This is a genomic window from Paraburkholderia phenoliruptrix (genome assembly GCF_902859825.1).
Taxonomy (GTDB): domain Bacteria; phylum Pseudomonadota; class Gammaproteobacteria; order Burkholderiales; family Burkholderiaceae; genus Paraburkholderia; species Paraburkholderia phenoliruptrix.
Map to the genome: position 1 here is coordinate 55954 of NZ_CADIKB010000008.1, position 54751 is coordinate 110704.

A 54751-nucleotide genomic window follows, 5' to 3' on the forward strand; every position below is an offset into this window, starting at 1 on the left:
AGACGCCGCAACAGGCGCTCGACTCGGCGGTCTCGCGCGGCGACGAATTGCTGCGCCGCTTCGAGAAAGCCGGCAGCTGATCGCCGCATAAGCCTCAGCAATCGCCTCACCAATCGCATCAGCAAGCGCAAATCGGCAGGTTTCCGGCGCACTCGCGCCGGAGCCCGCCCGCAGCCACCCTCTTGAGATTCGTCGATGGAAAAGCGCTCCCGCTTCGGCACCAGCCTGCTGCCCTATCTGCTCGTCGCGCCGCAACTTCTGATCACGGCGCTGTTCTTTCTGTGGCCCGCCGGCGAAGCACTGTGGCAATCCACGCAAAGCCAGGACGCGTTCGGCACGTCGAGTGAATTTGTCGGGCTCGCGAACTTCAGGCAGCTTTTCGCCGATCCGCTGTATCTGTCGTCGTTCAATACGACGATCATTTTCTGTGCATTCGTCACCGCGTCGGGCCTCGTGATTTCGCTGTTGCTCGCCGTTTGCGCCGACCGCGTGACGCGCGGCGCAAAGGCGTATCAGACACTGTTGATCTGGCCGTATGCGGTCGCGCCGGCCATCGCCGCCGTGTTGTGGTCGTTTCTCTTTAACCCGAGCATCGGCCTCGTCACCTTTGCGCTCGCCAAGTACGGCATTGTGTGGAATCACGCCCTGAACGCTGGGCAGGCGATGTTTCTCGTGGTGCTCGCCTCGGTGTGGAAGCAGGTCAGCTACAACTTCCTGTTTTTCTATGCAGGCTTGCAGGCCATTCCGCGTTCGCTGATAGAAGCCGCGGCAATCGACGGCGCCGGCCCCGTGCGGCGCTTCTTCGGCATCGCGCTGCCGCTGCTGTCGCCCACCAGTTTCTTTCTGCTCGTCATCAATATCACCTACGCGTTCTTCGACACCTTCCCCGTGATCGACGCAGCAACGGGCGGCGGCCCCGCCCAATCGACCCGTACGCTCATCTACAAGATTTTCGCCGAAGGCTTCCAGGGACTCGATATCGGCAGCTCGGGCGCGCAATCCGTGGTTCTGATGGTGATCGTCGTCGCGCTGACGGTCGTGCAATTCCGCTTCATCGAACGCAAGGTTCAATACTCATGATCGAGAACCGCCGCGGTTTCGACCTCTTCTGCCACGCGGTGCTGATTCTCGGCGTCGTGCTCGTGGTGTTTCCGGTGTACGTCGCGTTCTGCGCAGCGACCATGAGCGAGCACGAAGTGTTCACCGTGCCGCTCTCACTCGTGCCGAGCTCGCATCTGTTCGACAACATCGCGACCGTGTGGGCGCACGGCAGCGGCAACGCGGCAGCGCCCTTCGGCCGCATGCTGTTCAATAGCCTCGTGATGGCACTCGTCATTGCCATCGGCAAGATCGCGGTGTCGATGATCTCGGCTTACGCGATCGTGTTTTTCCGCTTTCCGTTTCGCAATCTGTCGTTCTGGCTCATCTTCATCACGCTGATGCTGCCGGTCGAAGTGCGCATCTTCCCGACCGTGCAAGTCGTGTCGTCGATGCATCTGAGCAACACGTACAGCGGTCTGACGCTGCCGCTGATCGCGTCGGCCACGGCGACGTTCCTGTTCCGCCAGTTTTTCATGACACTGCCGGACGAATTGATGGAAGCGGCGCGCATCGACGGTGCGGGCGCGATGCGTTTTTTCTGGGACGTCGTGCTGCCGTTGTCGAAGACGAACATGGCGGCGCTCTTCGTGATCACCTTCATTTACGGCTGGAATCAGTATTTGTGGCCGATTCTCATTACGAGCCAGCAGTCGCTCACGACCGCCGTGGTCGGCATCAAGAGCATGATCGCCTCGGGCGATACGGCCACGGAATGGCATCTGGTCATGACGGCCACCTTGCTCGCGATGCTGCCGCCGCTCGCCGTCGTGCTCGCCATGCAGCGCTGGTTCGTGCGTGGACTCGTGGATGCCGAGAAGTGATCCGCGCGGCGTGGACCGCATCAAGAAACTCGCAGAAAAGCACGCAAACGAAGACTCGCAAACGAAGGGCTAAAACCGCATGGCTGCACTCACACTGCAAGGCGTTAAAAAAACCTACGACGGCAAACAATTCGTGTTGCACGGCATCGACGTCGATGTGAACGACGGCGAGTTCGTCGTCATGGTCGGTCCGTCTGGATGCGGCAAATCCACTTTGCTGCGGATGGTGGCGGGACTCGAGCGGATTTCCGAGGGCAGCATTTTGATCGCGGGCAAAGTGGTGAACGAGCTCGAGCCGAAAGACCGCAACATCGCGATGGTGTTTCAGAACTACGCGCTCTATCCGCACATGAGCGTCGCGGAAAACATGGGCTACGCGCTGAAAATCGCGGGCGTCGACCGGGCGCAGATCGCAGAGCGCGTGAAGGCCGCCGCGCAGATTCTCGAACTGGAAGCGCTGTTGCAGCGCAAGCCGCGCGAATTGTCGGGCGGTCAGCGTCAGCGCGTCGCGATGGGCCGCGCGATTGTGCGTGAACCGGCCGTGTTTCTGTTCGACGAACCGCTGTCGAATCTCGACGCGCGTCTGCGCGTGCAGATGCGGCTCGAAATTCAGCGTCTGCATGCGCGCCTCGCCACAACAAGCCTGTATGTGACGCACGACCAGATCGAAGCGATGACACTGGCCCAACGCGTGATCGTGATGAACAAGGGTCACGCAGAGCAGATCGGCGCGCCGACCGAAGTCTACGAGCGGCCGGCCACGGTGTTCGTGGCGGGTTTCATCGGCTCGCCGGGAATGAATCTGCTGGAAGGGCGCGTATCCGACGACGGCTCCACTTTCGACGTGGCCGGCAACGGTCCCCAGCTGCCGCTAGCGGGCGTGCCGTCGATGGGCCGCGAAGTCGCGAAGGGGCGCGAGTACACGCTCGGCATTCGTCCCGAGCACATGAGTCCGGGGCAAGCGGATGCGCCGCACGCAAGCCTCACCGTCGATTCCTGCGAACTGCTCGGCGCGGACAATCTCGCGCACGGACGCTGGGGTCGGCATGATGTAACCGTGCGTTTGCCGCATGCGCACCGGCCCGCGGGCGGCGAGGCGTTGCAGGTCGCGCTGCCCGCCCGCCATCTGCATTTCTTCGATACGGTGAGCGGCCGGCGCGTGAACTGACCTGCGCTTCGAGAACCGATGAACCACTACGCCGGGACGACATGCGAGCTCATGGCCTGAAAAGCGCGCGCCGCGGCGCATCCGTTGCAGCGGCATTGCTGCTGAAGCTGTCGATCGGCATCTCGCCGGCATTCGCGTATGTGGCGCCCGGCACGACGCCGGACGAAGCCGACCTCAGCAATCACAACACCTACAGAAATCGCGACGGCAACACCGTGCATGCGCCGGCCCGCTCGCTGTCGGGCAAGGCGCCCAACGGCGCGACCGCCCGTTGCCGCGACGGCAGCTACAGCTTCAGCCGGCACCACGGCGGCACCTGCTCGCGGCACGGCGGCGTCGCCGATTGGCTGTAAGCGCCGCTAAGGCACGAACAGGCGAGCACCAACAGACGAGCACAATCAAGCGAGCGCAGGCAAACCGGCGCAAGCCGCCGGCAGTCCCCTCTGCCGTCGCGCGCTCCCGCCGAAGTACAATGCCATCTGCACACGGCCCGCATGGGCGTCGTCGCGCTGACACCGCGCCCGACGCCGCGCCGGCCGACGCCGGGCGCTTCGCCCCGGCATGACACCGATTACCTATCCACCCACGACTGCCCGCCCCCGCGCGGCCGGCGTCGTCAACGTCTATCAAGCACACAAGCAAATGGCCCAATACGTCTTCACCATGAACCGGGTCGGCAAGATCGTGCCGCCCAAGCGTCAAATCCTGAAAGACATCTCGCTGTCGTTTTTCCCCGGCGCGAAGATCGGTCTGCTCGGCCTGAACGGCTCGGGCAAATCCACGCTGATCCGCATCATGGCCGGTGTGGACAAGGACATCGAAGGCGAAGCCACGCCGATGCCCAATCTGAACATCGGCTATCTGCCGCAGGAGCCGCAGCTCGACCCGAACAAGACGGTGCGCGAAACCGTCGAAGAAGGTCTCGGCGACGTGTTCAACGCGCAGAAAAAGCTCGACGAAATCTATGCGGCGTACGCGGAGCCTGACGCGGATTTCGACGCGCTCGCCGCCGAGCAGGCCAAATACGAAGCGATTCTCGCGACGTCGGACGGCGGCAGCGCCGAACAGCAGATCGAAATCGCCGCCGACGCGCTGCGCCTGCCCGCATGGGACGCGAAGATCGAGCATCTGTCGGGCGGCGAAAAGCGCCGCGTTGCGTTGTGCAAGCTGCTGCTCGAAAAGCCCGACATGCTGCTGCTCGACGAGCCGACCAACCACCTCGACGCGGAATCGGTCGACTGGCTCGAACAGTTCCTCACGCGCTTCCCCGGCACGGTGGTCGCCGTCACGCACGACCGCTACTTCCTCGATAACGCGGCCGACTGGATTCTCGAACTCGACCGCGGCCATGGCATTCCGTGGAAGGGCAACTACAGCAGCTGGCTCGATCAGAAGGAAGAGCGCCTGAAGCAGGAAGAAGCATCCGAATCGGCGCGTCAGAAGGCGATCAAGAAGGAGCTGGAATGGGTGCGCCAGAACCCGAAGGGCCGCCAGGCGAAGTCGAAGGCGCGTATTGCCCGCTTCGAGGAACTGAACAGCCAGGACTACCAGAAGCGCAACGAAACGCAGGAAATCTTCATTCCGGTCGGCGACCGCCTCGGCAATGAGGTGATCGAGTTCAAGAACGTCAGCAAATCGTATGGCGACCGGCTGCTGCTCGACAACGTCAGCTTCAAAGTTCCGGCGGGCGCGATTGTCGGCATCATCGGTCCGAACGGCGCGGGTAAGTCCACGCTGTTCCGCATGCTGACGGGCCGCGAACAGCCGGACTCGGGCGAAATCGTGATGGGGCCGACCGTGAAGCTCGCTTACGTCGATCAAAGCCGCGACGCGCTGGATCCGTCGAAGACCGTGTTCGAGGAGATTTCCGGCGGCGCGGACGTGCTGACGGTCGGCAAGTACGAGACGCCGTCGCGCGCGTACATTGGCCGCTTCAACTTCAAGGGCGGCGACCAGCAGAAGATCGTCGGCAACCTGTCGGGCGGCGAGCGCGGCCGTCTGCATCTGGCCAAAACGCTCATTGCCGGCGGCAACGTGCTGCTGCTCGACGAACCGTCGAACGACCTCGACGTCGAAACGCTGCGCGCGCTCGAAGACGCGCTGCTCGAATTCGCCGGCTCGGTGATGGTGATCTCGCACGATCGCTGGTTCCTCGACCGGATCGCGACGCACATTCTGGCGTTCGAAGGCGATTCGCAAGTCACGTTCTTCGACGGCAATTACCAGGAGTACGAAGCCGACAAGCGCGCACGTCTCGGCGAAGAAGCAGCGCGTCCGAAGCGTCTGCGCTACAAGCCGATCACGCGTTAAGTTCGCCGGTCCGGCAGCGGCCTGCCCGTAGAAACACGGGCGGGCTGCCTGGCATTCACGCCTCTGCTCTTCAGCTTCCGGCGCGATTGCCGCACGCTTCCCGCACGATTGCCGCAGCCTCGCGGCACGTCCGCCAGTTCTTCGCAGCCACTCCATACCATCCGCAACCGCCAGACGTCGGCGGCATCGCGACACGGCACACGCATTGCTCGCCTGCGCGTGCTATATGTCGTCCCCGCGGCGCGCGAGGGCGGCGCGCACTCATCACGGCCTGGCCGCGCATCGCGGCAACGAGGAGAGAAGCATGGCGATGTCGAAGAGCCAACGCTGGATCGTTGCCGCGGGCAGCGTGCTGGTGGTGCTCGTCGTCATTGCATTCGGCCTGCTGCAATACGCGCAGCGCGAAGTAAAAGCGCGCGTGGTGGCCGCGCTCGGGCCTCTGGGCAGCGCGCAAAGTATCGACGTCGGGCTTACCTCGGTTCATCTCACCCATGTACTGCTGAAGCCGCCGCCCGGCTGGCCCGCCGGCGATCCCTTGAAAGCGGAAGACATCACGCTCACGCCGGACATCCGCGATCTGCTCGCGCACCGCATGCATATCCGCAGCGTGGTGGTGCGCGGTTTCGACATGGCCGTGCTGCGCACGCAAAACGGCACGCTCCGTTTGCTGCCAAATCTGCGCCAGTCCGTTAACAGCACCAACGACGAGGCGCGCGGCGCGTCGGCGAGTTCGACGCCGCGCGAGAAGCAGGTCGATCACATCAGCTTCGAACAGGGCCGCTTCCATTTCTACGACATGACCGTCGGGCCGCCCGCCTACAAGGTGACGGTGAGCGACGCCAACGCGACTGTCGACAACATTCATTTGCCCGAGCTCACGGAGCCGACCCGCGTGGACGTCAAAGGCTCGATCAAAGGACCGTCGCACACCGGCACGGTCACGTTCAGCGGATGGATCCGAATCGCGAGTAAGGACTCGCAGACGACGAGCACGCTGCGCGGCGTCGACGTCGCCATTCTCGATCCCTATCTCGTGAAGAAGACCGGCGCGAGAGCACAAGTGACGGGCGGCACGGTCGACATGAGCATTCAGTCGACGGTGCGCAACTATCAGCTGCACGCCCCGGGCACGATAACGGTCCACAACCTGCAGCTCGCGGACAACGGCAATCCGCTGGACACGTTCCTGTCCATTCCGACCAAGGCCGCAGTCGCCGCGCTGAAGACGCATAACGGCGACATCACGCTGCACTTCGTGCTCGACGGCAATTTGCGGGATCCGAAGTTTTCGGTGCAGGAACGGCTGACGACGCGCATCGCCGAGGGCTTCGCGAAAGCGCTGGGCGTCAGCGTGGAAGGTGTGGCGAAAGGCGCGGGCGAAACCGTCAAAGGCTTGGGGAACGCCTTGAAGAACTTACTGGGGCAGTGATCGTAAGCCGACCGCGCAAGCGCTCGAAGCAGCGCGTCGCTATGGCTTACGCCTGCCGCGTGCGCGAGTTGCGCGACGCGCGGCCCGTCAGACCGGCAAACCCAATTCGCGCAAGCGCGCTTCGGTTTGCGCTGCGCTGGTGTGATGTACTCCGTGCCAGCCGAGCGCGGTGGCGGCGGCCGCGTTCTTCGGGTTGTCGTCGATAAAGACAAGCTCGGTCGGCTCGATGCCCGGCAGTTGCACATTGATCCGCTCGCGCATGGCCGCGAAAATCGCCGGATCGGGCTTCACGAGACCCACTCGCCCGGACACGATGATGTCCCTGAAACGCCGCAGCACCGGGTAGTGTTCCCATGCATACGGAAACGTCTCCGCCGACCAGTTCGTCAGCCCGAAGAGCGGCACCTCGGCGGCTTCGAGCTTTTCCATGATCGCGACGCCGTCGTCCAGCACGCCGGCCACCATTTCGTGCCAGCGCTCGTAGAACGCGCGGATCAGCGCTTCGTGGTCGGGAAACTGCGCGACCCGTTCCGCCGTCGCCTCGACGATCGGCTGGCCGCCGTCCTGACGCACCACCCAATCCATCGAGCAGACGTGCGTGAGGAACCAGCGGCGCTCGGCCTCGTCCGGAATCAGTTGCCGATAGAGGTACTCGGGATTCCAGTCGATCAGCACGCCGCCGAAGTCGAACACGACTGCCTTGATGCGCATGCGCTCTCCGTCGCGAGGTGGTTACGGCTCAGATTGGCTGCGTGCGCAGTTCCAGCCACGCCTTCGCGTCGCCGGAAACATACGGCGAGAGGCGCGTGCGAACCGTCTGATGATAGTCGTTGAGCCACGCGCGTTCGTCGTCGCGCAGCAGCGCCAGGTCGAGGCAGCGCGTGTCGATTGGACAGAGCGTGAGCGTCTCGAACTTCAGGAAGTCACCGAATTCGGTCTGGCCCGCGGGCACATTCAGCACCAGATTCTCGATGCGCACGCCCCACTTGCCCGGCCGATAGATGCCCGGTTCGACCGACGTGATCATGCCTTCTTCCATGGCCGTCCAGGGTTCCGCCGGCGCGTAGTGCGAGATGACTTGCGGGCCTTCGTGCACGTTGAGGAAGTAGCCGACTCCGTGGCCCGTGCCGTGGCCGTAGTCGGCGCCGGCTTCCCAGATCGGCGCGCGGGCGATCGCGTCGAGCATCGGCGAGCGGATGCCGCGCGGAAACTGCGCGCGCGACAGCGCCAGGGTGCCTTTCAGCACGATGGTGAAGTCGCGCCGCTGCTCGTCGCTGATCGTGCCGATCGGCACCACGCGCGTGATGTCGGTCGTGCCGCTCAGATACTGCGCGCCCGAGTCGATCAGCAACAGGCCGTTGCCCTCGATCACCGAATGCGATTCCTGGGTCGCGCGATAGTGCGGCATGGCGCCATTCGCGTTGAAGCCCGCGATGGTCGCAAAGCTCAGCGACACGAAACCCGGCCGGCGCGCACGCGCGGCCGTCAGACGTTCGTCGATAGTCAGCTCGGTGATGGTCTCGCGGCCGAGCGCGCCTTCGAACCACGCGAAGAATTCGGCAAGCGCCGCGCCGTCCTGCTCCATGGTCTCGCGCACGTGCTGCGCTTCAGCTTCGGTCTTGCGGGACTTGAGGAACGTGGACGGATTGACCGCCTCGACCACTTTCACCGTCGACGGCACCGACTGCAGCGAGCCGTACGTGATACGGCGCGGGTCGATCAGCAGCGTGCAGCCCGCGGGCAGCGCGGCGAGCGCATCCGCCGCTTTTGCATACGGCTCGACATTGACGCCGTCGCGCGCGAGCGCCTCGGCGAGCGCGGGCGGCACCTTGCCGTCTGCAATGAAAAGCGACGCGTGGTCTTGGCCGACCAGCGCGTGCGCGACGAAAACCGGGTTAAAGCTCACGTCGGCGCCGCGCAGATTGAAAAGCCACGCGAGGTCGTCGAGCGTGGAAATGAAGTGCCACTGCGCGCCCTTTTCCGCCATGACGCGGCGGATCTGCGCGAGCTTCTCGGCACGCGCGACGCTCGCATGCGGCGCGGCGTGCTCGAACACCGCGGCATCGGGCAGCGACGGGCGCTGCGGCCAGATGCCGTCGAACAGATCGACGTCGGTGCGCAGCTTCACGCCGCGCGCCGTGAGCGCCTGCGTCAGCGCCCGCGCCGCCGCCACACCGAGCACGGCGCCGTCCACGCCGACGGTACCGCCGGGCGCCACGTTTTCAGCGAGCCAATCGAAATGCGGTGCGGTTTGCTGGCCGCCGGTCATCTTCATGAGCTGGACGCCGCTGCCGGCCAGCTGCGCGTTGGCCTGCTCCCAATAGCGGCTGTCGGTCCACACGCCTGCGAAATCGGCCGTGACGACGAGCGTGCCCGCCGAGCCGGTGAAACCGGAAAGCCACTCCCGCCCTTGCCAGCGCCCCGGCAGATATTCGGACAGATGCGGATCCGCGGACGGCACAAGGTAAGCCGCGACGCCTTCGCGCGCCATGGCGCTGCGCAAGTTGGCAAGCCGTTCGGGAATGGAGGAGGTTTGGGGAAGTCGGGCATTCATGGAAGTCACCTGCAAAGATTCAACGACGGGAAAGCAAGCCGACCGTCACGGCAACGGCGATCATCGCGACGGCCGTGCATACGGGCCATTCGAGCAATTCACCGTCATGAAAAAGTCCCACCACATTGCCGGCCATGTGCGCGACGCTCGCGCCCAGCACGCCGCTCACGAGCGCGACCCATAAGCGGGCGCGGTTCGAGTGATTCACGCGACGCAGCGGATGCAGCCACCAACCCACGAAGCCGATTGCGGCTCCCAGCACGACGATTCCGGGCCAACCCATCAGCGAGTGATCTCGCGCAGTTTCGGATTTGTCTCATGGGCGCGAGGCTCGACGACAGCTAGCATTTTTGTCTCTTTCTCAAAAAATCAGCACGGCGCTTTCCGCACAGCGGTTGAGTTTAGGGGTCGGGGTGAGGTTAGGCAAGCTGTAGGCCTTACGGAAAAGCCTGGTTCCTGGCCGTGGTCAAGTGGAACGCGCGCATGCGAATCGCCCTTATCGAGCCCGACACGCGACACGCCAAACTGGTCACCCGGCTGATTTTCGCCGGCGGCCACGTCTGTCAGCACTTCACCACCAGCGCGCCTTTTTTCGCCCAGGCTGCGGACCAATTCTTCGACCTGCTGATTACCGAAAACTGGGCCGGCGACCATTCTGCGGAAGACGTGATCGCACGTGCGCGTGCCCTGCTGCCGAGCCTGCCGGTCATCGTGATGATGTCAGAGCCGCGCGAAAGCCAGATCGTCGCGGCACTGCACGCGGGCGCCGACGACTGTCTGACAAAGCCCGTGCGCGGGCCGGAAACGATCGCGCGCGTGGACGCGCTGCTGCGCCGCGCGGGACTGCGCCGGCCGCCGAACCGGCGGCACGACGTCATCCGCGGTTATGCGTTCGACGCCGCCAATTTCGCCGTCACCTTCCGCAACCGCACGGTCACGCTCACGCCGAAGGAATTCCGCTTTGCGCTGCTGCTGTTCAGCAATCTGTCGCGGCCGGTGTCGCGCGCGCACATCATGGAAACGGTGTGGGCGCGCCGCCGCGACGTTAAGTCGCGCACGGTCGATACGCACGCGTCGCGCGTGCGATCCAAGCTCGAGCTACGTCCTGAAAACGGCTATTCGCTCGCGCCGCTGTATGGCTACGGCTATCAACTGGACGCCTTTCCGGTGGAAGCCGCTGCGGCCTGATGCCGATGCCCGCGCTGATGCCCGCCATAAGCGGCACGGCGCGGGCGTCGCGGTGTAACAATCGTGGAAACGCTATAATATGAGGCTAAACCATAGCTCCCCAGCATGCAGCTTCTAACGATCGGAATCAATCACCACACTGCGCCTGTCGCCTTGCGCGAACGCGTGGCGTTTCCGCTCGAACAGATCAAACCTGCACTGGACACCTTCAAAAGCGTCTGGCTCGGCACCACGGCCCGCTCGGCGCCCGAAGCGGCGATTCTCTCCACCTGCAATCGCACCGAACTCTACTGCGCGACCGACGACGCGGCCGTGCGCGAAGCCGCGATCCAATGGCTGTCGCGGTATCACAACCTGCCTATCGAAGAGCTCGCGCCGCACGTCTACGCGCTGCCGCAGTCCGAAGCCGTGCGCCACGCATTTCGCGTCGCGTCCGGTCTCGATTCGATGGTGCTCGGCGAAACGCAAATCGTCGGACAAATGAAGGACGCCGTGCGCACGGCCTCGGAGGCAGGCGCGCTCGGCACCTATCTGAACCAGTTATTCCAGCGCACGTTTGCCGTCGCGAAGGAAGTGCGCACCACGACCGAAATCGGCGCACAGTCCGTTTCCATGGCCGCAGCAGCCGTGCGGCTCGCGCAGCGCATTTTCGACAAGGTGTCGAACCAGCGCGTGCTGTTCATCGGCGCGGGCGAAATGATCGAGTTGTGCGCCACGCACTTTGCCGCGCAGCAACCGCGCGAACTCGTGGTCGCGAACCGCACGGCGGAACGCGGCATGCGGCTCGCCGAACGCTTCAATGGGCGCGCCATTCCGCTGTCGGAACTGCCCACGCGCATGCATGAGTTCGACATCATCGTGTCGTGCACGGCGTCTACGTTGCCGATCATCGGCTTGGGCGCGGTCGAGCGCGCGGTCAAGGCGCGGCGTCATCGGCCGATCTTCATGGTCGATCTGGCCGTGCCGCGCGACATCGAACCGGAAGTCGGCAAGCTGGAAGACGTGTTCCTGTACACCGTCGACGACCTGGGCGCAATCGTCCGCGAAGGCAATGCTTCGCGCCAGGCCGCGGTGGCGCAAGCCGAAGCGATTATCGAAACGCGCGTGCAGAATTTCATGCAATGGCTCGACGCGCGCAGCATCGTGCCGGTCATTCGCCATATGCATACGCAAGCCGACGTGCTGCGCCGGGCCGAAGTCGAACGCGCGCAGAAAATGCTCGCGCGTGGCGACGATCCGGCCGCGGTGATCGAGGCGCTCTCGCAGGCGCTCACCAACAAGCTGATTCACGGCCCCACCCACGCGCTCAACCGCGCGAGCGGCGAACACCGTGACACGCTCATCGAACTGATGGGCGGCTTCTACAAACACTCCGGTTCGACCGAGCGTTAGCGGCGCGCACGCCGCCGCGCCGCCGGCCCGTGGCCCTGCAGTGGCCCGCCACGTGCTTCTGTCCCGGGCATCCGCCCATTTTTCTGGTTGCCGTCCTTGCCGGAGCCCGCTCCGATACCCGCCCGATGAAAACGAGCATGCAACACAAGCTCGACCAGCTGACTACACGGCTGGCCGAACTCAACGACCTGCTGAGCCGAGAGGACATCACCTCGAATCTCGACCAATACCGCAAGCTCACGCGCGAACACGCCGAGCTCGGGCCTGTGGTCGAGCATTACGCGCTGTGGCGCCAGGCCATGCACGACGCCGCCACCGCGCAGGAACTGCTGACAGACGCATCCATGCGCGATTTCGCCGAAGAGGAAATTCGCGCGGCGCGTGACCGAATGGAGCAGCTCGGCGGCGAACTGCAGACCATGCTGTTGCCGAAAGATCCGAACGACGACCGCAACATCTTCCTCGAAATCCGCGCGGGTACCGGCGGCGACGAGTCCGCGCTTTTTGCGGGCGACCTGTTGCGTATGTATCTGCGCTACGCCGAGCGCAACCGCTGGCAAGTGGAGATGATGTCGGCGAGCGAATCGGACCTGGGCGGCTATAAGGAAGTGATCGTGCGGATTGCGGGCGAAGCCGCGTATTCCAAGCTCAAGTTCGAGTCCGGCGGCCACCGCGTGCAGCGCGTGCCGGCAACCGAAACGCAGGGCCGCATTCACACGTCGGCGTGCACGGTCGCGGTGATGCCGGAAGCCGACGAAATCGGTGAAGTCGAAATCAATCCGGCCGACTTGCGCATCGACACGTTCCGCGCGTCCGGTGCGGGCGGCCAGCACATCAACAAGACAGATTCGGCCGTGCGGGTCACGCACTTGCCGACGGGCATCGTCGTCGAATGTCAGGACGACCGCTCGCAGCACAAGAACAAGGACCGCGCGCTGAAGGTGCTCGCGGCCCGCATCAAGGACAAGCAATCGCACGAGCAGCAGGCGAAGGAAGCCGCGACGCGCAAGAGCCTGATCGGCTCCGGCGACCGGTCGGAGCGGATTCGCACTTACAACTTCCCGCAAGGGCGTCTGACAGACCATCGGATCAATCTGACGCTGTATCGCCTGGATGCGATCATGGACGGCGATCTGGACGAACTGATCGGGGCGCTTGTGAGCGAACATCAAGCCGAGTTGCTCGCTTCGCTCGGCGACGCGGATTAGGCGTCAATGACCGCCCAGGACCCAGCCGATCGCGACCGCGCCGCCACGCCGGCCACTCCCGGCACGCCAGCCACGCTCTTGCGCGCCTCGCCATTGCCGCCGCTCGAAGCGCGGATTCTGCTCACGCACGTGCTCGGCTGGCGGCAAACGCAACTCATCACACGCGCGGACGAAGTGCTCGACGGCGCCTGCGTCGAGCGCTATCTGAAGTTGCAGGCACGGCGCGTGGCCGGTGAACCGGTGGCGCAGATTGTCGGCGTGCGCGAATTTTTCGGACTCGAATTCGAGGTCACGCCGCATGTGCTGATTCCGCGTCCCGAAACCGAATTGCTGGTCGAAACGGCGCTCACGGCCATGCAAGACCTCGCGCGCCCGCGCGTGCTGGATCTCGGCACCGGCACGGGCGCGATTGCGGTGGCCATTGCGTCGATGCGGCCGGATGCGCAAGTCACTGCAGTGGATCGCTCGGCAGAAGCACTCGCGGTCGCGGCGCGCAATGCCGCGCGCCGGCTCGATGCAAAGCGACCCGGCGGCGCCGTGATCTTCGCGCAAAGCGACTGGTACGGTGCGCTTGATCGCGGCCTGTGCTTCGACGTGATCGTCAGCAACCCGCCGTATATCGCAAGCGACGATCCGCATCTGGCGCAGGGCGATCTGCGCTACGAGCCGCGCGGCGCGCTCACCGACGAAGCCGACGGCCTCAGCGCGATTCGCGCAATCGTGGCTGGCGCGCCCGCGCGGCTGAGCTCGCACGGCATACTGTGGATGGAGCACGGCTACGATCAGGCTGAGGCCGTGCGTACACTTCTGACCGCGCAAGGTTTCGCGGATGTCAGATCCGAGCGGGATCTGGCAGGTATCGAGCGAATCAGCGGCGGGCGGCTTGCCGGCTGAGCTCACGTCGCCAACCCACACACCGACGCTCGACTCACGTCAAACGCCAAACGCCCAACGCCCAATACCTGCCAATACCAAGCCGCCGCCGCCCAAAGCGGGCCGCCGCAATAGCCGCAATCACCGGATGGTCAAAGCGGCCGTCGGCCGGTACGAGCGAAATCCGCTATCATTTCAGCCTATTCCCTACACATACCGGAACCGCAAGGTCAGTCATGGATACGCAACAACGCATCAAGCAAATCGTCGACGAAAACAACGTCGTGCTCTTCATGAAGGGCAGCGCACAGTTTCCGATGTGCGGCTTTTCCGGCCGCGCCGTACAGATCCTGAAGGCTTGCAATGTCAGCGACTTCAAGACCGTCAACGTGCTCGAAGACGACGAAGTCCGCCAGGGCATCAAGCAGTTTTCGAACTGGCCGACCATTCCGCAGCTTTATGTGAAGGGCGAATTCGTCGGCGGCTCGGACATCATGATGGAAATGTACGAATCCGGCGAACTGCAGCAACTGTTTGCCGCGGCCTGATCCGCCGGTCCCAAAGCTGCTCCTGAAACACGCTGAGGCGCCGCGAGTCATGGAAACACGCGCTGCGGCGCCACGCCGGCTGATTGTCGCCATCACCGGCGCAACTGGCGCCATTTACGGCATTCGCCTGCTCGAAACGCTGCGCAAGCTGGGCGGCGTGGAAAGTCATCTGCTTATTTCAAACGCCGGCTGGCTTAACATCCAGCACGAACTCAAGCTAGGCAAGGAAGACGTGCATCCGCTCGCGGATGTCGTCCATTCGGTGCGCGACGTGGGCGCGAGCATCGCATCGGGCTCCTTTGCGACGGACGGCATGATCGTCGCGCCCTGCTCGATGAAAACGCTGGCGAGCGTCGCGCACGGTTTCTCCGACAACCTCATCACCCGCGCCGCCGACGTCACGCTCAAGGAGCGCCGCCGGCTCGTGCTGCTGGTGCGCGAAACACCGTTGAACCTCGCGCATCTGCGCAATATGACGGCGGTCACGGAAATGGGCGGCGTGATCTTTCCGCCCTTGCCTGCTTTCTACAACCAACCGGCGAGCATCGACGAAATGGTCGATCACACGGTCGCCCGCGTGCTCGATCTGTTTGCGCCTGGGCCGGCGCTCTCGCCGACGTGGACCGGATTGCGCGGCGCCGACGATTGACTGCGTGGCGCGACCCCAGCGCCGCATTAACAACTACCGCAAGACAATCAATTCTGCTTTCGCCCGTTTATCAAACAGCGGTGCGGCATTATATTGGCAGCAACCGAACTTCCGATCGCGCCTTGCGGGCGCGCCGCTGCCATGAACCGCTTACCTTCGCTTTTTCTTTCCCACGGCGCGCCGACGCTGCCGATCGACCCGTCATTGCCGTCCGCCGAGTTTGCGACGCTGGGCGCGCAGTTGCCGCGCCCCGAGGCGGTGTTGATGCTCTCGGCGCATTGGGGCACCGCGCAGCCTGTCGCGAGCATCTCGACTGAACCCGAGACTATCCACGACTTTTACGGCTTTCCGCGCCAGCTGTACGAGATCCAGTATCCGGCTCGCGGCGCGCCCGATCTCGCGCGCCGCGCTGCCGCGCTGCTCGGTGAAGGCGGCCTGCACGCCGAGCTGCAGCCGCACGGGCTGGACCACGGCGCGTGGGTGCCGATGCTGCTGATGTTCCCCGACGCGGCCCTACCCGTCGCACAGTTGTCGATCCAGCCGCGCCTCGACGCGGCGCATCATTTCCGCGTCGGCCGAGCGTTGCGCGCGCTAAAGGACGAAGGCGTGCTGGTGATCGGCTCGGGCCAGATCACCCACAATCTGCGCGCGGCCGACTTTTCCGCGCGGCCGGAAGATGCCGATCCGCGCGTCGCCGAATTCACCGACTGGTTCGAAGAAAAGCTGACCGCGCGCGACATCGACGCGCTGCTCGATTATCGCCGCCAGGCGCCGCATGCCGTGCTGATGCATCCGACCGACGAACATCTGCTGCCGGTCTTCGCCGCGCTCGGTGCCGCCGACGACGATTACTCCCTCACGATCCAGTCGCTCGGCACGTACCAGCGCGCGCTTGCCATGACGAACTACGTGTTCGGGAGCGCCTGAGCGCCGGCTCCGCCCGCCGCGGAACGAGCCGTCAAATGCCGCAGCAGAAACAAAAAGCCCGCCTGAGCAGAACTCAGGCGGGCTTTTACTTTTCAACTTGCCGCCGGGACGTCGATCGCCCGGCGAACGCGGCAGTTTAATGTGCGCCGATACCTTCGAGCACTTCGTCGTGCGTCTGACGCTCTTCCAGATATTCGGAGCGATAACCGCTCTGCACGCCCCAGTAATAGAAGACGAGCGAGAACGCGATCACGACCAGCATGTCCCAGCCGTATGGCAGCAGGCCATGGCCGCCGAACTCCTTGCTGCCGATCAGCGACAGGATCGCCATCACCGGCAGATAGGCGACGAGCCACCATGCCGCCTTCAGGTCGCGGCCCCAGCCGCCGAAGCCCGACTTCGCCTGGAAGTAGAAGTAGACCGGCAGCGCGACAACCATCAGCAGAATGATTTCGCCCGTCAGCGGCCATTTGGCCCAGTACAGGATCAGCGACGCACACACGAACGCGAACGGCGCGATCACCTGCATGCCGGGAATATGCAGCGGACGCTCCAGATCCGTCGCCGCGCGGCGCAGCGCCATCAGGCTGATCGGGCCCGTCAGGTAGGAAATCACGGTCGCCACCGAAATCACCGCCGCGAGCGAGCTCCAGCCGCGGAAGAAGAACAGGAAGATGAACGAGACCAGCAGGTTGAACCACATCGCCGGGCGCGGGACGCCGTAGAACGGATGCACGCTGCCGAAAATCTTCGGCATCGTGTTGTTGCGTTCCATCGCGTAGATCATGCGCGTGGTGGTCGCCATGTAGGTCGTGCCGGTGCCGCTCGGGCTCACGAAGGCGTCGACATACAGCAGAACGGCCAGCCAGTTGAGGTTCAGCGCGATCGCCAGTTCCGCGAACGGCGAGGCGAAATTGAAGTGGCGCCAGCCCTTCATCACGTCGGTCGGATTGACCGAGCCGATATACGCGACCTGCAGCAGCACATAAATGACGAGCGCAAGTAAAATCGAGCCGATCACCGCGAACGGCACGCTTTTCGCGGGATTACGCGCTTCGCCGGCGAGGTTGATCGGGCTCTGGAACCCGTTGAACGCGAACACGATGCCGCTCGTGGCGACCGCCGTCAGCACGGCCGACCAGCCGTACGGCGCGAACGTACTCACCTGGCCGAAGTTTTCCGTGTGAAAGCTGCTCGCCATCAAGCCGGCGATGGTCGCGCCCGGAATCAGGAACTTGAAGATCGTGATGGCCGAGTTGGCGCGCGCAAACAGCTTCACGCCCCAGTAGTTCAGCAAAAAGTAGACGATCACGAGGGCCGCCGAGAGCAGCAACCCGGTTGTCGTTAATGATTCGTCGACGAATAATGCATGCGCCCAGGCATACGGCCAGGTGCTCATGTATTGAATGGAGGCCTCGGCCTCGATGGGAATCACCGACACAATGGCGATCCAGTTGGCCCACGCGCTGATGAAGCCCACCAGCGCGCCGTGCGAATAGCGCGCGTAACGCACCATGCCGCCCGACTCCGGGAACATCGCGCCCAGTTCGGCGTAGGTCAGCGCAATGGCGAGAATCACGACTGCGCCGATGATCCACGCGCAGATCGACGCCGGACCCGCGATTTTCGCGGCTTTCCACGCGCCGAACAGCCAGCCTGAGCCGATGATCGAACCCAGGCCGGTCAGCATGAGTGCGAACGGCCCGATGTTCCGTTGTATAGAACTTTTCACGTCTTCTCCTGTTTCAGAACCATGTCGGCACCCCCTGACCTGCGCTTATGACGCTGAGAACGGGTGACGCGCATGTATGCGCGGCGGTTATCCCTGTGGTGCAACCGGCGCGGGCGCGTAGTTTAACGGTTGCACCCGTCGCCTGCAGCGAAACTAAGGGTTCTCCCTAGCAAAAAAACTACCCACTTCGCAAGCTTTGTAAGCAACTTTTCGGGGCGCTATCGCGAATTTTTGTAAAGTTGCCGGTCGAGTGTTGACCTTCTCTCGAAATCGCCGTATAACGTTCGGGCAGGATTTCAAGCGGCGAGTGAATTGGTCTTTCGTAGTTCGCCCATCAACGGTACTCCGGTTGGTCCCATTACCCCCTTCCTTGATTTTCATGCACTCATGGGCTTCGGCCTTATTCACCATTTTTAGGAACAAGTAATATGGAAACCGGTACCGTCAAGTGGTTCAATGACGCAAAGGGCTTTGGCTTCATCACCCCGGACGGCGGCGGCGAAGATCTGTTCGCGCATTTCTCGGAAATCCGCACGGAAGGCTTCAAGACGCTGCAAGAAAACCAAAAGGTTACGTTTGAAGTGAAGACGGGCCCGAAGGGCAAGCAAGCTGCTAACATCAAGCCGGTGTAAGCGCTACGCTGCTTCCTTCTGGACGCAAAAAACCCCGCCAAGGCGGGGTTTTTTTATATCCGTCGACATTGCGACAAGGCGATTATCTTCGCGCTATGCGAGTTGTGATTCGCGTTCAGGTGAAGACACGCCGCGCGTGAATGCCGAGGCCCGTGGCCACGCTCGCGAGGCGGTCGCCGAATACGGGTTGCGCATCGGGAAATGTCGCGGCCAATGCGTTAGAGAGAAACGCGAGACCGGTCGAGCCGCCCGTAAAGTACACCGCGCTCACGTCGCGAACGGACACGCCGGCGGCGTGCACGGTGTCGCGCGCCGCCGCCACGATGCGCCGCGTCTCCTCCTGGCCCGCCTCGATCAACTGGGCTTCGTCGAATGCAAGACGCAGTTCGTCTTCCACTTCGTCCAGATCGATCACCGTCTCGCCGCCCGCCGCGACGCCGATCTTCGCCTCTTCGGCATGCGCCGCCAGCGCGTGACCGAGACGCCGCTCGACCACGCGCATCAGGCGGTCGTGGTGCTTGACCTCGGTGAAGAGGTGCCGCATCAAAGCGAGTTCGCTGACACGCTTGGGCGCATAGACCGTGTTGATCAGATGCCACGTCGCAAGGTCGAAATAGACGCGGTTCGGGATTTCGCGGCCTTCCGGGTCGAGCGATTGATAGCCGAGTTCGCGCAGAATCGTCGCCAGTTCCACGCGGCGGTCGAAATCCGTGCCCGCGACGTGCACGCCGTGGTGAGCCAGCACGTCGTCCTTGCGCTCCACGCGCTGCATCCGTTCGGGCCCCACGCGCACCAGCGAAAAGTCCGACGTACCGCCGCCAATGTCGGCCACCAGCACAAGGCCTTCGCGTGTCAGGCGCGATTCGTAGTCGAAAGCGGCCGCAATCGGCTCATACTGGAAGTGAATGTCGCGCAAACCGACCGCGCGCGCCGCCGTTTCCAGCTGCTTTTGCGCCACCTGATCCGCGCGCGGGTCGTCGTCGACGAAGAACACCGGGCGGCCCAGCACCGCGCGGTCGATCGGCGCCCCCGCGCTTTTTTCCGCCGAACGCTTCAGATGGTCGAGGAAAATCGCGATGACGTCCGTGTACTTGATTGCCGTGCCGTCGCCGAGATCCGTCGAATTGTCGGCAAGCGGCGAGCCGAGAATGCTTTTCATCGAGCGCATCAGCCGGCCGTCGAAACCGTCGATGTACGCCGCGAGCGCCGCGCGCCCGAATTCGCGGGTGTCTTCGTCGGTATTGAAGAAGACCGAGGTGGGCAGCGTCGTGTAGGCGCCTTCGACGGGCGCGAGCCTGAGCGCCGCGCCGTCCGGAACGGCCACGGCCGAGTTGGAAGTACCGAAGTCAATCGCGCAATAGGTCATGGCAGGAATCGCCGCTCACGGCTGGCGCGCACGGGTAGGGGGAGCGGCTTTGTATCACGAAAGCCGGACCAGCATCAACATGCCAATTAGCCCGGCGGGGCGTGAGCAAAGTGCAATGCAGGCACGACCGAGGCACAAACGGCGCGCAGCCCGACGCGCTTTGCGCGCAACGCGCGGCGGAACGCAAATTGCTCCGCACTGCTGTTCCAGCCGCCGCATTCCAACGACTCAGGAGACCATCAGCAATGAGCGCGCCGCCTGCCGCCGACGTCGAGCGAAAAACCGCCGGGGTGATCGAAACGGATTTGCCGTCGCGGCTCGACCGACTGCCTTGGGGACGCTTTCATACCTTGATCGTCGTGGCGCTCGGCGTGACCTGGCTGCTCGACGGACTCGAGGTGACACTCGCCGGGGCGGTTGCGAGCGCGTTGAAGTCGAGCCCGTCGCTGCATTTCAGCAACGCGGACGTGGGTCTCGCCGGCAGCGCCTACATCGCCGGCGCGGTGCTGGGCGCGCTCGGTTTCGGCTGGCTCACCGACCGGCTGGGCCGCCGCAAGCTCTTTTTCATCACGCTCGCGCTGTATCTGGCGGCCACCGCCGCCACCGCCTTGTCGTGGAATCTCGCCAGCTTTTTGCTGTTCCGCTTTCTGACCGGCGCGGGCATCGGCGGCGAATACACGGCGATCAATTCGACAATTCAGGAATTCACGCCGCCTCGCGTGCGCGGCTGGATCGATCTGGCGATCAACGGCACCTTCTGGGTAGGCGCCGGGCTGGGCGCGGCGGGTTCGCTGGTGCTGCTTGATCCGCACTTGCTGCCGGGCGACTGGGGCTGGCGCGCATGCTTTTTCATCGGTGCGGCGCTCGCGCTGATCGTGCTGCCGATGCGCATCTGGGTGCCTGAAAGCCCGCGCTGGCTGCTGACGCACGGCGACGAGCGCGACGCTCGCGGCATCGTCGAAGGAATCGAAAGTCGCTTTCGCAGCGAAGGCCACACGCTGCCCGCCGACGGCTTCACGCGCCTGCGCCTGCGTGCCCGCGGGCACACGCCGCTGCGCGAAGTGTTTCATACGCTGTTCAATCTGCACCGACGGCGCGCGCTGGTCGGTCTTTCGCTGATGACCGCGCAGGCGTTCTTCTATAACGCGATTTTCTTCACCTACGCGCTCGTGTTGACAGATTTCTATGGGGTGCCTGGCGATCACATCGGCTGGTATCTGCTACCTTTCGCACTCGGCAATTTCCTCGGCCCGTTGCTGCTCGGCCGCCTTTTCGATGTGATCGGGCGGCGCAAGATGATCGCGTCGACTTACGGCATGTCGGCGATTCTGCTGACGGCAAGCGGCTACCTCTTCGAGCAGCACATGCTGACGGTCGTCACACAAACCGTCGCGTGGATGGTGATTTTCTTCTTCGCGTCGGCGGCGGCCAGCTCGGCTTATCTCACCGTCAGCGAATCGTTTCCGCTGGAAATCCGCGCGCTCGCCATTGCCGTGTTCTACGCGTTCGGTACAGCGCTCGGCGGAATCGCCGGACCGGCCTTCTTCGGACGGCTGATCGACACGCACCAGCGCGGCGAAGTGTTTTCCGGCTATCTGGTCGGCTCCGCGCTCATGCTCGCGGCAGCCGTGATCGCGGCGATCTGGGGTGTAGATGCGGAGCGCAAGTCGTTGGAGCATGTGGCCGCGCCGCTTTCGAGCGTAACCGACGACGACGCGCTTTGACGCGCCCAATAAAAAACGCGCGGCACGCGCCGCGCGTTCTTCGTCAACGTGCAAGGCAACAGAAGCCGCCTCAGAACGCCTTTTTCCAGCCGCCGCCATAGGCGATCTCGCCAAGCGGCAAACGCTGGCGCGCCGACTTTTCGCGCTCGCGCAGCACCGGATCCAGCTTCTCGACGTCGCCGTAATGGCCGAGCGAAATGATCGCGATGGGCTCGACGTCGTTCGGCAACTCAAAAGCCGTGCGGAATGCGTTCGGGTCGAAGCCGCTCATCTGATGCGCGGCGAGGCCGAGCGCGTGCGCTTGCAAGACCAGCGCCATGGCCGCCGCGCCGGCGTCGTATTGCGCGCAGCGGTTCACTTCGCCCTTCGCGGTGCGCGTTTGCGTCGTCACGGCGATCAGCACGGGCGCGGGTGCGTTCCAGCCCTGGTTGAACGGCACGAGGGTGGCAAACGCCTGCTTGAATGCGACTTCATCGACGCTGCGGTCGAACACCAGAAAACGCCACGGCTGTGCGTTGTACGACGAAGGCGCCCAGCGTGCCGCTTCGAGCACCGCGTGCAGGTTCTCGCGGCTCACCGGCTCGCTCGAATAGGCGCGCGGGCTCCAGCGACCGGCAATCAGCTCGTGGATGGCGACTTCGGTGGGGGCGGGTTTGTGGGTCATGCGCTTCTCTCGGTGGAAATTCACGATCGCGGGCGGCTGCCCAAGGCCACATAGCATACCCAAGGATCGACGCGCGCGCTGTGCAATACGCGCGGATGGTTTTTCCGTGGTGTGGAAAGCCGCAGGCGCGGCGCGCTAGCGTCTTTCCCTTTCCCTGAATCGCGTCAGACGGCCTGCGGCTGCGGCACCTTGGCCGGCCGGTTGATCCGCAGCACGATAACGGCGGCGACGAGGCACAGACCGCCCGAAATCATCGACGCCACCGTGTAGGTGCCGAGGCTCGCGCGCAGCATGCCCGCGCCGAGCGCCGCGAACGCTGCGCCGAGCTGATGCCCCGCCACGACCCAGCCGAACACCACGGGCGCCGACTCCTTGCCGTAGACGTCGGTCGCGAGACGCACGGTCGGCGGCACGGTGGCGATCCAGTCGAGCCCGTAGAACACGGCGAATAGCGGCAGCCCGAAAAAGTCGATGCCGAAGGCGTGCGGCAGATACATCAGCGACAAGCCGCGCAGCCCGTAATACCAGAACAGCAGCACCCGGCTATTGAAACGGTCCGAGAGCCAGCCGGAGAGTGTCGTGCCGAACAGATCGAACACACCCATGGCTGCAAGCAGCGACGCGCCCTGCACTTCCGACATGCCGTAGTCGCCGCACATGGCGATCAGATGGGTGCCGACGTAGCCGTTTGTGCTCGCGCCGCAAATAAAGAAGCTGAAGAACAGCAGCCAGAAATCGCGCGTCCTGCTCGCCATGGCGAGCGTGCCGAATGCGATGGCGAGCGGGTTCTGCTTCGTGACCGTGGCCGCCACGGGCGCGTCGTGCGGCTCGCCGTACGGACGCAGCTTCACATCGGCCGGGCGCTCGGGCAGCAGAAACGCCACCAGCGGCAAAACGACAGCCGCGGCCGCCGCGACGACCCACACCACCTGACGCCAGCCATAGTGCTCGGCGATGGCCGCGAGCATCGGCAGAAACACGAGCTGGCCGGTCGCCGAACTCGCCGTGAGAATCCCCATGACCAGCCCGCGGTGCGTGGTGAACCAGCGGGTCACCACGGTCGCCGACAAGGACAGCGCGGCCACGCCCGTCGCGCCGCCCACCATCACGCCCCAGACGAGCACCATCTGCCACGGCTGCGTCATCAGCGACGACAGCGCGACGCCCAACGCCATCGTGCCGAGCGCGATGAGCAGCGTGGGCCGCACACCGAAGCGCTGCATCGCCGCGGCCGCGAACGGCCCCATCAACCCGTACAGCGCGATGTTCACGGAGATGGCGAGCGAAATCGTCGCACGGCTCCAGCCGAACTGGTGCTCAAGCGGCACCATCATCACGCTCGGCGTGGCGCGCGTGCCGGCCGCCGCGAGCAACACCAGAAACACCACGGCGACCGTCAACCAGCCATAGTGGAAACGCCTGCCTATCAGTCCTGCTGCCCAGTTCATCGGCTCTCCTGTCGCGCGAATTCGAAGCGTCGGCACCGTCGGTACTTTTACGGTTTCGGTAAGGGACTTGTGACAGATCAGTCACAATCAGTGTTGCGATGTTAGTTACCGGTCGGTAACATGTCAAGGCGTCAATTGAATTCAGGGGCCGTTCATGTCTGCAAGCGAAACTTCCAAACCAGCCGGCGCTCCGCCAGCGTCCGGGCCGGTGGGCGCCCCGCGCCGGGCCCGGGGGACGCATACGACCGGGCCCGAAGCGCAACAGCACTTGCTGCGCGCCGCGGACGAATTGTTCTATCGCGAGGGCGTTCGCGCAGTGGGCGTGGACGCGGTGGTCGAGCGGGCCGGCGTCAACAAGATGAGCCTGTACCGCCAGTTTTCGTCGAAAGACGAACTGGTGATGGCGTACCTGGAGCGCAAAGACGCGCAGTTCTTCGGCTACGTCGAAAAGAGCTTCGCGAAACATCCCGGCGAGCCGGCGCGGCAGTTGCAGCAATATTTCGACGACCTCGCGGCGCGGGCGTCGCTCGAGGACTATCGCGGCTGTCCGTTCGTGAATGTCGCCGTCGAGTTTTCGGACACCGGACACGCCGCGCGGCAGTTCGTGTTCCGCAACAAGGAGCGACTGCTCGCGCGCCTCACTGAACTGGCGACGGCCGCAGGCGCCGACGATCCCGAGCTGCTCGGCAATGCGCTTGCCTTGCTGATCGAGGGTGTGTATGCGGCGAGCCAGACCTATCGCGCCGGATCCGGGCCGGTGCTGGCCGCGCCGAAAGCGGCAGCGCAATTGATCGCCGCGGCATGCGGGGGCAGATCGGCAGAGTAGTTTTGGCTGGGTCGCTGGTTTGCTGATTCCCGCGAGCGCACGCACGCAGCCAGCAGCGGCGTCGTGAGCCCGCGCGGGCGCCGCTAAAATGACGCTTTGCCTCAATTGCCGAACCGCCATGCCCTCATCCGCCGAATCGCACGACGCAGTCGTTGCCGCCACCCGTCACTGGCTGACTGAAGCCGTGATCGGACTCAACCTGTGTCCGTTCGCGAAGGCCGTCCACGTAAAGCGACAAATTCGCTACGCGGTGAGCGAGGCCACCGGCCTGGAAGGCGTGCTCGCCGATCTCGAAACGGAGCTGAACACGCTGGTCGCCGCCGATCCCGCCGCCGTCGACACGACACTATTAATCTTGCCCCAGGCGCTCGGCGATTTTCTCGAATACAACGACGCGCTTTTTTTCGCCGAAAGAATGCTCAAGCAGCTTCGGCTCGAAGGCATTATCCAGATTGCCAGCTTTCACCCTTTCTATCAGTTCGAAGGCACGGAACCTGACGACATCGAGAATTACACGAATCGCGCGCCGTACCCGATTCTGCATTTACTCAGAGAAGACAGCATTGAGCGCGCGGTTCAGGCATTTCCCGATGCTGAAGCCATCTACGAACGCAATCAGGAAACGCTGCGGCGAATCGGACTCGCCGGCTGGCATAAATTGATGAAAACCTGAATTACGCGGAAACGAAAAACCGCTCTTTCAGCTCCTCGATACCAAGCGTCTGCATCACCTCGTTGAGGCGCTCGGCCGGGCGCCGCCGCGGCAGGTCCTTGAACTGGGCGATGATCAGTTCGTTTTTCATCGAATGTTCCCAGCCGACCAGTTCGGTCACGCTCACCTGATAGCCGTGCGCTTCCAGCTGCAAGCAGCGCAGCACGTTGGTAATCTGGCTGCCGAATTCGCGCGTATGCAACGGATGCCGCCAGATTTCCGTCAGCGCATTGCCGAGCGATTTACTTTTGTTTTGCCGTAAAACGCCTGCCACTTCGGCCTGACAACACGGCACCACCACGATATATTTCGCCTTCTTTTCGAGGGCGAAGCGAATCGCGTCGTCGGTGGCGGTATTGCAGGCGTGCAATGCGGTGACAATATCGATTTGCGCCGGCAGGCAGTCCGATGTAATTGATTCGGCTACCGACAGATTCAGAAACGACATGCCCGTAAAGCCGAGCCGCGCCGCCAGTTGCTCGGAGCGGGTCACGAGCTCCTCGCGCGTTTCAATGCCGTAAATGTGCGACGCCCCACCCGCGGCACCGTGAAAGTCCTTGAAGGGCAGTCCGATGTAATTGATTCGGCTACCGACAGATTCAGAAACGACATGCCCGTAAAGCCGAGCCGCGCCGCCAGTTGCTCGGAGCGGGTCACGAGCTCCTCGCGCGTTTCAATGCCGTAAATGTGCGACGCCCCACCCGCGGCACCGTGAAAGTCCTTGAAGAACAGGTCGTACAGGATAAAACCTAGGTATGACTTGCCCGCGCCGTGGTCGACGAGCGTGACCGCGCCCTTCTGCTGCTTCAGGTCCGTCAGCAGCGGCTCGATGAACTGGAACAGATGGTAGACCTGCTTCAGCTTGCGGCGGCTGTCCTGGTTCATCTTGCCGTCGCGCGTCAGGATGTGCAGCTCCTTGAGCAACTCGATGGACTGGTTCGGGCGAATTTCGTGGGTTTTGCTGGACATCGTGGAAGCCGTCGGCAATTGCGGCCGGAACGTGCGTCAGGTGACGGAAGAAAACAAAAGTTGCTGCCAGTTTACCCAAACGGCGGCCCGTTCACCGAAGAGCGCGCCAAAACATGCAGGAAGTGCGGCATTCCTGGAACAGTTCCTGCTGTTTTTCGGCACGCCGCGGGAATCCTCCGCGCGCAGCAGAACCGTTTCGCGCCGCCAAGGTCCCAAAGGCGTAAGCCGTGGTGCCCATAACAACAAGCTGTTGGCCGTGGTGACGAACACCCGGCCCGGATGCAGGTGGGGAGGACGGCTCCGTAACACGAGCCGAACGTTACGTAACCGGCAGCGCGCCGCAATGTCGACAGCACTCGCGCCCGGACAATAGAAGAGGCAGCAATGGATACGGTACCCAACGGAAACGTCGAACAGAAGTTCCAGGAAATGATGGCGAAGCTCACGGCCATGCCCGCCTGGAGCGAAAAGCAGCAGCTCGAGCTGGAGATGGCGCGCGACATCTCCACGGAAATGCTTCGTCTCGCCGAAGTCATGCGCGACGGCAGCGTCGACATGGAAACCTGCCTGACGCTGCTCAAATACGCGAAAGTGCTGGACTTCGTGATGACCACGCTCGCTTCGCGGCGCGACATCAAACCGCAAACGCTGCGTGTCATCTTCAAGCTTGCCGGGCTTAAAGTCGACGAAGCCTACCCGAGCTGAGGCTTGGGGCAACGCGTCGAGACGAGATCGACACCACGCCGCGACTCGCGCGAGCGGTCACGCGCCGCTCGCCTCCCCCGCGAGTCAGCGCGGCGGCTCTTTTTCCTGCCCGAGCGCAGCGAGGAGTTCGAGGCTCAATCCGCGAGTCAATGCCGCGATTTAACGCCGCGAGTCAATGCCGCGGCTCACGTGCGCGGAGCCTGAACCGGCGGCGTGCCTTCGTGAAAAAGCGTCCTTAATTGCGACCGGAGTTCCGGCGAATCAGCATGCTTGTGCACGCTGACCGCGTGCTGCACCGCGGCGTCGAGCAACTCGTCTTCGCTGTCGGCCGATAGCGCGACCGTGCAGTTCATTTCGCTTGGAAACTCGCGGCAGTCGATGTAGTGGCGGGTCATGGCAGTCTCCTTGATCGATAGGTGCGGACATCCACGCAGGACACGACGCGCGAACTCGCGCGGCAACGACGCGGTGAGTGGAACGATGCGGGGAACGACGCGAATGGCGCCCGGAGGAAGGTGTCCAGAAATTATAGTTCGCCATGCTGAATAACAAAGCGGCGGCCTTGCGGCGCGGTGGGCGCAAAGGCGCCGAAATGTAGCGTTCTCGCGTCTGTGGTGAAGACCGACGCGTTTGCCCGGCGCCGCTTGCAATGTAAAAATAGCGGCCTTCGCGCCACGTCTCACCGCAGCATGCTGTTGCGCTGGTGAGAGGAGCACGCCCGTTGTTTCGCCGCATAGGCTGCGGCACGCCGCCTCTTCCCTTATCCGCAGGCCCGCATGTCATCTTCGTTCGATTCCGCCCGCGTCGCCGTCATCGGCGGCGGCCCCGCCGGTTTGATGGCCGCCGAGGCGCTTTGCCTGCAAGGCGTGCAGGTGGACGTCTATGACGCCATGCCCTCCGTGGGCCGCAAATTCCTGATGGCCGGCAAAGGCGGCATGAACATCACGCATTCCGAGCCGCTCGAGCCGTTTCTCGATCGCTACGGCGCGCGCCGCGACCGCATCGCGCCGCTTGTGGACGCGTTCGGGCCGCACGCGCTGCGCGCGTGGTTGCGCGAGCTGGGCGTGGAGACGTTCGTCGGCAGCTCGGGACGCGTTTTTCCGACCGACATGAAAGCCGCGCCGATGCTGCGCGCGTGGCTGCATCGGTTGAGGGAAGGCGGCGTGCGCTTTCACATGCGGCACAAGTGGAGCGGCTGGGACGGCGAGCACACGGACGGCGAAGGCGCGACATCCGCCCGCTTGCGCTTCGCGACGCCCGAAGGCGAACAATCCGCCGACTATGACGCCGTCGTACTTGCGCTCGGCGGCGCCAGCTGGCCGCGCCTCGGGTCCGACGCGGCGTGGGTGCCGTTGCTCACGTCGCGCGGTGTGCCGGTGCAGCCGCTCAAGCCCGCGAACTGCGGCTTCGACGCCGGCTGGAGCCCTTACCTGGTGGAGCGTTTCGCGGGTCAGCCAGTGAAGTCGGTGGCCATTTCACTCACCGACGTAGACGGAAAAGTCCACAATCGACAAGGTGAAATACTTCTGACCGAAACCGGCCTCGAAGGCAGTCTGATCTACGCGCTTTCCGCGCCGATTCGCGAGCGGATTGCCGCCGACGGCGAACTCACGATTTCGCTGGATCTGGCGCCAGGCCTGGCTCTCGAGCGGGTGGTGGCGGAAGTGACGCGGCCGCGCGGGTCGCGCTCCATGTCGAGTCATTTGCAGGGAAGAGTCGGCATTGGCGGCGTGAAACTCGCGCTGCTGCACGAGATTCTGCCGAAGGAAGTTTTCGTCGACGCGACGCGTCTCGCGCATGCGATCAAGGCGTTGCCCGTGCGGCTGCTGCGCGCGCGGCCCATTGCCGAAGCAATCAGCAGCGCCGGCGGTGTCCCGTTCGAGGCACTGGATGCGCATCTCATGGTCGAGCGTGTGCCCGGCGTTTTCTGTGCCGGAGAAATGCTGGACTGGGAAGCGCCGACGGGCGGTTATCTGCTGACGGCCTGTTTTGCGAGCGGTTTGGTCGCGGGGCGCGGGGCCGCGGCGTTTGCCAAGGCGCGGGCGGGGTTGCCGTAAGACGGCTCTGCCCGTTACCCGAGAATCGTCTTAAGCCCCACCGGGCAGTACCCGTTCGCGACTGTTGAACCTCTCACCCGCCGCTTCACAACCGGCTCAAGCACGCGCCTTCAGTCGCCACAACGAGGTCACTTCGGCCACGCGCGCCTTGTAGAGCGGATCCGCCTCATCCGTCGACTTCGGATGCCTCGGGCGAATATCCTCCCGACCGACCACGGTGAGCCCCGCATCGTCGATAGCGGCGAGCAGCCACTCGCGCGTGCGCAGTCCGAGATGCTCGGCAAAGTCTGACAGAATCAGCCAGCCTTCCCCGCCCGGCGACAGATGTTCCGCGAGGCCCTTGAGAAAGCCCAGCAGCATGCGGCTTTCCGGATCGTAGACGGCATATTCGATCGGCGAAGCCGGCCGCGCCGGCACCCACGGCGGATTGCAGACGACGAGCGGCGCGCGTCCTTCCGGAAACAGGTCGGCTTGCACGACTTCGACTTGCTGCTCATAACCGAGGCGGGTCAGATTCTCGCGCGCACACGCAAGTGCCCTCGGATCCTGGTCCGTCGCGACAATCTTCTTCACGCCGCGTTTGGCGAGCAGCGCAGAGAGCACGCCGGTGCCCGTGCCGATGTCGAAGGCCTTGTTCAGCGAAGGCAGCGGCGTGCGCGCGACGAGATCGACATATTCCCCGCGCACCGGCGAAAACACGCCGTAGTGCGGATGAATCCGATCGCCGAGCGCAGGAATTTCCACGCCCTTCTTGCGCCATTCGTGCGCGCCGATCAGACCCAGCAGCTCACGCAGCGACACGACCGAGGCTTCGTCGCCCGGCGGCCCGTAAGTTTCGATGCAGGCTTGCTGCACATCCGGCGCACGGCGCAGCGGAATCGCGTAATCGGCGCCGAGCGGAATCAGGATCATGCCGAGCGTGCGCGCGCGCTGCGACTGCGTCTGCCGATGCAGGTTGAACGCCTCGAGCGGCGTCGCGCCCTGCTTGCGCGGCTTGCGCTCCAGCCGCCGCGTGACCGCCTGCAGCAATTGACGCGCGTTCTGGAAGTCGCCGCGCCACAGCAGCGCGGTCCCTTCGCACGCGAGCCGGTAGGCGGAATCGGCGGTGGTTCTGTCATCGGCGACGATCACGCGCTTCGGCGGCGGCACCGCCGCCTCGGAGCGCCAACGCGCGGTACGGGGGCCGTCGGCTTCGGGCCAGGTGATGCTTGCAGGGCTCGTCATGGAAGTTGGATGGTTGGGCGAAGTGGCGCTGCAACGTGCTCTCGGCGCTCAGGCTCGGCGAAACGTAGACAGTTTAGTCCACAATCGACAAGGTGAAAGAGATATGGCGATTTTAGGCCTCAACTGCGCTCACCGTTTGCAGTGTTCACCGCTGAGCGGGCAATAAAAAACGGGGTTCCTGACTGAACAGAAACCCCGTTTCGAACTACTGGTGCCGGCTGCAGGACTCGAACCCGCCACCTCATGATTACAAGTCAAGCGCTCTACCTGATGAGCTAAGCCGGCATGAGGCCGTGATTCTACTTCATTTTACGATCTTGAGGCGAGCCCTCCCGCCACCTTTCGAACCGTCGTCGTCGGGCTGGTCGCCCTCCGGCGCGCGATCGGCTTTGGCGGCGGCGTCGGCTACGGACGGACTCTCGACCGCACGCGGCGCGACCGGTGAGGCGACCGGTTCGACCGGCTGGGCCGATTCGACCGCTTCGGCGTCTGCGCCCGAATCCTGCGCTTCGCCGCCTGTCGACTCGACCGGAAACGCCATGCCTTGCCCGTTTTCACGCGCGTAGATCGCGAGAATATTGGCGACCGGCACCTCGATCTTGTGCGACTTGCCGGAGAAACGGGCGCTGAACTCGACCCACTCGTTGCCCATCTGCAACTGGCTGGTGGCCTCGAAGCTGATGTTCAACACGATCTCGTTATCGCGCACGAATTGCCGCGGCACGCGCGTCTGATTGTCGACGCGCACCGCGATGTGCGGCGTGTAGCCGTTATCCGTGCACCATTCGTACAGCGCGCGCAGCAGATAAGGCTTGGTGGAAATCTCTTGCATCAGCAGTCCTCTTACCGGGCGCGGAGCCGCGCGCGACGAGCCGCGCGGCGCCCTGCGCCCAAAGCCAAACTCAACGACGCATCACCTTTTCGGAAGGCGTGAGCGCCTCGATATAAGCCGGACGGCTGAAAATGCGCTCGGCGTATTTCATGAGCGGCGCCGCGTTCTTCGACAGCTCGATGCCATAGTGATCCAGGCGCCACAGCAGCGGCGCGATCGCGACGTCGAGCATGGAGAACTCTTCGCCGAGCATGTACTTGTTTTTCAGGAAGATCGGCGCGAGTTGCGTCAGACGGTCGCGAATCGCGAGGCGCGCTTTCTCGTGGTTCTTCTCGGCGGCCTTGCCTTTTTCGTTTTCGAGCGTGCCGACGTGCACGAACAGCTCCTTCTCGAAGTTGAGCAGGAACAGGCGCGCGCGGGCGCGCTGAACCGGGTCGGCCGGCATGAGTTGCGGGTGCGGGAAGCGCTCGTCGATATACTCGTTGATGATGTTCGATTCGTACAGAATCAGGTCCCGTTCGACGAGGATCGGCACTTGACCATACGGATTCATCACGGCGATGTCTTCCGGCTTGTTAAACAGGTCGACGTCGCGGATCTCGAAGTCCATGCCCTTTTCGAACAACACCAGCCGGCAACGCTGGGAGAACGGGCAAGTAGTGCCGGAATACAGAACCATCATGATTTACGTTTCCTCAAAAAGCTGAAGGGCCAGCGCGCGGAAAAACCGTTCAGCAGGTTTTTCCTGGCGCCGGCCCCACGCCGTGGTGCGGCGTGATTATTTGATATGTTTCCAGTACGCGGCGTTCAGTCGCCAGGCGAAAAAGCTCAGAATACCGAGGAACAACAGCACCCACACGCCAAGTTGCTTGCGGGTCTTCTGCGTCGGCTCGGACATCCAGGACAGATACGACACAAGGTCGGCCACAGCAGAATCATAATCTACCGGCGACATCGTCCCCGGCGTGACCTGCTGGAAGCCCACAAATTTGTGCACCGTTTCGCCCGTTCTTTCGTCGACTTCGTCACCGAACTTCGCGGTACGTTGCCCCTGAAGCTGCCACAGCACGTGAGGCATGCTCACGTTTTCATACACCAGATTGTTCCAGCCGGTCGGCCGCGTATTGTCGCGATAAAAACTGCGCAAATACGTGTACAGCCAGTCCTTGCCGCGCGCCCGCGCTTCCACTGACAAATCCGGCGGACTCGCGCCGAACCACGCTTTCGCGTCGTCCGGGCGCATTGCCACGGTCATCGTATTGCCGATCTTGTCGGTGGTGAAGAGCAGGTTCGACTGAATTTCGTTCGGCGTGATGCCTAAGTCGGTCAGCCGGTTGTAGCGCATCAGGTTCGCGCTGTGGCAATTCAGGCAGTAGTTTACAAACAATTGCGCGCCGTGCTGCAAAGAAGCGAAATTGTCTGCGTTATCCGGCGCGTGGTCGAGGTGGATATTCTCGTCCGCGAAAGCCGGGCCGGCCAGCACCGCGAGCAGTGTCGCGCCGATCAGCGCGCACGTCGAAAGCAGCTTTTTCATCTTCGTGTTCTCCTCGCTCGCGGTTAGTGGGGCTTGTAGCGCACGCGCTCAGGCGGTTGCTTGAACGTGCCAAGCCGCGTCCAGAACGGCATGCCGAGGAAAAACGCGAAATAGATCAGCGCGCACACCTGCGCAATCAACGTGGCCGCGGGCGACGGCGGTTTGGTGCCGAGGAAACCCAACGTCAGGAACGCCAGCACGAAGATCCCGTAGAACACCTTGTGAAAGAACGGCCGGTAGCGGATCGACTTGACGGGCGAGCGGTCGAGCCACGGCAGGAAGAACAGCGAAATCACCGCACCGCCCATCACCACCACGCCCCAGAATTTCGACTCGGTGAACGCCATGGCCAGAATCACGAGCACGGCGAGCACCGGCAAGCCGAGCTTCCACTTGCCGCGCGCGCGCACGAGCGCGAGCAGGCCGAGCAGCGCGATCACGACCATCAGCACGATCTTGAACGGGTCGGTGGTGGCACGCAGCATCGCGTAAAAGGCCGTGAAGTACCAGACCGGGGCGATTTCCGGCGGCGTCTGCAGCGGATTGGCCGGCACGAAGTTGTTCGCTTCGAGGAAATACCCGCCCATTTCCGGCGCGAAGAAGATGATCGCCGCAAAGATCATCAGGAAGATGCACACGCCCATGAAATCGTGCACCGAGTAGTACGGGTGAAACGGAATGCCGTCGAGCGGGATGCCGTCGCGGTCCTTCTTCGCCTTGATCTCGATGCCGTCGGGATTGTTCGAGCCGACTTCATGCAGGGCGACCAGGTGCGCGACCACGAGCCCCAGCAGCACGAGCGGAATGGCGATCACGTGAAACGCGAAGAAGCGGTTCAGCGTGACGTCAGACACCACGTAGTCGCCGCGAATCCACAGCGACAGATCCGGGCCGATGAACGGAATCGCAGAAAAGAGGTTCACGATCACCTGCGCACCCCAGAACGACATCTGGCCCCACGGCAGCAGGTAGCCGAAAAACGCCTCGGCCATCAGGCACAGAAAAATCGCGCAGCCGAAAATCCACACGAGTTCGCGCGGCTTGCGGTACGAGCCGTACATGAGTCCGCGGAACATGTGCAGGTACACGACCACAAAGAACATGGACGCGCCCGTGGAGTGCATGTAGCGGATCAGCCAGCCCCACGGCACCTCGCGCATGATGTACTCGACCGACGCGAAAGCCAGCGTCGCGTCGGGCTTGTAGTTCATGGTGAGGAAGATGCCCGTGACAATCTGGTTGACGAGCACCAGCAGCGCGAGCGAGCCGAAAAAGTACCAGAAGTTGAAGTTTTTCGGCGCGTAGTACTCGGAAACGTGCTTTTTCCAGGTCGACGTGAAGGGAAAGCGCCGGTCGATCCAGCCGACGAGCCCGGTCGTCTCTACTTCGTGTTCGATCGCCATTACGCTTCTCCTTTCTCGTCCTTGCCGATCACGAGCCCATTGGCCGACGTGAACATATACGGCGGGATGTCGAGGTTCTGCGGCGCAGGTTTGTTCTTGAAGACGCGGCCGGCCATGTCATAGGTCGAGCCGTGGCACGGGCACAGGAAACCGCCTGGCCAGTCGTCCGGCAGATTGGGCTGCGCGCCCTCCTGGAAGCGCGGCGTCGGCGTGCAGCCGAGGTGGGTGCACACCGCGACAGCGACGAAAATATTCTTGTGGTCGGTGCGCGAGCGGAATTCGTTGTTGCAGTACTCCGGCAACGGCATCGAAAACGGATTCTTCGAGTGGGGATCGGCTACTTCGTTATCGGCTTTCTGGACATCGGCGAGCATCTTCTCGGTGCGGTTGATGATCCAGACAGGCTTGCCGCGCCAGGCCACGGTCTTCATGTCGCCGGGCTTGAGATCGCTAATGTCGACTTCGACCGGGGCTCCTGCTGCCTTGGCCTTTTCAGATGGTGCAAACGAACTAACAAAGGGTACGACAGTGGCAACACCTCCAATGCCACCTGCTACGGTCGTCGCTATCAGCCAGGTACGGCGGCTGCCGTCGACGCGTTCATCTTCCTTGTCTCGCATCACACGCCCCACTTCTGAGTTGGATTTTCCTTCAGGTCGCTTCTACCGCCGCTAGTTTGCTCGAATGGAGTCGCCATTTACAAGGGCCGATTGCCAAAAACCGTGCGAAGCCTTTGATAACTCAGGGTTTCTCCGTACGGATCGCAAACATTTTCACCACTGCTTTTAAGTGCTCCCTCCGTTATTCAAGCTTTTTTCTTCGCTAATGCGTATTCGATATGCCGACGCCTCAAACGGGGTTCGGGATATCGATAAAGAGGTGCTCGATATCGAACTGTTCGGACAGGTGCTTGCCGACCGCCTGCACGCCGAAGCGCTCGGTGGCGTGATGGCCGGCCGCGAGAAACGCGACGCCGCTTTCCGCCGACGTGTGCATGACCGACTCCGAGACCTCGCCCGTCAGATAGACGTCCGCACCGGCGTTGATGGCCGCGTCGAACATGCCTTGCGCCGCGCCCGTGCACCACGCGACGCGGCGCAGCATGCGGTCCGGGTCGCCGAACACGAGCGGCGTGCGGCCGAGCGTCTGCTCGATCTCTGCGGTGAAGTGCGCGAGTGTGATCGGCATGGCGAAGGTGGCGAGCCAGCCCAGGTCGTTTTCGCCGAAGCGCGCGTCGCTGATCCAGCCCATCTTCGCGCCGATCTGCGCGTTGTTCCCGAACTCGGGATGATCGTCGAGCGGCAGGTGATAGGCGAAGAGGTTCAGGTCGTTCGCCAGGAGGAGCTTCAGGCGCGCGTACTTGCGGCCCGTGATCTGCGGCGCCTCGTTGCGCCAGAAGTAGCCGTGGTGAACCAGCACGGCGTCCGCGCCCCACTCCAGCGCGGCTTCGAGAAACGCGACCGACGCGGTGACGCCGGTGGCGAGTTTGCCGACCTTGCGGCGCCCTTCGACTTGCAGACCGTTGGGGCAATAGTCCTTGAAGCGCGCGGTTTCAAGAAGATTGTTCAAGTACAATTCAAGTTCGATCCGATCCATATAAACCTCTAGTCTTCAGATGCTTAGACGCTTCTGGCTGTTCTTCGCCCAAGCGGTGACTGTGCTGTTGGCGCTGATGTTCATCATCGCGACTCTCAAACCGCAGTGGCTTCAGCGTCAAGGGCAATTCGGCAAGCAGCTTGCCGAACCGATCGTCGCGCTGCGGGAAGTGGCGCCCGGCATCGGCAACGGGCCCGCCACGGCGTCTTATGCGGACGCCGCCCAGAAGGCCATGCCCGCGGTCGTCAATGTGTTTTCCAGCAAAGACGGCTCGCTGCCGCCGGAGCCGCGCGCGAAAGACCCGCTGTTCCGCTACTTCTTCGGCGACAAAAACAACAACCGCAAGCAACGCGAGCAGCCGGCCGCGAACCTGGGCTCCGGGGTGATAGTGAGTTCGGAAGGGTACATTCTAACGAACCAGCACGTGGTCGACGGCGCGGATCAGATCGAAATCGCGCTCGCCGACGGTCGCACCACGAACGCCAAGGTGATCGGCATCGATCCCGAAACAGATCTGGCGGTGCTCAAGGTCAACATGACGAACCTGCCCACCATCACGCTCGGCCGCATGGAGCAGACGCGCGTGGGCGACGTGGTGCTCGCCATCGGCAACCCGTTCGGCGTCGGGCAGACGGTGACCATGGGTATCGTGAGCGCGCTCGGGCGCAATCACCTCGGCATCAATACCTTCGAAAACTTCATCCAGACGGACGCGGCGATCAATCCCGGCAACTCGGGCGGCGCGCTCGTCGACGTAAACGGCAATCTGCTCGGCATCAACACCGCCATCTACTCGCGCTCGGGCGGCTCGCTCGGGATCGGCTTCGCGATTCCGGTGTCGACGGCGCGCAGCGTGCTCGAGAGCATCATCACCACTGGCTCGGTCACGCGCGGCTGGATCGGCGTCGAGCCGCAGGACGTGACGCCGGAAATTGCGGAGTCGTTCGGCCTCGATCAAAAGTCGGGCGCGATCGTGGCGGGCGTGCTGAAGAACGGTCCCGCCGACCGCGCGGGCATCAAGCCGGGCGACATTCTGATGAGTGTCAACGGACAGGAAATCACCGACACCACGCGTCTCTTGAACGTCATCGCGCAGATCAAGCCGGGCACGCCGGCGAAGGTGCACCTGGTGCGCAAGAACCATGAGATGGATGTCGACGTGATCATCGGCAAGCGCCCGCCGCCGCCGAAACAGCCCGCCGACGACAGCGACCAGCAGGACGACGACGCAGGTTAAGGGCGGCGGAGCGCGATAGATAGTGCGCCGGCTGAGCGCGGCAGCGCGCAGCGGGGGCAGCGCCGGCTGAGCGCACCACCGCACGCAACAAGCAAGGCGCCAACCCGCAGCGTGAAACGCAAAAAAGGGCGGTCCACATCAAGCGGACTGCCCTTTTTGTTTTGCTGCACGACCTACTGAACCGTCACCGCCACCGCGTCAGTCGATTCGACTCAGCCCGGCGGACTCGCCTCTTCGACCACCGCCGGTTGTTTCCCGACAATGAGCCGCGCCGCGATGATGCCGGCCTCATACAACACGATCAGCGGAATGGCCAGAATGAGTTGCGAAAACACGTCCGGCGGCGTGACCACAGCCGAAATCACGAACGCGCCGACAATCACATACGGCCGCACTTCCTTGAGCTTCTTGAGCGTGACCACATTCATGCGCACGAGCAGCACGACGACAATCGGCACCTCGAAGGTCACGCCGAACGCAATGAACATGGTGAGCACGAAGCTGAGGTAATTGTCGATATCCGTCGTCATCTCCGCGCCGAGCGGCGCGTTGTAATGCGCCATCACGCGGAAGATGGTGGGAAACACGACGAAGTAGGCGAACGCCATGCCGCACAGAAACAGCGTGTAGCTGCTGCCGACGAGCGGCCCGACCAGCTTCTTCTCGTGCTGATAGAGACCCGGCGCGACGAACGCCCAGATCTGATACAGCACGAAAGGCAGCGCGATCACGAAGGCGACCAGCATGGTGACTTTCATCGGCACGAAGAACGAGCCGGTGACGTCGGTCACAATCATCTTGCCGTCTTTCGGCAGGTTGTTCATGAGCGGGCGCGCCAGCAGCCGGAAGATATCCGGCGCCCAATACACGAGCCCGACAAACACCACGATGACGGCAAGACCCGCGCGGATGATGCGGTCGCGCAATTCAACGAGGTGGGAAATGAAGGTCTCTTCAGTGCCTTCGTCCTGGCTTTGCTGGGGGTCGCTCACACCGGCCCTCGGTTAGAGATTGTCGTTCTGATCATCAGAAAAACCGCGTCGGACGACGCATGCTGGCAGGCGTATGCCGTGCGACGCGCGCCGCCCCGGACTGCACGCGCGTGCGGCGCGTGGTGGCGCGCTTGTACCAGGTGGGCATGGCGGTCTGCTTGACGCGCCAGTTCTTGCGCTTGGGCGCCGCAGCCGGTGTGCTGTTCGGCCAGGACGCATTGCCGGCGTCTTCCAGCGCGCCGCCGGCAATGCTCGGCGACACCGACGTCCCGCTGTTCCACGCGTCGTTCAACTCGGCTTCGTGCTTGCGCAGATTTTCCTGAACGGCGGTTTCGACATTGCTCGCCGCCGTCTCGAACTCGGTTTTCATGCGCCGCAACTCGTCGAGTTCGATTTCCCGTGTAACTTCCGCCTTGACGTCGTTGATATAGCGCTGCGCGCGGCCGAACAGCGCGCCGGCCGTGCGGGCGACGCGCGGCAACCGCTCAGGGCCGAGCACGACCAGCGCGACGACGCCGATCAGCGCCATCTTGGTTAGACCGAGGTCCAGCATGGAGGGAAATGTCCGTCAGTAACGCGGTTGGCCCGCGGCTTAGCGGTAATCGCCCGAACGCGGGGTCTTTTCCTTGGCTTCCACATCCACGGCGCCGTTGCGCGGCAGTTCGCGCTGCTGCTGCGCGTCTGTCGACGACGGCGTTTCGCTTTCGCGCATGCCTTCCTTGAAGCCCTTCACCGCGCCGCCCAGATCGCCGCCGATGTTGCGCAGTTTCTTCGTGCCGAACACCAGCGCGACGATCAGCAACACGATCAACCAATGCCAAATACTCAACGAACCCATGACTACTCTCCTTAACCCCGACGCCGCACCTGGTGCGGCAAAAATTCGTCTGCCTCGCGGCGTGAATCGAAGCGCACGCGCTTCATCTCTACCTTACAGCAGCGTTGCGTGCTTTGCCGATGCGTTGCACCGGCTGCGAAGCGCCACGGCCGGCGTGTATTGTGACCAGGCAATCGCGTCGCCAAAATTACAAGCGGGCAAAAATGATGCTTGCTCGCCGGCCGATTCGCGTGATGGCCGCGTCACGTCGCGCTGTCGCCGTATCAACCCATGCGCTGCCAGGGACGCGGCCCCGCGAGAATATGCGCGTGCAGGTGATACACCTCTTGCCCGCCGCCCGGACCGGTATTAATGACCGTGCGGAAGCCGGTTTCGCCACCGGTGTACGCCACGCCCAATTGATCCGCCAGACGCGCGGTCAAAACAAGCATTCTACCAAGCAGCGGCGCGTCGCTTTCGGTGCAACTGCTGAGCGTGGGGATATGCTTGCGCGGAATGACCAGCACATGGGTCTCGGCTGCCGGACGGATGTCGCGGAAGGCCAGAAACTCTTCATCTTCATGGACTTTGGTCGACGGGATCTCGCCGGCGGCGATCTTGCAGAAGAGGCAATTCGGGTCGTGACTCATCGTATTCCTGACGCGGTATGGCTAAAGCGCGAACCGTGATCTGAGACGGCGCAGCGAACCGCACCGACGCCCGAAACATCGGACGAATTCAGAACCACGCGCGCGGATTCGCAAGCGGCTTGTTATCGTACAGATACAGCCAGCCTTTGATAATACGGTACAACATCCAGATGCTGACGGCCCACAGCAACGGAATGCCGATCACGACGAAGATCAGCAGGCCGCCGATCGCATAACCGAGCAAACCGATCCAGAACGTGCGGATTTGCCACTCGAAGTGCGGCTCATACGGCGTGCCCGCCGCGTCCGCGCGCTTCACATAATTGATGATGATGGCGACGAGAATCGTCAAACCGCCCGTCAGCCAGTGGACCGCATACAGCGCGTACAGGACATGCGTCAGCGTGCGCAGGCTGCGTTCCCGCTCCGGCTCCATGGCGTGGCGGTAAGCCGGCGGCGGATAGCTCTCGTGCGACTGTTCCATGCTGCGTCCTCCCGAGGATGGGTTGCCCGGCTGCGTTCACTGCAATGTGGGCGCGGGCGCCCGCCACTTCAAGCCGCAGCGGGCCCATCCGCGCCAAAAAATCGCACCGGCGAAAACTGCAGGCTCAGTCGCCGTTCTTCTCGCGCTCGCGGCTTTTGCGCAGCGCCTTTTCCTCGATGCCCGACATGCCTTCGCGGCGCTCCAGTTCGGCGAGCACGTCGGCCGGACTCAGGTCGTAATGCGACAGCATGACGAGGCAATGGAACCACAGGTCCGCGACCTCGCCGACCAGCGCCTTCGTCTCGCCGCCGTGGCGCGTGTCCTTGGCGGCCAGCACGACTTCGGTGGCCTCTTCGCCGATCTTCTTGAGCACCGCGTCGTCGCCCTTGTGAAAGAGGCGCGACACGTACGACACGTCCGGATCGCCGCCCTTGCGGCTGTCGATAATCGCCGCGAGGCGCATCAACGTATCGGTTGTGGACGGCGTGGCGGCTGCGGCTTGGGTGGTCTGCGTCATTTGTAGATGTGTTCGGGGTCTTTCAGCACCGGATCGACGGCGATCCAGTCGCCATCCTGCACGGTGCCTTCGAATTTCTGGAAAAAGCACGAGTGGCGGCCGGTGTGGCAGGCAATGCCGGACACCTGCTCGACTTTCAGCAGCACGACGTCTTCGTCGCAATCAAGCCGCACTTCATGCACGTGCTGCACGTGGCCGGATTCCTCGCCCTTGAACCACAGGCGCTGGCGCGAGCGCGAAAAGTACACCGCGCGGCCGAGCTCGATGGTTTTCGCGAGCGCCTCGCGGTTCATCCACGCGAACATCAGCACGTCGTTCGTCGACGCCTCCTGCGCGATGACCGGCACGAGTCCGTTCGCGTCCCACTTGACCTTGTCGAGCCAATTGACTGCCGTTGGATTCACCACGTCACAACCTCACCGAAATGCCCTGGTCGGCCATGAAGCGCTTGGCCTCGCCGACCGTGTGTTCGCCGTAGTGGAAAATGCTCGCGGCAAGCACGGCGTCCGCATGGCCGCTCTTGATGCCGTCGGCGAGATGCTGCAGATTGCCGACGCCGCCGGAGGCGATCACCGGAATCGGCACCGCGTCGGACACCGCGCGCGTGAGCGCCAGGTCGAAGCCGCTTTTCGTGCCGTCGCGGTCCATGCTGGTCAGCAGGATTTCGCCCGCGCCGAGCTCGGCCATCTTGCGCGCCCACTGGACGGCCTCGAGGCCGGTCGCCTTGCGCCCGCCATGGGTGAAGACTTCCCAGCGCGGCGGCTCGCCGTCCGCCGACACGCGCTTCGCGTCGATCGCGACGACGATGCATTGCGAGCCGTATTTGTCCGTCGCGTCCTTCACGAGCTGCGGATTCGCGACCGCCGACGAGTTCATGCTGATCTTGTCCGCGCCCGCATTGAGCAGGCGCCGCACGTCCTCGACGGCGCGCACGCCGCCGCCGACCGTCAGCGGAATGAATACTTGCGAGGCAACCGCCTCGATGATCGGCAGGATCAGGTCGCGCTGGTCGGAAGTCGCGGTGATGTCGAGAAAAGTGAGTTCGTCCGCGCCCTGATCGTCGTAACGGCGCGCGATTTCTACGGGATCGCCCGCGTCGCGCAGTTCGACGAAGTTGACGCCCTTGACCACGCGGCCCGCGGTGACGTCGAGACAGGGAATGATGCGTTTAGCTAGAGCCATGATCGTGCAAATCTGCCAATACCGCTGATGAGGCCGCTCGCTTCAAATGAGAATGCGAGCGGTGGTGTGCCGGGTGCTGCCCGACGGCGCCAACCCGCCCGCCTATGCGCTGCGCGTCCGACGCGCGCTCACGCGTCGTCCGATTCGCGCAGCCGGTCCGCGAGGGTTTGCGCCGCCGCGAAGTCGAGGTCGCCCGAATAGATGGCGCGGCCGCAAATCACGCCCTCAATGCCTTCGTCTTCGACTTCGCACAGCGATTCGATGTCGGCCAGATTCGACAGGCCGCCGCTCGCGATCACCGGAATCTTCACCGCGCGCGCAAGGCGCACCGTCGCCTCGATGTTGATGCCCTGAAGCATGCCGTCGCGGCCGATGTCCGTGTAGATGATCGACTCGCAGCCGTAATCCTCGAACTTGCGCGCGAGATCGGCCACTTCGTGGCCCGTCAGCTTGCTCCAGCCGTCGGTGGCGACTTTGCCGTCTTTCGCGTCCAGCCCGACGATGATATGGCCGCCGAACGCCGTGCAGGCGTCCTGCAAAAAGCCCGGATTCTTCACCGCCGCCGTACCGATGATCACGTATTCAAGGCCGTCGTCGAGATAACGCTCGATGGTATTCAGGTCGCGGATACCGCCGCCCAGCTGCACGGGAATCTCGCCGCCCACTTCCTGGATGATCGCGCGGATCGCGTCTTCGTTCCTCGGCTTGCCGGCGAACGCGCCGTTCAGATCGACGAGGTGGAGACGCCGCGCGCCGCGTTCGACCCAATGTCGGGCCATCGCCGCCGGTTCCTCGGAAAATATCGTCGCCTGGTCCATATCGCCCTGTTTGAGGCGTACACACTGACCGTCTTTCAGGTCGATGGCGGGGATCAGCAGCATAGCAATCGGGTGTTGTCTGGGAAGGGGTTGAAGGTCGGCGGCAGCGGCTGGAGGGCCAGCGCGCCGGAACGCCGTCTCGCTAGTTTAGTACAACTCTTTCGACGCCCTTGCGCGCGGGCGGCGCAAGGCGGAATCGGCATACGGCCGCAGCGGCGCGCGGCGACGGCCCCGCGGGTGGCGGACGGCGCCCGCCGACAGGGCGAAGAAAGGCGCTCACGGGTTCCAGTGCACGAAATTGCGATACACGCGCAGCCCCGCTTCGGCGCTCTTTTCCGGGTGAAATTGGGTGGCGAAGATGTTATCCCGCGCTACCGCCGAGGTAAAGGGCACGCCGTACACGGTCTCGCCCGAGGTGTGCGCCGCATTGTCCGGCACCACGTAATAGCTGTGCACGAAGTAGAAAAACGCGTTGTCCGCGACGCCGTCCCACAGCGGATGCCGCTGCGTCTGATGCACGCGGTTCCAGCCCATTTGCGGCACCTTGAAGCGCGAACCGTCGTCCTGCACCTGGCCTTCCAGATCGAAGCGCAGCACCTTGCCCGGCAGAAGGCCCAGGCCCGGCGTGTCGCCTTCGGCGCTCCAGTCGAACAGCATCTGCTCGCCGACGCACACGCCCATCAGCGGCTTCACGCGCGACGCTTCGACGACCGCTTCCTGCAGGCCGGACTCGGCCAGACTGCGCATGCAGTCGGGCATTGCGCCCTGGCCGGGCAGCACCACGCGGTCGGCCGCGCGGATCGCTTCCGGCTGGTCGACGATAGCCACGTCCGCTTCCGGCGCGGCCTTGCGCAACGCCTGCGCCACCGAGCGCAGGTTGCCCATTCCGTAATCCACAATCGCTATCGAAGTTTTCATTTCAAGTTAGGCAGCAAAGCCTTCAATCCGTCGACGATGAATTCCACCGCCAGCGCCGACAACATCAAACCCATGAGCCGCGTGCCGATGTTGATACCGGTGCGACCGACCCAGCGCGCAATCGGTTCGGCAAGGCGCAGCGAAAAAAAGCAGATCGCCGCCAGCACCGCGCCGATCACGATCAGCCCAATGCGGTCATACCAGTGCGGCGAGCCGGCCGCGTAGATGATCGTGGTGCTGATCGCGCCGGGGCCGGTCAGGAGCGGAATGGCCAGCGGCACAACCGCGATGTTGTCCTTCTGCTCCGCCTCGTCGCGCTCTTCGGGCGTGGACCGGCTATTGCCGATCTGCGCATTCAGCATGTTGATCGCCATCAGCAGCATGATGATGCCGCCGCCCACTTCGAGCGAGCCGACCGAAATGCCGAAGAAGCTGATGATCTGCTGCCCGAGCAGCGTGGTCACCGCGATCACGCAGAACACCGAAATCGCCGCGATCCGGATGGTTCTGCGCCGTTCGGCGTCGCTCTGATTCGCCGTCAGACTCATGAAGAACGGAATGGCGCCGACCGGATTGATCAGCGCGAGCAGCGAAATAAACGACTTCAGAATGTCCATTGCACACCGGGCGCGCGCCGTGCGCGTACCGGTCCGGGTAAGTAAGTCGCTTAAAGGCTGCCCTTGGTCGACGGAATCTGGCCCGCTGCGCGTTCGTCGAGTTCGACGGCCATGCGCAGCGCGCGGCCAAACGCCTTGAACACCGTTTCCAGCTGATGGTGAGCGTTGATGCCGCGCAAATTGTCGATGTGCAGCGTCACGCCCGCGTGGTTCACGAAGCCGCGGAAAAATTCGATGGACAGGTCGACGTCGAACGTGCCGATGCGCGCACGCGTGAACGGCACGTGGAATTCGAGCCCCGGACGGCCCGAGAAGTCGATCACGACGCGCGACAGCGCCTCGTCGAGCGGCACATACGAATGGCCGTAGCGGCGAATGCCCGTGCGGTCGCCGATCGCCTTTGCCACTGCCTGGCCGAGCGTGATGCCGGTGTCTTCGACGGTATGGTGGTCGTCGATATGCAGGTCGCCATGCGCTTCGATGTCGAGATCGAAAAGACCATGCCGCGCAATCTGGTCGAGCATGTGGTCGAGAAACGGCACGCCCGTGGCCAGCTTCTGCTGACCGGTGCCGTCCAGGTTGATCTTGACACGGATCTGCGTTTCGCTGGTGTTGCGAACGACTTCCGCAAGGCGCATGGTAATTCCTCGAATCTGGCTACAAAGCGATAGTAGTGTGGGAGGGAAGCGGCAAGCCGCCGTTTAATGCAATACGAGCTTCAACGCGGCGAGCAACTGGACGTTTTCCTCGGGAGAACCGACGGTCAAACGCACGCAATTCGCCAGCAATGGGTGCATTTTACTCACGTTTTTGACCAGAACCCGCGCCGTCAGCAGGGTTTCGAACAGAATGGAGGCGTCCGGCACGCGCACGAGCAGGAAGTTGCCGGCGCTCGGAAACACTTCGGCGCCCGGCAATTGCGCGACAGCGTCGGCCAGTTTGGCGCGTTCGTCGCGCAATTTTGCCGCCTGCGAGTCCAGCACGTCGACGTGATCGAGCAGGAAATCCGCCGCCGCCTGAGTGAGCACGTTGGTGTTGTACGGCGGCCGCACCTTGTCCAGCTCCGTGAGCCACGCGGGCTTGCCGACGAGGTAACCGAGGCGAATGCCGGCCAGACCGAGCTTCGACACCGTGCGCATCACGACGACGTTGTCGAACGCGTCGGCGCGCGGCAGCCAGCTTTTCTGGGCGAACGGCTGATACGCCTCGTCGATCACCACGAGGCTCTTCGTCGCGGCGGCGATGATGCGCTCCATATCGGCGTCGTCGAACAAGGTGCCGGTCGGATTGTTCGGATAGGCAAGATAGATCACCGCGGGCTCGTGTTCCACGATGGCCGCGAGCATGGCTTGCGCATCAAGCGTGAAATCCGCCCTGAGCGGCACGCCGACGAATTCGAGATTCGCGAGCTTCGCCGACATCTGATACATGACGAAACCCGGCACCGGCGCGAGCACCTTGGCGCCCGGCTTCGCGCACGCGACCGAGAGCATGCTGATGATCTCGTCCGAGCCGTTGCCGAGCAGCACGTCACAGCCGGCCGGCACACCCATCACGCGCTTGATCTTCTCGATGAGCGCTTCCGGGCGCGGCGCCGGGTAGCGATTCAGCGCGACACCGGCCAGATGCTCGCCGAGATGCGCGGCCAGCACCGGCGGCAGCGCAAACGGGTTTTCCATCGCGTCGAGCTTGATGTAGCCCGTGGCGTCCGGTACCGGATAGCTCGTCATCGCGAGCACGTCGGGGCGGATAATGTCTTGAGGTGTCGTCATAAGTCAGTGGGCTCGGCCGCGTGCGCCGAATGCGTGTCGAGCACGCACGCTTCGGACACGCCTCGTGGCGCGGCGGCTTGCCGCGCCGGGTTGGTCTGTATTGTGGGCGAGGCCGCCGGCGCCCGCGCCGGCTCCTCCGCTCAGCCGCCTTGCCGCATCCGGTATTCCGCGCTGCGAGCGTGCGCCTGCAAACCTTCGCCGTAAGCCAGTTCGGCGGCGATTTCGCCGAGCGTCTGCGCGCCTTCCGCGCTCACTTCGATCACGCTCGAGCGCTTGAAGAAATCATAGACGCCGAGCGGCGACGAGAACCGTGCGGTGCGCGACGTAGGCAGCACGTGGTTCGGCCCAGCGCAGTAGTCGCCGAGACTCTCGCTCGTGTAGCGGCCGAGGAAGATGGCACCCGCGTGGCGGATCAGCTGGCCCCACTGATGCGGCTCCAGCGCCGAAATCTCAAGGTGTTCCGGCGCGATGTCGTTGGCGATCGCACAGGCTTCAGCCATGTCGCGCACCTTGACGAGCGCGCCGCGCCCTTCGAGCGACGCCTGAATCACATCGCGGCGCGGCATGGTGGGCAGCAGTTCGTTGATCGCATCCTGCACGCGGCCAATGAACGCGTCGTCCGGACACAGCAAAATGGACTGCGCGAGTTCGTCGTGTTCGGCTTGCGAGAACAGGTCCATCGCGACCCAGCGCGGATCGGTCGTGCCGTCGCAGAGCACGAGAATTTCCGACGGTCCCGCGATCATGTCGATGCCGACCGTGCCGAACACCCGGCGCTTGGCCGACGCCACATACGCGTTGCCCGGGCCGCAGATCTTGTCGACAGCCGGCACGGTTTCGGTGCCGTATGCGAGCGCGCCGACAGCCTGCGCGCCGCCAATGGTGAACACGCGATCCACGCCGCCGAGCAATGCGGCCGCCAGCACCAGCGGATTCTTCACGCCGTCAGGCGTGGGCACGACCATGACGATTTCACGCACGCCGGCCACGCGAGCCGGAATCGCATTCATCAGCACCGACGACGGATACGCCGCCTTGCCGCCCGGCACGTAGATGCCCGCGCGATCGAGCGGCGTGACCTTCTGGCCGAGCACGGTGCCGTCGGCTTCCGTGTATTGCCAACTGTGACTGCCGCACTCGATCTTCTGTTTCTCGTGATAGCCGCGCACGCGCGCCGCCGCGGCTTCGAGCGACGCGCGCCGCTTCGGCTCGAGGCCTTCCAGCGCCGCTTCCAGCTCCGAAATCGGCAGCTCCAGCGCGCCGACGCTCGGCGCGTCCAGCCGGTCGAAGCGGTTCGTGTATTCCAGCACCGCCGCGTCGCCGCGCGCCTTCACGTCGTTCAGAATCTGCGCGACCGAGCGCTCGATTGCTTCGTCTTCGCTCGCCTCGAACGCGAGCACCGCGTGCAGCGACTTCTGGAAGTCGGGAGCGGTGGAATCGAGTTTGCGAATCTTGATAGACATACGTGTATCCGTTTCGGTAAGGCGCGCTTTACAGCGAGGTCAGACGGGTCGAACGAGCTGTCAGGCCGCGGCAAGGCCGGCTTTCGTCGCGCGTTCGAACGCGTCGAGAATCGGCCGCAACGCGGCGCGCTTGAGCTTGAGCGCCGCCTGGTTCACAACGAGGCGCGACGAAATCTGCATGATTTCCTCCACCTCCACGAGATTGTTGGCGCGCAAGGTGTTGCCCGAGCTCACCAGGTCGACGATGGCATCCGCGAGGCCGACGAGCGGCGCGAGTTCCATCGAACCGTACAGCTTGATCAGATCGACGTGCACGCCCTTGGCCGCGAAATGCTCGCGCGCCGTCTCCGTGTACTTGGTGGCCACGCGCAAGCGGGCGCCCTGGCGCACGGCGTTCGCATAATCAAACCCTGCGGCGACCGCGACCGACATGCGGCAGCGCGCGATATCCAGATCCACCGGCTGATACAGGCCGCTGCCGCCGTGTTCGAGCAGCACGTCCTTGCCCGCCACGCCGAAGTCCGCCGCGCCGTATTCGACGTACGTCGGCACGTCGGTTGCGCGCACGATGATCACGCGCAGATTCGCGTCCGTAGTCGGCAGAATCAGCTTGCGCGAGCTTTCCGGATCTTCGGCCACCTCAATGCCGGCTGCGGCGAGGAGCGGCAGCGTTTCCTCAAAGATACGCCCCTTCGACAAAGCCAGCGTAAGCGGCGCGCTGACCGTCGGCGAAGTCGAGGTTTGCGGCATCGAGCTCATGCCTCGCTCCCGGATACGCGGCGCACCTTTGCGCCGATCGCGTTCAGCTTGGTTTCCATGCGGTCATAACCGCGGTCCAGATGGTAGATGCGGTCGATCAGCGTCTCGCCTTCCGCGCGCAGCGCGGCGATCACGAGGCTCGCCGACGCGCGCAGGTCCGTTGCCATGACTTTTGCGCCGGAGAGCTTGTCGACGCCGGTCACGAGCGCGGTCTTGCCGTCAGTCGTAATGTTCGCGCCGAGGCGGTTCAGCTCCTGCACGTGCATGAAACGGTTCTCGAAGATGGTTTCGACCACCTGCGACTTGCCGTCCGCCACCGCATTGAGCGCCATGAACTGCGCCTGCATGTCGGTCGGAAACGCCGGATATTCCGACGTGCGGAACGACACCGCGCCCGGGCGCTGATTCATGCGCACGCGCATCCAGTCGTCGCCTTCCTCGATGGTCACGCCCGCTTCGCGCAGCTTCGCGGTCACCGCTTCCAGAATCTGCGGACGCACCTTTCGCAGCGTGACGTCGCCGCCCGCCGCGGCCACCGCGCACAGGAACGTGCCGGCCTCGATGCGGTCCGGAATCACCGTGTGCTTCGCGCCGTGCAGCTTGTCCACGCCCTGAATCACGAGACGGTCAGTGCCGATGCCTTCGATCTTCGCGCCCATCTGCACGAGCAGATGCGCGAGATCGCCGACTTCCGGCTCGCGCGCCGCGTTCTCGATGACCGTCTCGCCTTCCGCGAGTACCGCCGCCATCAGCAGATTTTCGGTGCCGGTCACCGTGATCATGTCGGTGATGATGCGCGCGCCCTTCAGCCGCTTCGCACGCGCTTCGATAAAGCCGTGCTCGATCGTGATCTCGGCGCCCATGGCCTGCAGGCCCTTGATGTGCTGATCCACCGGCCGTGCGCCGATCGCGCAGCCGCCCGGCAGCGACACGCGCGCGTGGCCGAAGCGCGCGACGAGCGGCCCGAGCACGAGGATCGACGCGCGCATGGTCTTGACCATTTCATACGGCGCGACGAGGTTGTCGACCTTCGACGCGTCGAGCGACACGCGGCCGTCGCCGCTTTCGATGCGCACGCCCATCTGCCCGAGCAGCTTGAGCATGGTGCGCACGTCCTGCAGATCCGGCACGTTGTCGAGATGCACCGGCTCCGCGCTCAACAGACTCGCGCACAGAATCGGCAACGCCGCGTTCTTCGCGCCCGAGACAACGACCTCACCCGACAGCGGGTAGCCACCTTCAATGACGAGTTTGTCCATGCCTATGTGTTCCTGATCGACCCGGACTTCAGCCGGGACTGCTTGCATTATGTTCGGCGCGCCGCTGCCCGCGTCGCGCCCTTCCTGAGTGATTCGCACTAAATTTCCAGATTACGCGTTCTGCCATTCGGCGGGCGTCAGCGTTTTCATGCTGAGCGCGTGAATTTCTTCGCGCATGCGGTCGCCGAGCGCCGCATACACGAGTTGATGGCGCTGGATCAGCCGCTTGCCCTCAAAGCTCGGAGACACGATGGTCGCAAAGAAATGCTGACCGTCGCCTTCGACTTCGAGATGCTGGCAGGCGAGCCCAGCGGCGATGTATTGCTTGACCTGTTCGGGAGTCGGCAACATGAGAGAAGCTCCTCGTCAGTGGCGCAGCTTGTAGCCGGAGGCGAGCATGCGCATCGCCACCACGGCCAGCACCACGAAGAAACCGGCGACAATCGCAAGGCTCGCGAGCGGATTGATATCCGACATCCCGAAGAAACCGTAGCGAAAGCCGTCGATCATGTAGAAAAATGGATTGAGCCGCGACACCTCGCGCCACACGGGCGGCAGCGTATGCGTCGAGTAGAACACGCCCGAGAGAAACGTGAGCGGCATGATCAGAAAATTCTGGAACGCAGCGAGCTGGTCGAACTTTTCGGCCCAGATGCCCGCGATCAGACCGAGCGTGCCGAGGATCCCCGCGCCGCAAATCGCAAACAGGATGATGTAAAGCGGCGCCGCGAAATTGACCGGCACGAACCAGATGGTCACGATGAACACGCCGAAGCCCACTGCGAGGCCACGCGCGACGGCCGCGAGCACATAGGCGGCGAACATCTCATAGTGCGACAGCGGCGGCAGTAAAACGAACACCAGATTCCCGGTGATTTTCGACTGGATCAGCGACGACGAGCTATTGGCGAACGCATTCTGCAACACGCTCATCATCACGAGGCCCGGCACCAGGAAGCTTGTATATTCGACGCCCGGATAAACCTGCACATGGTTGCGCAAGGCGTGGCCGAAAATGGTCAGATACAAGAGCGCCGTGATGATGGGCGCGAGCACAGTCTGGAACGACACCTTCCAGAAACGCAGGATTTCCTTGTAGAACAGCGTGCCGAAACCGCTATAGCCGCTCATGCGAGCCCCTCGATCACTTCCGGACCGTTCATGACCTGAACGAAAACATCCTCGAGGTCGGCCTTGCGGACCTCGATTTCTTCGAACGTGCAGCCTGCCGCGCGGCATTGCGCGAGAATTTTCTCGACGTCGTCATAGCTCGCCAGACGCAGCAGATGCTGGCGGCCATTGCCGTTGCCCGCGCCGCCCTCGGCTTCGAGCGGCCGCAGTTCGGCGGGCAGCACGCCTTGCGCGAAGCGCACGAACAGCTGCATGCCGGCGAAGCGCTGGAGCAGCGTGCTCGTGCGATCGAGCGCGACCACTTCGCCGCGGCGCAGCATCGCAATGCGGTCGCACAGCGATTCGGCTTCTTCCAGATAGTGCGTGGTCAGCACAATGGTGTGGCCCTCGCGATTCAGGCGCGAGATGAATTTCCACAGCGTTTGGCGCAGTTCGACGTCGACGCCCGCAGTCGGCTCGTCGAGCACGATGACAGGCGGCCGGTGCACGAGCGCCTGTGCGACCAGCACGCGGCGCTTCATGCCGCCCGAGAGCGCGCGCATGTTGGCGTCGGCTTTGTCGGTGAGATCGAGGTTCGCCATGATCTCGTCGATCCACGCGTCGTTGTTGCGCAGCCCGTAGTAGCCCGACTGGATACGCAAGGTTTCGCGCACGGTGAAGAATGGGTCGAACACCAGTTCCTGCGGCACCACGCCCAATGCGCGCCGTGCGGCGCGGAAGTCGTCCACCACGTCGTGGCCGCGCACGGCGATGCTGCCTTCGTCGGCGCGCGCGAGGCCCGCGAGAATGCTGATGAGCGTTGTCTTGCCCGCGCCGTTCGGACCGAGCAGCCCGAAGAACTCGCCTTCTTCCACCGTAAGGCTGACGCCCTTGAGCGCCTGCAAGTCCTTGTAGCGCTTCTTGACGTTACGAATTTCTATGGCTGACATGACAGTGCGCCACGTGCGTCGCGGCGCTTAAAGAAGCCCTGGGCGGGCGCAAAATGCTGGACAAGAAACGGAATTGGGGCGGGTTGGGCGACCCGAACCATGCCCCAAAAAACGTTTGATTATAGGGCAAAACCCGGCGGCCCTATGTCAGTTGCGGGGATTGGAAGGTGTGCGATGCAGATGCGGGGCAGGTGAGACTGGCGCGCTTGCGGCAGCCTGCTGCGCGGAAGCAAAAAACAGCAGCCGGCACGCGCACGACTGCTCAGTTGGGGCGATCGCCATGCGCGGCACCGGCGATCAGCGTATCCACGCCATAGGCTTGCGCGAGACTCGCGAGCCCAGCCGGCAGATTGACGACCTGAAACGGGCCGCCGCGCGCTTGCGCGGCCCGCTGCCACGCGAGAAGCACAGCCAGCGCCGACGAATCGAACTGCGTAAGCGGCGTGCAATCCACACCGCGCGCGCCGGCTGCAATGCGTTCCAGACCCGCCGCGAGCGCGGCCTTCGCGCTCGCGTGGGTCAGCGTCGCGCCGCTCGCGAAGCGATTGGCGACGGGGCTCAGCACTTCGCTCACGACTGCTTGCCCGCGGCGAGTTGCTGATTGCGCTGCGTGAGGAACTGGATCAGTCCGTCCACGCCCTTCTGCTGGATCTGCTCGTTGAACTGCTGCTGATAAGCCTGAATGAGCCATGCGCCCAGCACGTTGATGTCATACACGCGCCAGCCCTGCGGCGTCTTGTACAGACGATAGTCGAGCTCGATCGGCGAACCGTTGTTCATCACGACCGAACGCACCACCGTGTCGGTGTCGTCCGGATTCATGCGGAACGGCTTGTACTGGATCTGCTGGTCGCGCACCTGCGCGAGCGCGCCCGAATACGTGCGGATCAGCAGCATCTTGAACTGCTCGACCACCTGGTTCTGCTGCTCCGGCGTGGCGGTGCGCCAGTTGCGGCCCATGGCCAGCTGCGTGGTGCGGCGGAAATCCGTGTACGGCAGGATCTTTTCGTTGACGAGACGCGTGATGTGAGAAATGTCGCCCTGCTGGATGGACTTGTCGGCGCGCACCGCGTCGATCACCTGCTGGGTCACGGTTTTGACGAGCACGTCTGGCGCGTTGCTGTCGACAGTTTGTGCCGATGCACCAGCACTCATGAACGAGAACAGCGCAGCAAACAACGGAATGAGGAAGAATTTTTTCATATCGAGCCTTGCGTAAAAAATAGTGCAACCGTTTGAACCGACATTAACACGCGAGTTCAGCAGCAATCCATGCGCAAACTGCGAGAGTCGTATCGATGTGTTACGGCCGCACCCGCACCATCAACGCAGCTTGAACGACGGGAAATTGAACCGCGTGGGCGGCACCAGCTGCCCCGCCGGAATCTGCGTGGTTTCGGGACCGCCGTTGACGTCGAGCGGCGGTGTCTCCGCGCTGCCCGACGCGGCTTCCGGCGCGGAAGCGCTGTTGGCGGTGGCCGGCTGCGGTGGCGTGGCGGCGTTCGCGCCGGGAGCGGCCGACGCCTTCGCTGCAGCACCGCCCGCTCCCGCTGCGCCGGCGGTTCCCGTTACTGCGCCCGCCGGGGCGCCCGCGGCCGTGCCGTCGACGTCCTCGTACTTCGGCAGCGGCGCCTCGTCGCCATAGTTCGGCAGCGCCTGCGCCTGCTTGCCGTCAGACAGCAGATACTGACGACGCTGCAAGTACGCATTACGCACGAACGAATATTTGTCGAGCGCGGCGCCTTCCAGCACGTCGCTCGCATTCAGCAGATTCGCGCGCGTGTTGACGATGTTCAGGCCGTACAGCGCCCAGCTCAAGCCCGGCGGATCGATGTAGCTGAGCGGGTTGACATAGTAATTGCCGATCGAGCCGACCGCATCGCGCAAGGTGCTCGGGCCGAAGAGCGGCAGCACCAGATACGGACCCGCGGGCACGCCGTAATGGCCGAGCGTCAGACCGAGGTCGTTGTCGTGCTTGGGCAGCTTCGCGAGCGTCGCCACGTCGAACAGGCCGCCCACACCGAAGACCGTGTTGATCACGATCCGCATGATGTCTTCTACGCCGTCGGTGATCTTCAGTTGCAGCAGGTTGTTTGCCGCAATGTAGACGTCGCCGATATTCGAGAAGAAGTTCGTCACGCTGTCACGCACCGGCTGCGGCGTAATGAACACGTAGCCCTTGGCGACCGGCTTGAGCGCGTACTGGTCGAGCTTGTCGTTGACCGTGAAGATGGTGCGGTTCAGGCCCTCGAGCGGATCGCCCTTAGTCGGCGTCTGCACGGTGGTGCAGCCGGCGAGCGCCGCCGCCGCGACGGCCAGTCTGGCCAACCGGAAGACGCGCGCGCCCCCGGCCTGTAAGGTCTGCATTGTTGTTCTCCTTATTGACCGGCCGAGCCGGAAGCAGGCAGCGCCGCCGCGGGTGCCGGCGCCGCCGCGTTTCCGCCCGTTGCGGCGCCCGGCTTCGATGCGCCCGAATCGGCCGCTTTACTGTAGAGGAACTGCCCGATCAGGTTTTCCAGCACGATGGCCGATTGTGTCATCGAAATCGTGTCGCCCGCCTTCAGCATCTCGGAATCGCCACCCGGCTCGAGTCCGATGTATTGCTCGCCGAGCAGCCCGGAAGTCAGGATCTTCGCCGACGTGTCTTTCGGAAACTGGTATTGCTTGTCGATGTCGATCGTGACGAGCGCCTGATAGGCATTGCTGTCGAAACCGATCGACGCCACGCGGCCCACCGTCACGCCCGCGCTTTTCACGGGCGCGCGCGCCTTCAGTCCGCCGATATTGTCGAACTTGAGCTTGACCGGGTAGGTCGCCTGAAACGACAGCGAGCTCATGTTGCCGGCCTTCAGCGCGAGAAACAGCAATGCCACGAAACCCAGCACTACGAACAGGCCGACCCAGAAGTCGAGAGCAGTCTTTTTCATCGTCATCCTAAAGTGAATCCGCCACGCCGCCGTCGAACCGCGCGCGCCGAGCGACGCGCCGCAGCAGCCGACAGGCAACGCAGTCCTAGCTGAACATCAGCGCGGTCAGCAGAAAATCGAGGCCGAGCACCGCGAGCGACGCATACACGACCGTCTTTGTCGTGGCGCGCGACACGCCTTCCGGCGTGGGCCTCGCTTCGTAGCCCTGGAACAGCGCCACGAACGTCACGGCCAGGCCGAACACCACGCTTTTGACGACGCCGGCGCCGACGTCGCGCCAGACATCCACGCCGCCTTGCATTTGCGACCAGAACGCGCCGGCGTCCACGCCGATCAGCAGCACGCCGACCACATAGCCGCCCGCGACGCCGACCGCGCTGAAAATCGCGGCGAGGATCGGCATGGAAATGATGCCGGCCCACAGACGCGGCGCGACCACGACCTTGACCGGGTCGACCGCCATCATTTCCATGGCGGTCAATTGCTCGCCGGCCTTCATCAGACCGATTTCGGCGGTGAGCGACGTGCCCGCGCGGCCGGCGAACAGCAGCGCGGTGACCACCGGCCCCAGCTCGCGCACGAGCGACAACGCGACGAGAAGCCCAAGCGCCTGCTCGGAGCCATAGCGGTTCAGCGTGTAATAGCCCTGCAAGCCGAGCACGAAGCCGACGAAGAGCCCCGACACCG

Annotated in this window: 60 protein-coding genes, 1 tRNA gene and 1 pseudogene (2 of these 62 running past the window's edge); 21 read left to right on the forward strand and 41 right to left on the reverse strand. The window is 63.6% G+C overall.

Features of this window, described 5'->3' with window-relative positions:
• From ugpB to HV711_RS11320, 7 genes are all read left to right on the forward strand, one after another.
• Positions 1–80 carry the end of a sn-glycerol-3-phosphate ABC transporter substrate-binding protein UgpB gene (gene ugpB, locus HV711_RS11290; protein WP_028362331.1) on the forward strand. 1255 nt of this gene lie to the left of the window's left edge, so the window shows 80 of its 1335 coding nt (coding positions 1256–1335); its start codon lies off the left edge, out of view; the stop codon is at positions 78–80.
• Positions 81–195: 115 nt separating this feature from the next.
• Entirely contained in the window at positions 196–1080 is an 885-nt protein-coding gene (gene ugpA / locus HV711_RS11295) for a sn-glycerol-3-phosphate ABC transporter permease UgpA (RefSeq protein WP_028362332.1), read from the forward strand.
• A complete protein-coding gene (ugpE, locus tag HV711_RS11300) occupies positions 1077–1922 on the forward strand; it encodes a sn-glycerol-3-phosphate ABC transporter permease UgpE (protein WP_013589730.1) in 846 nt (281 codons plus the stop codon). Before ugpA ends, ugpE begins: the two co-directional genes overlap by 4 nt.
• Positions 1923–2001: 79 nt before the next feature.
• The gene (locus tag HV711_RS11305) at positions 2002–3090 is read left to right on the forward strand and encodes a sn-glycerol-3-phosphate import ATP-binding protein UgpC (protein ID WP_035479530.1); all 1089 of its coding nucleotides are present in this window, start codon (positions 2002–2004) and stop codon (positions 3088–3090) included.
• Between the two features lie 41 nt (positions 3091–3131).
• Positions 3132–3443 carry a DUF3761 domain-containing protein gene (locus HV711_RS11310; protein WP_035479532.1) on the forward strand — a complete coding sequence of 104 codons (312 nt, stop codon included), beginning with the start codon at positions 3132–3134 and terminating at the stop codon, positions 3441–3443.
• Between the two features lie 289 nt (positions 3444–3732).
• Positions 3733–5400 carry an energy-dependent translational throttle protein EttA gene (ettA, locus tag HV711_RS11315; protein ID WP_035479534.1) on the forward strand — a complete coding sequence of 556 codons (1668 nt, stop codon included), beginning with the start codon at positions 3733–3735 and terminating at the stop codon, positions 5398–5400.
• A 304-nt stretch (positions 5401–5704) separates the two neighbouring features.
• Positions 5705–6829, forward strand: coding sequence for a DUF748 domain-containing protein (locus HV711_RS11320; protein ID WP_035479537.1), 1125 nt, complete (start codon positions 5705–5707; stop codon positions 6827–6829).
• Between the two features lie 87 nt (positions 6830–6916).
• On the opposite strand, the gene HV711_RS11325 is transcribed toward HV711_RS11320, so the two are convergent.
• The 3 genes from HV711_RS11325 to HV711_RS11335 are packed head-to-tail and all read right to left on the reverse strand — an operon-like array spanning position 6917 to position 9666.
• Positions 6917–7540 carry an HAD family hydrolase gene (locus HV711_RS11325; RefSeq protein WP_035479539.1) on the reverse strand — a complete coding sequence of 208 codons (624 nt, stop codon included), beginning with the start codon at positions 7538–7540 and terminating at the stop codon, positions 6917–6919.
• Between the two features lie 28 nt (positions 7541–7568).
• Entirely contained in the window at positions 7569–9383 is a 1815-nt protein-coding gene (locus HV711_RS11330; protein ID WP_035479540.1) for an aminopeptidase P family protein, read from the reverse strand.
• A gap of 19 nt (positions 9384–9402) precedes the next feature.
• The gene (locus HV711_RS11335) at positions 9403–9666 is read right to left on the reverse strand and encodes a hypothetical protein (RefSeq protein ID WP_035479541.1); all 264 of its coding nucleotides are present in this window, start codon (positions 9664–9666) and stop codon (positions 9403–9405) included.
• Between the two features lie 200 nt (positions 9667–9866).
• On the opposite strand from HV711_RS11335, the gene HV711_RS11340 reads away from it, so the two are divergent.
• The 7 genes from HV711_RS11340 (at position 9867) to HV711_RS11370 (ending at position 16168) form a co-directional block, all read left to right on the forward strand.
• On the forward strand, positions 9867–10571 hold the full coding sequence (locus HV711_RS11340; protein ID WP_028362339.1) for a response regulator transcription factor: 705 nt from the start codon (positions 9867–9869) through the stop codon (positions 10569–10571).
• 105 nt (positions 10572–10676) lie between these two features.
• Positions 10677–11963 (forward strand): glutamyl-tRNA reductase, encoded by a 1287-nt coding sequence (hemA, locus tag HV711_RS11345; RefSeq protein ID WP_028362340.1) that lies wholly within the window; start codon positions 10677–10679, stop codon positions 11961–11963.
• A 125-nt stretch (positions 11964–12088) separates the two neighbouring features.
• Positions 12089–13171, forward strand: a complete 1083-nt coding sequence (gene prfA / locus HV711_RS11350) for a peptide chain release factor 1 (RefSeq protein WP_015003850.1) — start codon at positions 12089–12091, stop codon at positions 13169–13171.
• 6 nt (positions 13172–13177) lie between these two features.
• Positions 13178–14065: a peptide chain release factor N(5)-glutamine methyltransferase gene (prmC, locus tag HV711_RS11355; RefSeq protein WP_035479543.1), complete on the forward strand. Its 888-nt coding sequence runs from the start codon at positions 13178–13180 to the stop codon at positions 14063–14065.
• A 215-nt stretch (positions 14066–14280) separates the two neighbouring features.
• Positions 14281–14592 (forward strand): Grx4 family monothiol glutaredoxin, encoded by a 312-nt coding sequence (gene grxD / locus HV711_RS11360; RefSeq protein ID WP_013589742.1) that lies wholly within the window; start codon positions 14281–14283, stop codon positions 14590–14592.
• 49 nt (positions 14593–14641) lie between these two features.
• A complete protein-coding gene (locus HV711_RS11365; protein ID WP_035479544.1) occupies positions 14642–15241 on the forward strand; it encodes a UbiX family flavin prenyltransferase in 600 nt (199 codons plus the stop codon).
• A gap of 141 nt (positions 15242–15382) precedes the next feature.
• On the forward strand, positions 15383–16168 hold the full coding sequence (locus HV711_RS11370) for a DODA-type extradiol aromatic ring-opening family dioxygenase (protein ID WP_035479545.1): 786 nt from the start codon (positions 15383–15385) through the stop codon (positions 16166–16168).
• A 136-nt stretch (positions 16169–16304) separates the two neighbouring features.
• Here HV711_RS11370 and HV711_RS11375 read toward each other — a convergent pair whose 3' ends face one another.
• The gene (locus tag HV711_RS11375) at positions 16305–17900 is read right to left on the reverse strand and encodes an APC family permease (RefSeq protein ID WP_035479546.1); all 1596 of its coding nucleotides are present in this window, start codon (positions 17898–17900) and stop codon (positions 16305–16307) included.
• 428 nt (positions 17901–18328) lie between these two features.
• Between HV711_RS11375 and HV711_RS11380 the strand changes: the two genes are divergently transcribed.
• On the forward strand, positions 18329–18532 hold the full coding sequence (locus tag HV711_RS11380) for a cold-shock protein (RefSeq protein WP_007180251.1): 204 nt from the start codon (positions 18329–18331) through the stop codon (positions 18530–18532).
• 115 nt (positions 18533–18647) lie between these two features.
• Here the strand turns inward: HV711_RS11380 and HV711_RS11385 are convergent, their stop codons facing one another.
• Positions 18648–19898, reverse strand: a complete 1251-nt coding sequence (locus HV711_RS11385) for an Hsp70 family protein (protein WP_035479547.1) — start codon at positions 19896–19898, stop codon at positions 18648–18650.
• Between the two features lie 245 nt (positions 19899–20143).
• Between HV711_RS11385 and HV711_RS11390 the strand changes: the two genes are divergently transcribed.
• Complete coding sequence (locus tag HV711_RS11390; protein WP_015003856.1) at positions 20144–21622, forward strand: MFS transporter; 1479 nt, start codon at positions 20144–20146, stop codon at positions 21620–21622.
• Positions 21623–21692: 70 nt separating this feature from the next.
• On the opposite strand, the gene HV711_RS11395 is transcribed toward HV711_RS11390, so the two are convergent.
• Positions 21693–22286 (reverse strand): nitroreductase family protein, encoded by a 594-nt coding sequence (locus HV711_RS11395; protein WP_028362346.1) that lies wholly within the window; start codon positions 22284–22286, stop codon positions 21693–21695.
• 164 nt (positions 22287–22450) lie between these two features.
• Complete coding sequence (locus HV711_RS11400) at positions 22451–23734, reverse strand: MFS transporter (RefSeq protein ID WP_013589749.1); 1284 nt, start codon at positions 23732–23734, stop codon at positions 22451–22453.
• Positions 23735–23888: 154 nt separating this feature from the next.
• Between HV711_RS11400 and HV711_RS11405 the strand changes: the two genes are divergently transcribed.
• Positions 23889–24560, forward strand: a complete 672-nt coding sequence (locus tag HV711_RS11405; protein WP_035479548.1) for a TetR/AcrR family transcriptional regulator — start codon at positions 23889–23891, stop codon at positions 24558–24560.
• A 118-nt stretch (positions 24561–24678) separates the two neighbouring features.
• On the forward strand, positions 24679–25233 hold the full coding sequence (locus HV711_RS11410; protein ID WP_035479550.1) for a DUF1415 domain-containing protein: 555 nt from the start codon (positions 24679–24681) through the stop codon (positions 25231–25233).
• A gap of 1 nt (position 25234) precedes the next feature.
• On the opposite strand, the pseudogene HV711_RS34080 reads toward HV711_RS11410, so the two are convergent.
• Positions 25235–26241 (reverse strand): annotated as a pseudogene (locus tag HV711_RS34080) (class I SAM-dependent methyltransferase).
• A gap of 384 nt (positions 26242–26625) precedes the next feature.
• Here HV711_RS34080 and HV711_RS11425 point away from each other — a divergent pair.
• Positions 26626–26946, forward strand: coding sequence for a type II toxin-antitoxin system HicA family toxin (locus HV711_RS11425; RefSeq protein ID WP_013589753.1), 321 nt, complete (start codon positions 26626–26628; stop codon positions 26944–26946).
• 185 nt (positions 26947–27131) lie between these two features.
• On the opposite strand, the gene HV711_RS11430 is transcribed toward HV711_RS11425, so the two are convergent.
• Positions 27132–27341, reverse strand: a complete 210-nt coding sequence (locus HV711_RS11430; protein ID WP_013589754.1) for a DUF1059 domain-containing protein — start codon at positions 27339–27341, stop codon at positions 27132–27134.
• Between the two features lie 381 nt (positions 27342–27722).
• Here HV711_RS11430 and HV711_RS11435 point away from each other — a divergent pair, with 381 nt between their 5' ends.
• Complete coding sequence (locus tag HV711_RS11435; RefSeq protein WP_035479554.1) at positions 27723–29003, forward strand: TIGR03862 family flavoprotein; 1281 nt, start codon at positions 27723–27725, stop codon at positions 29001–29003.
• 96 nt (positions 29004–29099) lie between these two features.
• Here HV711_RS11435 and HV711_RS11440 read toward each other — a convergent pair whose 3' ends face one another.
• The 8 genes from HV711_RS11440 to HV711_RS11475 all read right to left on the reverse strand — a co-directional run bounded on the left by HV711_RS11440 (position 29100) and on the right by HV711_RS11475 (position 35592).
• Positions 29100–30227, reverse strand: a complete 1128-nt coding sequence (locus HV711_RS11440) for a methyltransferase (protein ID WP_035479555.1) — start codon at positions 30225–30227, stop codon at positions 29100–29102.
• 209 nt (positions 30228–30436) lie between these two features.
• Positions 30437–30512, reverse strand: a tRNA-Thr gene (locus HV711_RS11445).
• 19 nt (positions 30513–30531) lie between these two features.
• A complete protein-coding gene (locus tag HV711_RS11450) occupies positions 30532–31059 on the reverse strand; it encodes a ClpXP protease specificity-enhancing factor (RefSeq protein WP_035479557.1) in 528 nt (175 codons plus the stop codon).
• A 70-nt stretch (positions 31060–31129) separates the two neighbouring features.
• Complete coding sequence (locus HV711_RS11455; protein ID WP_006052302.1) at positions 31130–31741, reverse strand: glutathione S-transferase N-terminal domain-containing protein; 612 nt, start codon at positions 31739–31741, stop codon at positions 31130–31132.
• 96 nt (positions 31742–31837) lie between these two features.
• The gene (locus HV711_RS11460) at positions 31838–32593 is read right to left on the reverse strand and encodes a cytochrome c1 (RefSeq protein WP_013589758.1); all 756 of its coding nucleotides are present in this window, start codon (positions 32591–32593) and stop codon (positions 31838–31840) included.
• 23 nt (positions 32594–32616) lie between these two features.
• On the reverse strand, positions 32617–33996 hold the full coding sequence (locus tag HV711_RS11465) for a cytochrome b (RefSeq protein ID WP_013589759.1): 1380 nt from the start codon (positions 33994–33996) through the stop codon (positions 32617–32619).
• Positions 33996–34616 carry a ubiquinol-cytochrome c reductase iron-sulfur subunit gene (petA, locus tag HV711_RS11470; RefSeq protein WP_013589760.1) on the reverse strand — a complete coding sequence of 207 codons (621 nt, stop codon included), beginning with the start codon at positions 34614–34616 and terminating at the stop codon, positions 33996–33998. Before petA ends, HV711_RS11465 begins: the two co-directional genes overlap by 1 nt.
• 229 nt (positions 34617–34845) lie before the next feature.
• On the reverse strand, positions 34846–35592 hold the full coding sequence (locus HV711_RS11475) for a Nif3-like dinuclear metal center hexameric protein (protein ID WP_015003866.1): 747 nt from the start codon (positions 35590–35592) through the stop codon (positions 34846–34848).
• Positions 35593–35611: 19 nt separating this feature from the next.
• Between HV711_RS11475 and HV711_RS11480 the strand changes: the two genes are divergently transcribed.
• Positions 35612–36829, forward strand: a complete 1218-nt coding sequence (locus HV711_RS11480; protein ID WP_035479561.1) for a Do family serine endopeptidase — start codon at positions 35612–35614, stop codon at positions 36827–36829.
• 212 nt (positions 36830–37041) lie between these two features.
• Here HV711_RS11480 and tatC read toward each other — a convergent pair whose 3' ends face one another.
• The 24 genes from tatC to mlaE form a co-directional block, all read right to left on the reverse strand.
• Positions 37042–37821 carry a twin-arginine translocase subunit TatC gene (tatC, locus tag HV711_RS11485; RefSeq protein ID WP_013589763.1) on the reverse strand — a complete coding sequence of 260 codons (780 nt, stop codon included), beginning with the start codon at positions 37819–37821 and terminating at the stop codon, positions 37042–37044.
• 34 nt (positions 37822–37855) lie between these two features.
• A complete protein-coding gene (gene tatB / locus HV711_RS11490) occupies positions 37856–38374 on the reverse strand; it encodes a Sec-independent protein translocase protein TatB (RefSeq protein WP_013589764.1) in 519 nt (172 codons plus the stop codon).
• A 39-nt stretch (positions 38375–38413) separates the two neighbouring features.
• The gene (tatA, locus tag HV711_RS11495) at positions 38414–38659 is read right to left on the reverse strand and encodes a Sec-independent protein translocase subunit TatA (RefSeq protein ID WP_013589765.1); all 246 of its coding nucleotides are present in this window, start codon (positions 38657–38659) and stop codon (positions 38414–38416) included.
• Positions 38660–38922: 263 nt separating this feature from the next.
• Positions 38923–39288 carry a histidine triad nucleotide-binding protein gene (locus HV711_RS11500; protein ID WP_013589766.1) on the reverse strand — a complete coding sequence of 122 codons (366 nt, stop codon included), beginning with the start codon at positions 39286–39288 and terminating at the stop codon, positions 38923–38925.
• A gap of 88 nt (positions 39289–39376) precedes the next feature.
• Positions 39377–39772 carry a DUF4870 family protein gene (locus tag HV711_RS11505; RefSeq protein WP_015003869.1) on the reverse strand — a complete coding sequence of 132 codons (396 nt, stop codon included), beginning with the start codon at positions 39770–39772 and terminating at the stop codon, positions 39377–39379.
• Between the two features lie 124 nt (positions 39773–39896).
• Entirely contained in the window at positions 39897–40289 is a 393-nt protein-coding gene (locus HV711_RS11510) for a phosphoribosyl-ATP diphosphatase (RefSeq protein WP_013589768.1), read from the reverse strand.
• A complete protein-coding gene (gene hisI / locus HV711_RS11515) occupies positions 40286–40696 on the reverse strand; it encodes a phosphoribosyl-AMP cyclohydrolase (RefSeq protein WP_013589769.1) in 411 nt (136 codons plus the stop codon). Before hisI ends, HV711_RS11510 begins: the two co-directional genes overlap by 4 nt.
• 1 nt (position 40697) lies before the next feature.
• Complete coding sequence (gene hisF, locus HV711_RS11520) at positions 40698–41471, reverse strand: imidazole glycerol phosphate synthase subunit HisF (protein ID WP_028362357.1); 774 nt, start codon at positions 41469–41471, stop codon at positions 40698–40700.
• Between the two features lie 128 nt (positions 41472–41599).
• Positions 41600–42352, reverse strand: a complete 753-nt coding sequence (hisA, locus tag HV711_RS11525) for a 1-(5-phosphoribosyl)-5-[(5-phosphoribosylamino)methylideneamino]imidazole-4-carboxamide isomerase (protein ID WP_013589771.1) — start codon at positions 42350–42352, stop codon at positions 41600–41602.
• Between the two features lie 213 nt (positions 42353–42565).
• Positions 42566–43207 carry an imidazole glycerol phosphate synthase subunit HisH gene (gene hisH, locus HV711_RS11530; RefSeq protein ID WP_013589772.1) on the reverse strand — a complete coding sequence of 214 codons (642 nt, stop codon included), beginning with the start codon at positions 43205–43207 and terminating at the stop codon, positions 42566–42568.
• A complete protein-coding gene (locus tag HV711_RS11535; protein ID WP_013589773.1) occupies positions 43204–43824 on the reverse strand; it encodes a YchE family NAAT transporter in 621 nt (206 codons plus the stop codon). The genes hisH and HV711_RS11535 overlap by 4 nt, the downstream gene beginning before the upstream one ends.
• A 50-nt stretch (positions 43825–43874) precedes the next feature.
• Positions 43875–44462 (reverse strand): imidazoleglycerol-phosphate dehydratase HisB, encoded by a 588-nt coding sequence (hisB, locus tag HV711_RS11540; RefSeq protein WP_035479564.1) that lies wholly within the window; start codon positions 44460–44462, stop codon positions 43875–43877.
• A gap of 63 nt (positions 44463–44525) precedes the next feature.
• Positions 44526–45596 (reverse strand): histidinol-phosphate transaminase, encoded by a 1071-nt coding sequence (hisC, locus tag HV711_RS11545; RefSeq protein WP_035479567.1) that lies wholly within the window; start codon positions 45594–45596, stop codon positions 44526–44528.
• Positions 45597–45736: 140 nt separating this feature from the next.
• The gene (gene hisD / locus HV711_RS11550; RefSeq protein WP_015003875.1) at positions 45737–47059 is read right to left on the reverse strand and encodes a histidinol dehydrogenase; all 1323 of its coding nucleotides are present in this window, start codon (positions 47057–47059) and stop codon (positions 45737–45739) included.
• A 60-nt stretch (positions 47060–47119) separates the two neighbouring features.
• Complete coding sequence (gene hisG, locus HV711_RS11555) at positions 47120–47818, reverse strand: ATP phosphoribosyltransferase (protein WP_035479568.1); 699 nt, start codon at positions 47816–47818, stop codon at positions 47120–47122.
• Complete coding sequence (murA, locus tag HV711_RS11560; RefSeq protein ID WP_013589778.1) at positions 47815–49077, reverse strand: UDP-N-acetylglucosamine 1-carboxyvinyltransferase; 1263 nt, start codon at positions 49075–49077, stop codon at positions 47815–47817. Before murA ends, hisG begins: the two co-directional genes overlap by 4 nt.
• 111 nt (positions 49078–49188) lie before the next feature.
• Positions 49189–49428, reverse strand: coding sequence for a BolA family protein (locus tag HV711_RS11565; protein ID WP_006052280.1), 240 nt, complete (start codon positions 49426–49428; stop codon positions 49189–49191).
• A 15-nt stretch (positions 49429–49443) separates the two neighbouring features.
• Entirely contained in the window at positions 49444–50208 is a 765-nt protein-coding gene (locus HV711_RS11570; protein WP_035479570.1) for an ABC transporter permease, read from the reverse strand.
• Complete coding sequence (locus HV711_RS11575) at positions 50205–51137, reverse strand: ABC transporter ATP-binding protein (protein WP_013589780.1); 933 nt, start codon at positions 51135–51137, stop codon at positions 50205–50207. The genes HV711_RS11570 and HV711_RS11575 overlap by 4 nt, the downstream gene beginning before the upstream one ends.
• A 262-nt stretch (positions 51138–51399) precedes the next feature.
• Complete coding sequence (locus tag HV711_RS11580) at positions 51400–51711, reverse strand: STAS domain-containing protein (RefSeq protein WP_028362361.1); 312 nt, start codon at positions 51709–51711, stop codon at positions 51400–51402.
• Positions 51708–52340 carry an MlaC/ttg2D family ABC transporter substrate-binding protein gene (locus HV711_RS11585; RefSeq protein ID WP_013589782.1) on the reverse strand — a complete coding sequence of 211 codons (633 nt, stop codon included), beginning with the start codon at positions 52338–52340 and terminating at the stop codon, positions 51708–51710. The genes HV711_RS11580 and HV711_RS11585 overlap by 4 nt, the downstream gene beginning before the upstream one ends.
• A gap of 120 nt (positions 52341–52460) precedes the next feature.
• Positions 52461–53504 carry an MlaA family lipoprotein gene (locus tag HV711_RS11590; RefSeq protein WP_035479572.1) on the reverse strand — a complete coding sequence of 348 codons (1044 nt, stop codon included), beginning with the start codon at positions 53502–53504 and terminating at the stop codon, positions 52461–52463.
• Between the two features lie 11 nt (positions 53505–53515).
• On the reverse strand, positions 53516–54064 hold the full coding sequence (gene mlaD / locus HV711_RS11595) for an outer membrane lipid asymmetry maintenance protein MlaD (protein ID WP_035479621.1): 549 nt from the start codon (positions 54062–54064) through the stop codon (positions 53516–53518).
• Positions 54065–54149: 85 nt separating this feature from the next.
• On the reverse strand, positions 54150–54751 hold the 3' portion of the coding sequence (mlaE, locus tag HV711_RS11600; protein WP_035479623.1) for a lipid asymmetry maintenance ABC transporter permease subunit MlaE. 166 nt of this gene lie beyond the right edge of the window; only the last 602 of its 768 coding nucleotides appear in the window; the start codon falls outside the window, past its right edge; its stop codon occupies positions 54150–54152.

Excerpts from the sequence above, each read along its gene's own strand:
- prfA (WP_015003850.1), top strand. The coding sequence starts at position 12,089 with ATGAAAACGAGCATGCAACACAAGCTCGACCAGCTGACTACACGGCTG.
- HV711_RS11510 (WP_013589768.1), bottom strand. The coding sequence starts at position 40,289 with ATGACGCAGACCACCCAAGCCGCAGCCGCCACGCCGTCCACAACCGAT.
- HV711_RS11330 (WP_035479540.1), bottom strand. The coding sequence starts at position 9,383 with ATGAATGCCCGACTTCCCCAAACCTCCTCCATTCCCGAACGGCTTGCC.
- HV711_RS11380 (WP_007180251.1), top strand. The coding sequence starts at position 18,329 with ATGGAAACCGGTACCGTCAAGTGGTTCAATGACGCAAAGGGCTTTGGC.
- hisH (WP_013589772.1), bottom strand. The coding sequence starts at position 43,207 with ATGAAAACTTCGATAGCGATTGTGGATTACGGAATGGGCAACCTGCGC.
- HV711_RS11335 (WP_035479541.1), bottom strand. The coding sequence starts at position 9,666 with ATGGGTTGGCCCGGAATCGTCGTGCTGGGAGCCGCAATCGGCTTCGTG.
- HV711_RS11405 (WP_035479548.1), top strand. The coding sequence starts at position 23,889 with ATGTCTGCAAGCGAAACTTCCAAACCAGCCGGCGCTCCGCCAGCGTCC.
- HV711_RS11320 (WP_035479537.1), top strand. The coding sequence starts at position 5,705 with ATGGCGATGTCGAAGAGCCAACGCTGGATCGTTGCCGCGGGCAGCGTG.
- murA (WP_013589778.1), bottom strand. The coding sequence starts at position 49,077 with ATGGACAAACTCGTCATTGAAGGTGGCTACCCGCTGTCGGGTGAGGTC.
- HV711_RS11370 (WP_035479545.1), top strand. The coding sequence starts at position 15,383 with ATGAACCGCTTACCTTCGCTTTTTCTTTCCCACGGCGCGCCGACGCTG.
- HV711_RS11385 (WP_035479547.1), bottom strand. The coding sequence starts at position 19,898 with ATGACCTATTGCGCGATTGACTTCGGTACTTCCAACTCGGCCGTGGCC.
- HV711_RS11310 (WP_035479532.1), top strand. The coding sequence starts at position 3,132 with ATGCGAGCTCATGGCCTGAAAAGCGCGCGCCGCGGCGCATCCGTTGCA.
- HV711_RS11570 (WP_035479570.1), bottom strand. The coding sequence starts at position 50,208 with ATGAGCGGCTATAGCGGTTTCGGCACGCTGTTCTACAAGGAAATCCTG.
- HV711_RS11450 (WP_035479557.1), bottom strand. The coding sequence starts at position 31,059 with ATGCAAGAGATTTCCACCAAGCCTTATCTGCTGCGCGCGCTGTACGAA.
- hemA (WP_028362340.1), top strand. The coding sequence starts at position 10,677 with ATGCAGCTTCTAACGATCGGAATCAATCACCACACTGCGCCTGTCGCC.
- HV711_RS11305 (WP_035479530.1), top strand. The coding sequence starts at position 2,002 with ATGGCTGCACTCACACTGCAAGGCGTTAAAAAAACCTACGACGGCAAA.
- HV711_RS11440 (WP_035479555.1), bottom strand. The coding sequence starts at position 30,227 with ATGACGAGCCCTGCAAGCATCACCTGGCCCGAAGCCGACGGCCCCCGT.
- HV711_RS11410 (WP_035479550.1), top strand. The coding sequence starts at position 24,679 with ATGCCCTCATCCGCCGAATCGCACGACGCAGTCGTTGCCGCCACCCGT.
- hisA (WP_013589771.1), bottom strand. The coding sequence starts at position 42,352 with ATGCTGCTGATCCCCGCCATCGACCTGAAAGACGGTCAGTGTGTACGC.
- HV711_RS11480 (WP_035479561.1), top strand. The coding sequence starts at position 35,612 with ATGCTTAGACGCTTCTGGCTGTTCTTCGCCCAAGCGGTGACTGTGCTG.
- HV711_RS11575 (WP_013589780.1), bottom strand. The coding sequence starts at position 51,137 with ATGTCAGCCATAGAAATTCGTAACGTCAAGAAGCGCTACAAGGACTTG.
- HV711_RS11365 (WP_035479544.1), top strand. The coding sequence starts at position 14,642 with ATGGAAACACGCGCTGCGGCGCCACGCCGGCTGATTGTCGCCATCACC.
- HV711_RS11340 (WP_028362339.1), top strand. The coding sequence starts at position 9,867 with ATGCGAATCGCCCTTATCGAGCCCGACACGCGACACGCCAAACTGGTC.
- HV711_RS11430 (WP_013589754.1), bottom strand. The coding sequence starts at position 27,341 with ATGACCCGCCACTACATCGACTGCCGCGAGTTTCCAAGCGAAATGAAC.
- HV711_RS11465 (WP_013589759.1), bottom strand. The coding sequence starts at position 33,996 with ATGGCGATCGAACACGAAGTAGAGACGACCGGGCTCGTCGGCTGGATC.
- HV711_RS11395 (WP_028362346.1), bottom strand. The coding sequence starts at position 22,286 with ATGACCCACAAACCCGCCCCCACCGAAGTCGCCATCCACGAGCTGATT.
- HV711_RS11565 (WP_006052280.1), bottom strand. The coding sequence starts at position 49,428 with ATGTTGCCGACTCCCGAACAGGTCAAGCAATACATCGCCGCTGGGCTC.
- grxD (WP_013589742.1), top strand. The coding sequence starts at position 14,281 with ATGGATACGCAACAACGCATCAAGCAAATCGTCGACGAAAACAACGTC.
- tatA (WP_013589765.1), bottom strand. The coding sequence starts at position 38,659 with ATGGGTTCGTTGAGTATTTGGCATTGGTTGATCGTGTTGCTGATCGTC.
- prmC (WP_035479543.1), top strand. The coding sequence starts at position 13,178 with ATGACCGCCCAGGACCCAGCCGATCGCGACCGCGCCGCCACGCCGGCC.
- HV711_RS11460 (WP_013589758.1), bottom strand. The coding sequence starts at position 32,593 with ATGAAAAAGCTGCTTTCGACGTGCGCGCTGATCGGCGCGACACTGCTC.
- HV711_RS11500 (WP_013589766.1), bottom strand. The coding sequence starts at position 39,288 with ATGAGTCACGACCCGAATTGCCTCTTCTGCAAGATCGCCGCCGGCGAG.
- hisG (WP_035479568.1), bottom strand. The coding sequence starts at position 47,818 with ATGAGCTCGATGCCGCAAACCTCGACTTCGCCGACGGTCAGCGCGCCG.
- hisB (WP_035479564.1), bottom strand. The coding sequence starts at position 44,462 with ATGCGCCTTGCGGAAGTCGTTCGCAACACCAGCGAAACGCAGATCCGT.
- hisF (WP_028362357.1), bottom strand. The coding sequence starts at position 41,471 with ATGGCTCTAGCTAAACGCATCATTCCCTGTCTCGACGTCACCGCGGGC.
- ugpE (WP_013589730.1), top strand. The coding sequence starts at position 1,077 with ATGATCGAGAACCGCCGCGGTTTCGACCTCTTCTGCCACGCGGTGCTG.
- ugpA (WP_028362332.1), top strand. The coding sequence starts at position 196 with ATGGAAAAGCGCTCCCGCTTCGGCACCAGCCTGCTGCCCTATCTGCTC.
- HV711_RS11325 (WP_035479539.1), bottom strand. The coding sequence starts at position 7,540 with ATGCGCATCAAGGCAGTCGTGTTCGACTTCGGCGGCGTGCTGATCGAC.
- HV711_RS11400 (WP_013589749.1), bottom strand. The coding sequence starts at position 23,734 with ATGAACTGGGCAGCAGGACTGATAGGCAGGCGTTTCCACTATGGCTGG.
- ettA (WP_035479534.1), top strand. The coding sequence starts at position 3,733 with ATGGCCCAATACGTCTTCACCATGAACCGGGTCGGCAAGATCGTGCCG.
- HV711_RS11590 (WP_035479572.1), bottom strand. The coding sequence starts at position 53,504 with ATGCAGACCTTACAGGCCGGGGGCGCGCGCGTCTTCCGGTTGGCCAGA.
- HV711_RS11425 (WP_013589753.1), top strand. The coding sequence starts at position 26,626 with ATGGATACGGTACCCAACGGAAACGTCGAACAGAAGTTCCAGGAAATG.
- mlaD (WP_035479621.1), bottom strand. The coding sequence starts at position 54,064 with ATGAAAAAGACTGCTCTCGACTTCTGGGTCGGCCTGTTCGTAGTGCTG.
- HV711_RS11535 (WP_013589773.1), bottom strand. The coding sequence starts at position 43,824 with ATGGACATTCTGAAGTCGTTTATTTCGCTGCTCGCGCTGATCAATCCG.
- petA (WP_013589760.1), bottom strand. The coding sequence starts at position 34,616 with ATGCGAGACAAGGAAGATGAACGCGTCGACGGCAGCCGCCGTACCTGG.
- tatB (WP_013589764.1), bottom strand. The coding sequence starts at position 38,374 with ATGCTGGACCTCGGTCTAACCAAGATGGCGCTGATCGGCGTCGTCGCG.
- hisD (WP_015003875.1), bottom strand. The coding sequence starts at position 47,059 with ATGTCTATCAAGATTCGCAAACTCGATTCCACCGCTCCCGACTTCCAG.
- HV711_RS11435 (WP_035479554.1), top strand. The coding sequence starts at position 27,723 with ATGTCATCTTCGTTCGATTCCGCCCGCGTCGCCGTCATCGGCGGCGGC.
- HV711_RS11455 (WP_006052302.1), bottom strand. The coding sequence starts at position 31,741 with ATGATGGTTCTGTATTCCGGCACTACTTGCCCGTTCTCCCAGCGTTGC.
- HV711_RS11390 (WP_015003856.1), top strand. The coding sequence starts at position 20,144 with ATGAGCGCGCCGCCTGCCGCCGACGTCGAGCGAAAAACCGCCGGGGTG.
- HV711_RS11585 (WP_013589782.1), bottom strand. The coding sequence starts at position 52,340 with ATGAAAAAATTCTTCCTCATTCCGTTGTTTGCTGCGCTGTTCTCGTTC.
- HV711_RS11505 (WP_015003869.1), bottom strand. The coding sequence starts at position 39,772 with ATGGAACAGTCGCACGAGAGCTATCCGCCGCCGGCTTACCGCCACGCC.
- hisC (WP_035479567.1), bottom strand. The coding sequence starts at position 45,596 with ATGACGACACCTCAAGACATTATCCGCCCCGACGTGCTCGCGATGACG.
- HV711_RS11475 (WP_015003866.1), bottom strand. The coding sequence starts at position 35,592 with ATGGATCGGATCGAACTTGAATTGTACTTGAACAATCTTCTTGAAACC.